The sequence below is a fragment of the Dyadobacter psychrophilus genome (assembly GCF_900167945.1).
GTDB classification, from domain to species: Bacteria; Bacteroidota; Bacteroidia; order Cytophagales; family Spirosomataceae; genus Dyadobacter; species Dyadobacter psychrophilus.
In genome coordinates this window covers 1,384,116-1,441,786 of record NZ_FUZA01000002.1, presented here as the reverse complement: position 1 = coordinate 1,441,786, position 57,671 = coordinate 1,384,116, and the positions used below count along the sequence as shown (strand labels likewise).

The 57,671-nt window shown below is 45.5% G+C and carries 42 protein-coding genes (2 of these 42 cut by a window edge); 14 read left to right on the top strand and 28 right to left on the bottom strand.

Annotation, left to right across the window (positions count from 1 at the left end; translation table 11 throughout):
* Window positions 1–441 carry the 3' portion of a lipid-binding SYLF domain-containing protein gene (locus B5X68_RS12865; protein WP_082215065.1) on the top strand. 243 nt of this gene lie to the left of the window's left edge, so only the last 441 of its 684 coding nucleotides appear in the window; the start codon falls outside the window, past its left edge; it ends in the stop codon at window positions 439–441.
* Window positions 442–454: 13 nt separating this feature from the next.
* Entirely contained in the window at window positions 455–655 is a 201-nt protein-coding gene (locus B5X68_RS12860; RefSeq protein ID WP_082215064.1) for a KTSC domain-containing protein, read from the top strand.
* Window positions 656–681: 26 nt separating this feature from the next.
* Here the strand turns inward: B5X68_RS12860 and B5X68_RS12855 are convergent, their stop codons facing one another.
* From B5X68_RS12855 to B5X68_RS12830, 6 genes are all read right to left on the bottom strand, one after another.
* On the bottom strand, window positions 682–870 hold the full coding sequence (locus tag B5X68_RS12855) for a hypothetical protein (RefSeq protein ID WP_026632084.1): 189 nt from the start codon (window positions 868–870) through the stop codon (window positions 682–684).
* 34 nt (window positions 871–904) lie between these two features.
* Window positions 905–2,617 carry a GMC oxidoreductase gene (locus B5X68_RS12850; protein ID WP_082215350.1) on the bottom strand — a complete coding sequence of 571 codons (1,713 nt, stop codon included), beginning with the start codon at window positions 2,615–2,617 and terminating at the stop codon, window positions 905–907.
* Between the two features lie 23 nt (window positions 2,618–2,640).
* A complete protein-coding gene (locus tag B5X68_RS12845; RefSeq protein WP_229208385.1) occupies window positions 2,641–3,861 on the bottom strand; it encodes an esterase in 1,221 nt (406 codons plus the stop codon).
* A gap of 168 nt (window positions 3,862–4,029) precedes the next feature.
* The gene (locus tag B5X68_RS12840; protein WP_082215062.1) at window positions 4,030–4,515 is read right to left on the bottom strand and encodes a TlpA family protein disulfide reductase; all 486 of its coding nucleotides are present in this window, start codon (window positions 4,513–4,515) and stop codon (window positions 4,030–4,032) included.
* Between the two features lie 54 nt (window positions 4,516–4,569).
* On the bottom strand, window positions 4,570–5,535 hold the full coding sequence (locus B5X68_RS29200; protein ID WP_229208384.1) for a DinB family protein: 966 nt from the start codon (window positions 5,533–5,535) through the stop codon (window positions 4,570–4,572).
* 41 nt (window positions 5,536–5,576) lie between these two features.
* A complete protein-coding gene (locus B5X68_RS12830) occupies window positions 5,577–6,110 on the bottom strand; it encodes an SRPBCC family protein (RefSeq protein ID WP_082215061.1) in 534 nt (177 codons plus the stop codon).
* 130 nt (window positions 6,111–6,240) lie between these two features.
* Here B5X68_RS12830 and B5X68_RS12825 point away from each other — a divergent pair, with 130 nt between their 5' ends.
* Window positions 6,241–7,224, top strand: a complete 984-nt coding sequence (locus B5X68_RS12825) for a GlxA family transcriptional regulator (protein ID WP_082215060.1) — start codon at window positions 6,241–6,243, stop codon at window positions 7,222–7,224.
* Here B5X68_RS12825 and B5X68_RS12820 read toward each other — a convergent pair whose 3' ends face one another.
* The 6 genes from B5X68_RS12820 to B5X68_RS12795 all read right to left on the bottom strand — a co-directional run bounded on the left by B5X68_RS12820 (window position 7,225) and on the right by B5X68_RS12795 (window position 13,466).
* Window positions 7,225–9,666 carry an alpha-L-rhamnosidase-related protein gene (locus tag B5X68_RS12820; protein WP_082215059.1) on the bottom strand — a complete coding sequence of 814 codons (2,442 nt, stop codon included), beginning with the start codon at window positions 9,664–9,666 and terminating at the stop codon, window positions 7,225–7,227.
* A 77-nt stretch (window positions 9,667–9,743) separates the two neighbouring features.
* Window positions 9,744–10,238, bottom strand: a complete 495-nt coding sequence (locus B5X68_RS12815) for a DinB family protein (protein WP_082215058.1) — start codon at window positions 10,236–10,238, stop codon at window positions 9,744–9,746.
* Window positions 10,239–10,330: 92 nt separating this feature from the next.
* Window positions 10,331–10,708: a VOC family protein gene (locus B5X68_RS12810; protein ID WP_082215057.1), complete on the bottom strand. Its 378-nt coding sequence runs from the start codon at window positions 10,706–10,708 to the stop codon at window positions 10,331–10,333.
* 21 nt (window positions 10,709–10,729) lie between these two features.
* Window positions 10,730–12,070, bottom strand: coding sequence for an MFS transporter (locus B5X68_RS12805; RefSeq protein ID WP_082215056.1), 1,341 nt, complete (start codon window positions 12,068–12,070; stop codon window positions 10,730–10,732).
* A gap of 152 nt (window positions 12,071–12,222) precedes the next feature.
* Window positions 12,223–12,822, bottom strand: coding sequence for a hypothetical protein (locus B5X68_RS12800; RefSeq protein ID WP_082215055.1), 600 nt, complete (start codon window positions 12,820–12,822; stop codon window positions 12,223–12,225).
* Window positions 12,823–12,950: 128 nt separating this feature from the next.
* Window positions 12,951–13,466 (bottom strand): DinB family protein, encoded by a 516-nt coding sequence (locus B5X68_RS12795; protein ID WP_082215054.1) that lies wholly within the window; start codon window positions 13,464–13,466, stop codon window positions 12,951–12,953.
* Between the two features lie 162 nt (window positions 13,467–13,628).
* Here B5X68_RS12795 and B5X68_RS12790 point away from each other — a divergent pair, with 162 nt between their 5' ends.
* From B5X68_RS12790 to B5X68_RS12775, 4 genes are read left to right on the top strand one after another with little or no spacing between them, the layout of a single operon-like run.
* Window positions 13,629–14,243, top strand: coding sequence for a TetR/AcrR family transcriptional regulator (locus B5X68_RS12790; protein ID WP_082215053.1), 615 nt, complete (start codon window positions 13,629–13,631; stop codon window positions 14,241–14,243).
* A gap of 12 nt (window positions 14,244–14,255) precedes the next feature.
* Entirely contained in the window at window positions 14,256–15,659 is a 1,404-nt protein-coding gene (locus B5X68_RS12785) for a TolC family protein (protein ID WP_082215052.1), read from the top strand.
* Window positions 15,660–15,666: 7 nt separating this feature from the next.
* On the top strand, window positions 15,667–16,704 hold the full coding sequence (locus B5X68_RS12780; protein ID WP_082215051.1) for an efflux RND transporter periplasmic adaptor subunit: 1,038 nt from the start codon (window positions 15,667–15,669) through the stop codon (window positions 16,702–16,704).
* Between the two features lie 18 nt (window positions 16,705–16,722).
* Complete coding sequence (locus B5X68_RS12775) at window positions 16,723–19,806, top strand: efflux RND transporter permease subunit (protein ID WP_082215050.1); 3,084 nt, start codon at window positions 16,723–16,725, stop codon at window positions 19,804–19,806.
* 396 nt (window positions 19,807–20,202) lie between these two features.
* On the opposite strand, the gene B5X68_RS12770 is transcribed toward B5X68_RS12775, so the two are convergent.
* The gene (locus B5X68_RS12770) at window positions 20,203–21,915 is read right to left on the bottom strand and encodes a tetratricopeptide repeat protein (protein WP_082215049.1); all 1,713 of its coding nucleotides are present in this window, start codon (window positions 21,913–21,915) and stop codon (window positions 20,203–20,205) included.
* A gap of 356 nt (window positions 21,916–22,271) precedes the next feature.
* Here B5X68_RS12770 and B5X68_RS12765 point away from each other — a divergent pair, with 356 nt between their 5' ends.
* From B5X68_RS12765 to B5X68_RS12755, 3 genes are all read left to right on the top strand, one after another.
* Window positions 22,272–24,509, top strand: coding sequence for a bifunctional alpha,alpha-trehalose-phosphate synthase (UDP-forming)/trehalose-phosphatase (locus tag B5X68_RS12765; RefSeq protein WP_082215048.1), 2,238 nt, complete (start codon window positions 22,272–22,274; stop codon window positions 24,507–24,509).
* Window positions 24,510–24,515: 6 nt separating this feature from the next.
* Window positions 24,516–25,100: a Crp/Fnr family transcriptional regulator gene (locus tag B5X68_RS12760; RefSeq protein WP_082215047.1), complete on the top strand. Its 585-nt coding sequence runs from the start codon at window positions 24,516–24,518 to the stop codon at window positions 25,098–25,100.
* Between the two features lie 70 nt (window positions 25,101–25,170).
* Entirely contained in the window at window positions 25,171–25,734 is a 564-nt protein-coding gene (locus tag B5X68_RS12755; protein WP_082215348.1) for a DinB family protein, read from the top strand.
* Between the two features lie 3 nt (window positions 25,735–25,737).
* Here B5X68_RS12755 and B5X68_RS12750 read toward each other — a convergent pair whose 3' ends face one another.
* The 5 genes from B5X68_RS12750 to B5X68_RS12730 form a co-directional block, all read right to left on the bottom strand.
* Entirely contained in the window at window positions 25,738–25,989 is a 252-nt protein-coding gene (locus B5X68_RS12750) for a hypothetical protein (protein WP_082215046.1), read from the bottom strand.
* Between the two features lie 235 nt (window positions 25,990–26,224).
* Window positions 26,225–27,295, bottom strand: coding sequence for a dipeptidase (locus B5X68_RS12745; RefSeq protein WP_082215045.1), 1,071 nt, complete (start codon window positions 27,293–27,295; stop codon window positions 26,225–26,227).
* Between the two features lie 24 nt (window positions 27,296–27,319).
* Window positions 27,320–28,429, bottom strand: a complete 1,110-nt coding sequence (locus B5X68_RS12740; RefSeq protein ID WP_082215044.1) for a D-TA family PLP-dependent enzyme — start codon at window positions 28,427–28,429, stop codon at window positions 27,320–27,322.
* 1 nt (window position 28,430) lies between these two features.
* On the bottom strand, window positions 28,431–28,907 hold the full coding sequence (locus B5X68_RS12735; RefSeq protein ID WP_082215043.1) for a RidA family protein: 477 nt from the start codon (window positions 28,905–28,907) through the stop codon (window positions 28,431–28,433).
* 56 nt (window positions 28,908–28,963) lie between these two features.
* The gene (locus tag B5X68_RS12730; RefSeq protein WP_082215042.1) at window positions 28,964–30,268 is read right to left on the bottom strand and encodes a gluconate:H+ symporter; all 1,305 of its coding nucleotides are present in this window, start codon (window positions 30,266–30,268) and stop codon (window positions 28,964–28,966) included.
* 278 nt (window positions 30,269–30,546) lie between these two features.
* Here B5X68_RS12730 and gyrA point away from each other — a divergent pair, with 278 nt between their 5' ends.
* From gyrA to B5X68_RS12715, 3 genes are all read left to right on the top strand, one after another.
* The gene (gene gyrA / locus B5X68_RS12725; RefSeq protein WP_082215041.1) at window positions 30,547–33,195 is read left to right on the top strand and encodes a DNA gyrase subunit A; all 2,649 of its coding nucleotides are present in this window, start codon (window positions 30,547–30,549) and stop codon (window positions 33,193–33,195) included.
* 73 nt (window positions 33,196–33,268) lie between these two features.
* Window positions 33,269–34,729, top strand: a complete 1,461-nt coding sequence (locus B5X68_RS12720) for a tetratricopeptide repeat protein (protein ID WP_082215040.1) — start codon at window positions 33,269–33,271, stop codon at window positions 34,727–34,729.
* Window positions 34,730–35,124: 395 nt separating this feature from the next.
* Window positions 35,125–36,054 (top strand): DKNYY domain-containing protein, encoded by a 930-nt coding sequence (locus tag B5X68_RS12715; RefSeq protein ID WP_082215039.1) that lies wholly within the window; start codon window positions 35,125–35,127, stop codon window positions 36,052–36,054.
* 20 nt (window positions 36,055–36,074) lie between these two features.
* Here the strand turns inward: B5X68_RS12715 and B5X68_RS12710 are convergent, their stop codons facing one another.
* From B5X68_RS12710 to B5X68_RS12670, 9 genes are all read right to left on the bottom strand, one after another.
* Window positions 36,075–36,941 carry a hydroxypyruvate isomerase family protein gene (locus tag B5X68_RS12710; RefSeq protein WP_082215038.1) on the bottom strand — a complete coding sequence of 289 codons (867 nt, stop codon included), beginning with the start codon at window positions 36,939–36,941 and terminating at the stop codon, window positions 36,075–36,077.
* Between the two features lie 24 nt (window positions 36,942–36,965).
* Window positions 36,966–37,859 carry a hydroxypyruvate isomerase family protein gene (locus B5X68_RS12705; protein WP_082215347.1) on the bottom strand — a complete coding sequence of 298 codons (894 nt, stop codon included), beginning with the start codon at window positions 37,857–37,859 and terminating at the stop codon, window positions 36,966–36,968.
* A gap of 107 nt (window positions 37,860–37,966) precedes the next feature.
* The gene (locus tag B5X68_RS12700) at window positions 37,967–40,663 is read right to left on the bottom strand and encodes a c-type cytochrome (protein ID WP_082215037.1); all 2,697 of its coding nucleotides are present in this window, start codon (window positions 40,661–40,663) and stop codon (window positions 37,967–37,969) included.
* A 281-nt stretch (window positions 40,664–40,944) separates the two neighbouring features.
* Window positions 40,945–42,453, bottom strand: coding sequence for a RagB/SusD family nutrient uptake outer membrane protein (locus tag B5X68_RS12695; protein ID WP_082215036.1), 1,509 nt, complete (start codon window positions 42,451–42,453; stop codon window positions 40,945–40,947).
* A gap of 38 nt (window positions 42,454–42,491) precedes the next feature.
* A complete protein-coding gene (locus tag B5X68_RS12690; RefSeq protein ID WP_082215035.1) occupies window positions 42,492–45,695 on the bottom strand; it encodes a SusC/RagA family TonB-linked outer membrane protein in 3,204 nt (1,067 codons plus the stop codon).
* A gap of 347 nt (window positions 45,696–46,042) precedes the next feature.
* Window positions 46,043–47,470 (bottom strand): DUF1501 domain-containing protein, encoded by a 1,428-nt coding sequence (locus B5X68_RS12685; RefSeq protein ID WP_082215034.1) that lies wholly within the window; start codon window positions 47,468–47,470, stop codon window positions 46,043–46,045.
* A gap of 174 nt (window positions 47,471–47,644) precedes the next feature.
* Window positions 47,645–49,948 carry a DUF1549 domain-containing protein gene (locus tag B5X68_RS12680; RefSeq protein WP_229208408.1) on the bottom strand — a complete coding sequence of 768 codons (2,304 nt, stop codon included), beginning with the start codon at window positions 49,946–49,948 and terminating at the stop codon, window positions 47,645–47,647.
* Window positions 49,949–50,290: 342 nt separating this feature from the next.
* Entirely contained in the window at window positions 50,291–51,799 is a 1,509-nt protein-coding gene (locus B5X68_RS12675) for a RagB/SusD family nutrient uptake outer membrane protein (RefSeq protein ID WP_082215033.1), read from the bottom strand.
* Between the two features lie 11 nt (window positions 51,800–51,810).
* Window positions 51,811–55,044 carry a SusC/RagA family TonB-linked outer membrane protein gene (locus tag B5X68_RS12670; protein WP_082215032.1) on the bottom strand — a complete coding sequence of 1,078 codons (3,234 nt, stop codon included), beginning with the start codon at window positions 55,042–55,044 and terminating at the stop codon, window positions 51,811–51,813.
* 366 nt (window positions 55,045–55,410) lie between these two features.
* On the opposite strand from B5X68_RS12670, the gene B5X68_RS12665 reads away from it, so the two are divergent.
* Window positions 55,411–57,321 (top strand): T9SS type B sorting domain-containing protein, encoded by a 1,911-nt coding sequence (locus B5X68_RS12665; protein ID WP_082215031.1) that lies wholly within the window; start codon window positions 55,411–55,413, stop codon window positions 57,319–57,321.
* Between the two features lie 38 nt (window positions 57,322–57,359).
* On the opposite strand, the gene B5X68_RS12660 is transcribed toward B5X68_RS12665, so the two are convergent.
* Window positions 57,360–57,671: the 3' portion of a helix-turn-helix transcriptional regulator gene (locus B5X68_RS12660; RefSeq protein WP_082215030.1), read on the bottom strand. It continues 129 nt past the right edge of the window; the window shows 312 of its 441 coding nt (coding positions 130–441); its start codon lies off the right edge, out of view — the gene reads right to left on this strand; its stop codon occupies window positions 57,360–57,362.

Genomic DNA, 57,671 nt, shown 5'->3' with positions numbered 1-57,671 from the left:
AAAGGAATTGCTTTGGTGAAAAATGAAAAAGGCGAATGGAGTGATCCTGTGTTTGTTACAATTACGGGCGGCAGCGTTGGCGCACAAATTGGCGTACAAGCCGTAGATCTTGTGCTGATTTTCAAGAGCAGCAAAACATTAACGGAAATCGGTAAGGGAAGCTTCACGCTGGGCGGCGACTTATCGGTTGCTGCGGGGCCGATGGGCAGAAGCTCTTCGGCGAGTACGGATTATAAGCTGGAAGCGGAAGTTTATTCTTATTCCAGAAGCAAAGGTTTATTTGCAGGAGTGACCATAAACGGCGCAGCATTGTCCGTGGATGCAAAGGCGAACAATGCGTTTTACGGAAATACGGATAGTGCCAATACAATTTTCACATCCTCAAAAGTTTCTTCCAAACCGGTTGACGATCTGAGGGCCAAGCTGGATGATTTGAATTAACCCATGATTTGCCATGCCATCTTCTGTTGTCGCGAAAATGATATACGATGGAGATTCGGAAACGTTGCGGATTGTTTACGTTTCAGGGATGGTTTATGATTATAAAAATGTCCCTTTGGAAGTGTACCAGGCCATGAAAAGCTCGGGATCCAAAGGGACATTTTTAAATAAGCATATCAAAAACAATTTTGAATTTGAAAAAGTAAGTGATTGAAGATCATTTCCGAAGTCGCTCCATTCTTACGGAATCTCGCAATTCTTTTCGTTGCAGAATTTAACTTCGCCCGTTTTTTCATTTCTGCATTTCACTTTGCCGGTAATTTTCACCGTCGCGCCTTTTTGTATCGATTCGTGGTTGATGATCACCCAAATGTCCTTGCTACCCTTGATTTTGACACGCGTGCCATCAAAAAATTTTTGTACCGCCATCGTTTGCTTTATGTTCAGGGGGCAAAGATATGCATCAAATATTTCCCTTTTTCATTTCGCTCACTGCATGGTCAACCGCCCTCGCCGTTAATGCCATGTAAGTTAACGACGGGTTTTGCGTGGAAGTGGACGTCATACACGCGCCATCGGTAACGATCACATTCGGGCAGGCATGCATCTGGTTCCATTTGTTGAGGAGCGAAGTTTTGGGATCATTTCCCATCCTTACGCCGCCCATTTCATGGTTTTCGCTGCCAGGATTCCGTTTTGTGTCCGAAGTTTTAATGTTTGAAAAACCCGATTTCGAAAGCATTTCGCTGAGTTCGGTGTAAAAGTCTTTAACCATTTTCATGTCATTATCATCGAATTCCACGTGCATGCGCAGCTGCGGAATGCCCCAGTCATCTTTCAATGTTTTGTGAAGACTTACGAAATTGGTTTCCTTAGGCAATGTTTCACCCATCATCTGCGCACCCAGGCTCCATCCGCTGCTATCCGGTTTGAAAAGGTTTTCTTTTAATGATTCGCCCAGATCGTCCGTTGCATTGCCCATTTTAGAGGCGGAAAAAGAGGTTGCATAACCTCTCAGGAAATCGGTTTCCTGCTTGAACACGTTCCTGAAACGAGGAATATAGGCACCATTAGGCCTTCTTCCTTCAACCGTCCGGTCGTGGTAACCGTCGAACTCTGCACTCACCCGGCCTCTGTAATTATGAAAGCCGATGAACTTACCCATTAATCCATTGTCGTTGCCCAATCCGTTTGGAAAACGGCTGGATGTTGAATTAAGCAGGATGAGATTAGAGTTGATAGCAGAGGCATTGACGAAAATGATTTTGGCATAATATTCCTTCATTTCCTTTGTCAATGCATCCACGACGCGAACGCCCGTAGCGCGTTTCTTTTTTTCGTCATATATAATGGAATGTACAACGGAATGCGGCTGCAATGTGAGATTTCCTGTCTTTTCCGCCCACGGAATTGTGGACGAATTGGAACTGAAATATCCACCAAACGGACACCCACGCTGACACATGGTCCTATGCTGGCATTTGGCACGCCCTTGTTCGGTGTGGATCGGCTGCGGATCGCTGATATGCGCCACGCGGCCGATAATGATCGGGCGTGTGTTATTGTAATTTTTAGCTGTCTGGTCGCTGAAATGTTTTTCAACGCAGGACATTTCATGCGGTTTAAGAAATTCACCGTCAGGCAATTGTGGTAAATTATCTTTGTTTCCCGAAATTCCCGCAAACTTCTCTACATAGCTATACCAGGGCGCAATGTCCGCATATCGGATCGGCCAGTCAACGCCGAAACCATCGCGGGCAGGACCCTCAAAATCGAAATCAGACCAGCGCTGCGTCTGTCTGGCCCATAAAAGTGACCTGCCGCCCACCTGATACCCGCGCATCCAGTCAAATGGTTTGTCTTGTACATAAGGATGGTCTGCGTCTTTCACAACGAAATGCATGGCATCTTCCTTGAAAATATAATGCTTGCTCGCCATGGGATTTGCTTCCCGGATCGCAAGGGACGGCTGGCCTCGGTGCTCAAATTCCCAGGGCTGCATATTGGCGGTAGGGTAGTCCACAATGTGCTTTACATCCCTTCCGCGTTCCAGGATCAATGTTTTTAAACCTTTTTCCGTAAGCTCCTTGGCAGCCCAGCCACCACTGATCCCCGTGCCCACCACAATGGCGTCAAACGTTTGCTGTCTGGCCGAATCGATATTGAAATTTGACATATTGGTAAAAATCAGAATGCTTTTTATTTCGTTTTCGACGATGTTTTTTGCCATAAGTTGGGTAGCAGCTTGTCGTGTAACAACATGCGCCATGTTCCCCAATCGTGCGCACCATCGCCGCCGATATAGTAATCGTGTTTAATGCCCAGTTTATCCAGGGCCAGATGCGTTGCCTCCGAGCGTTTCCCCACGAAATCCAGCTCACCACTTCCCAATCCAACGAGCAAATAGTCCACTTTCTCCTTTATTTTAGGATCACTGAAAAACGCCGGGTTCAACTTCTCAGGATTAAGGTCACCTGCACTTAAAATTCCAAAAGAGCTGAACAAGTCCAAAGCATTGAAACCAACCGCTTCCGTATGCCGGCCTCCCATAGACAAGCCGGAAATTGCGCGTGATCTCCGGTCCTGAATCGTGCTGTAAGATTTGTCAACATAGGGAACGATGTGCTTCCTCAATTCTTCTTCAAAAAGCACATAAGTTTTTTCAAGATGCTTCGGATCGCTCCGGTGAATCACCTGATTATTAGGCATAGCGATGATCATAGGCGCAATTTTTCCTTCCGCCAGCAAATTGTCCGCAATGAAATTGGCACGGCCGTCAAACATCCACCCCGACGCCAGCTCGCCGCTGCCGCCCATCAGGTAAAGCACCGGATATTTCTTCTTAGGATCGTATCCGGGTGGCGTGTAAACATACATTTCGCGCTCGCCATTTAATACATCGGAATGATAAATATGGCGGGTAATGTTGCCGTGAGGGACATTTTTGGCATCATAGTAAGCCGGCCCGTTGTCGTGAACGATCACATTGCTGTACCCCGGCTGGTTAGACGTGCCGGTGAAGGTGTTGTTCGGATCAGCAACTGGAACGCCGTCGATCAACAACCTGTAAACATAAATATCAGGCTTTACAGGCCCCACTTTCAGCGTCCAGGTGCTGTCGGCGCCTTTAACAAATGGAATAGGTTCTTTTGTTTTCAAAGCAAGCAAAATCGGCCCGCCGGTTAATGCTACTTTTTGTGCATCCGGCGCTTTTACCCGAAATGTAATGGTATGGTCGTCAGCCACTTCCGGAGAAATCACATTGCCGCCGTAAGGATTTAATTTCTGTGTGTTCTTCTGAGGATTCCAGTCCAGGTTAACATTAGCTTGCTGCGCATATGAGGCGGGAGCGGCCATAAGGAACATTAATGTGGCCCGACAACATACATTGGCCCAATGGATTTGGTAATCTTTTTTCATACGGAAGTTATTTCGCCCGCAGCATCAGGCTGCTTTTCTAAATAAAGACGCCATTTCCGCAACATTACCCGCTTGAATAATGATTAAAAAAATAACCGGCCCGCCATTTAAGGGAGCCGGTTCAAATATTGAATTTTGATTTAACCTTAAATCCTGCAGTGCGGCAGATCAGATTTTTTTCAACGCATTAAAAATAGTCTGATGCGGCTGTTCGCCTTCAAATGTCTGCACGAGCTTTCCGGCTTTGTTGTAAATCGCGATGTAAGGGAACGATTTGATCTGGTAATAGCGCTGAACAGTGTAAGAATAACCTTCCGTCCCGACTTTAATGTTGGGGTAAGTGCTTAATTTGTGTTGGCTGACAAATGGTTTAAGCATTTCCATCGATTGGAATGTTACCATAACAACTTGCTTATTAGCGATCACACTGTAATTTTTAAGCATGTCTTTGGTAAAATCCTGACAATGCTCGCAATCAGGTGAAAAGTAAATCAAAACCACCGGGCCAGCTGCCAGCTGCGATGAAGTATACTGCTGCCCGTTGGCAAGCTTTATTTGAAAAGGCGCGATTTTCTTGTCCATCAATGCAGACTGAGAAAAGGCGAAACTGCTCGCAAAAACGAAAAGCAGGGCAGGGATTATTTTTCGGAACATATTAATAAGACTCTTTTGAAATGAAGAGTACGCAAGTTATTAATCTTTGAAGTTTTATCCAGCTACCTTTTCGCTTAGTTTTTTGCGAATGTTCTTCAATTGATGAATATGACGCTTGGAGTGGCAAACCACAAAGTTGAGCCATTCCCAGCGCGTAAGTTCACCGACGCCAGGGAAAGCAAAAGCCGTTGCTGTTGGCGTCAGATCATGTTCCGCCGCCACTTTTCTTATTTCCTCTCTCTCCTTCGTGAACGCTGCGATCAGTTCAGCCTTGTTATGCGGTCCGTTGGACGGAACATTGAAATCGGGTGCTTTAAGTTTGGTAGAAAAGTCCAGGAAAATGTGTTCGATCTCCGGAATGTTCGCGTCCACAGGCCTCTCCGTATCAGCAGAGTCGCCTAACAGCAAGCCAGGTAAGCCACTTTCTGACTTCAAGATGTGCTCGACAACCTGTCCTGCAGTCCAGCTTCCTTCGAAGGGAACTTCGTTGATTTCCTCTTCGTCGAATTTATTAATTGCTTCCAGGAAATTTTTGGTTGTATTGTCCAATTGGTCTAGCAATGCACTGGCGCTCGTGTCGGTTTCGGCCAGTTCCTTCACAATGAGCAGTGCATGGTCCCAGGCATCCGACATCATCTCGAAATAATCAACGCCCATGTCGCATTGCATATCCAGCTGAGTAACGCCGTTTGCTTCTTTAAGCCAATAAAATTCCTGAAAACCTTTTACACTTTGCGCTTCCTCGTTTTCATAGTTTTCGACACCATCATTAAGCACGCCGGTGTACTCAATCACAAGCTCTTCCGCAGGCTTATTAACGGTGATTACCCCAACGATTCCGCTTTTTGAATCATCTGAAAACACGGCTTTGCTGCCCACCTGCCAATCGGTTTCTGCCTGCGTTCCCTCACTGAAAGCGTTGTACCAGATTTTGTTTTTCTCATTCGAGATCATGACTTCCCACACATTCTCTTTCGGCGCATTGATTTCGATTGATTTTTTAATGAGTTTAGTTTCCATGGTTGCTGTTGGTTTATAATGATGACTAGTGTTTTACGAATTTATTTTTCAAGAATATTTTTCAGGTTGTTCAAACTGGTTTCCAGGTCTTTGCCTAGCATTCCGCCAATGAAAAGATTGGAAATGTTCATCGGATATTTGCTAACGCCCTTCATACCCCAGCTTACCCTGGTTTGGTCTCCGTTAGCAGGGCTCGTTGTCATTTCTGTCAGTCCTATGCCCTCAAAAGGACGGACAAACCGGATCTCGATATTGATTTTCTCACCTTCCGTAATATTGGTAATTTCCTCTTCGCCCTGACCTGCATTACCATCCTTACTGTCCCAGGCGTATCGAAAGCCAACCGTTCCGTCCACCCCGGCGTAAGTTTTCTTCATATTTGGATCGGCCATAACCCATTTATTATAGAAATCCTGATTTTTGATAAATTTGATATAATTGAAAACTTCCGAACGGGGTTTGTTTACCGTAATTTCCCTTCTTACTTCGTATTCTTTTTTGACAAATAGGGCCACTATAAGCAAAAGGACAATGATGCCGGCAAGGACTGCGAGAATAGTTAAGATGATTTTCATGTGATTTAAGGTTAAGTCCGGAGATGTAATAAGGTGTTACAAACCTACAAGTCTTTCTCCAAACTCTCGGGGGGTGAATATGTCAAGTTTGGGGGTTGAATGCGACAGACTATTTATCTATTTTTGAAACATGAAGCATATATCAGTTCTTGTTCCGAGGGGCGATGCGGCGCTTGGGACTATTGAGGGGCCTTTCAAGTTTTTTATGTTTGTCAATGACTTTCTGGCTGCTATGGGCAGGCCGCCGGCTTTTGCTGTGCAGCTGGTGGGTATGACTGCTGATCCTCAGAAGTATAGCGGCGTTTTTACGGTTGTGCCGGACCTGACGATCCAGGAACTGGAAAAGACCGACCTGATCATTATTCCAGCAGTGAATGGTGATAGGGAAAGCGTAATTGAAATGAATAAAACCTTTTTTCCCTGGATCATCGATCAACACGAAAAAGGGGCGGAGGTGGCCAGCCTTTGTGTGGGCGCATTCCTACTGGCCGCCACAGGAATGTTGAAAGGCAAAAGTTGTACAACACACTGGATGTCTGCTCCGGATTTCAAAAATATGTTCCCGGAAGTGAACCTGATGGACAACCGCATCATTACAGACGAAAACGGCGTTTACACCAGCGGAGGCGCGAACACTTTCTGGAACCTGCTGGTTTACCTCGTCGAAAAATACATTGACCGCCAGATGGCCATCTACACGACGAAATTTTTTATGATAGAAATTGACCGCAATACGCAGTCGCCGTTTATCATGTTCACGGGACAGAAAGAGCATGAAGATGAGGAGGTAAGAAAGGCCCAGGAGTTTATCGAAAAGAGTTTTCAGGATAAAATCACGGTGGATCAGCTTTCGGAAATGTTTGCCATCGGGCGAAGGAGCTTTGAACGGAGATTCAAGAAAGCCACTTCCAATTCTGTTGTGGAATACATTCAGCGGGTGAAAATTGAGGCTGCGAAGAAAAGTTTTGAGATAAGCCGAAAAAATGTCACAGAGCTGATGTACGAAGTGGGTTATACGGATACAAAAGCTTTTCGCAGCACATTCAAAAAAATTACGGGCTTGTCGCCGATTGAGTACAGAAATAAATACAACAAAACGCAGATCAGCGCCTGATCAGTTGGTTTCGACGCTGATCACGTTTGTTTTGCCTTTTATTTCAATCGTATCAAATGTTCCGTCAGGTTTCACGGCAACTGTCTTTCCGTTGACTTGCCAGTTTTTGTATTTTCCTTTTGGAAACGCAACGACTATCTTCCAGTTTTCCTGATTTTGGCTTATATCCAGGCTGAGGTTCTTTCCGGAACGCCCGAATGTGTAATCAAATTCATTATCGCCCACGATCACATTTTCCAGGCTGGCCTCGTTCCAGGTTGTTGGCATTTGCGGTTGGATACGGATGGTCTTTTTTGATGCAAAGGGTTGTATACCAAAGAATTGCTGCACAATAGGGTAGGCGTAACTGTACACGTTCCAGGCCTGGGCCATCATACCATAATCCGGTGAAACCTCATAAATTGAGCCAGGCAGTGCAAAACTGAAAGACTTGGTCATCCTTTTGAGATAGCCTAAAGCTGCGTCCGGCCGACCGTAATTGTTTTCTGATATGGCCAACACACCCGTCGGGAGCGTCATGACTGCGCCTGTGTATGTGAAAACCTTATTATTGCCTGCAACCGAACTCTCGTCCTGACCAGCAGATTCGTCCCGATCAATGCCGGTCACAAATGCGCCGAACGGATTTACAAACCTGGATGCAGTTTGCAATGCTGCCAATGCCTTTGAAGAATCTGCAATGCCGGTTTCCATCGGCGTGTTTACGACCCAGTTGTGATGTACAACAAACCCGCGCTTAGTGCTTAATGATGAACCTGTTATCTTCGCCTTTGCCGCTTTCAACTCTTCTACTGCCCAAGGCTTTTTGAGCGTATCCGCCCGAACAATGGCGTCATTAATGAGGCTGATTGCCTGCTTTGGCGTGCCGATAAAATCGGCGTACGAATTGCTTTCCGGCACCCAAAACGCTTTGTTGATCTTCGTACGAAGCTGGCTGGCCACGGAAGCATAATGTTGTGCTAATTTGCTGTCACCCATTTCACCGGCCATTTCAGCAGCGTCGGCGAATGCTTTTTGCGTGTAGGCAGCTACGTCTGTCATTTCACTGTCCATACCGTGAATTTCCATCATACCAAACCCGTCCGGTAGCAGATTTTCGTCCTTATCATTTTCTTTTAAAAGCCAATCGAGACCTTTTTTTACAGTTGGAAAATAGCGTTTTAGAAATTCCTTATCACCCGTCCAGCGATACACATGCGCAATGAGTGAAGTGAATTGCGGAGTTTCGTTAATGTTGCCGGGATTGAACACCGCACCGTTAGTCGATGTTTCGTGCATAATCCTGCCATTTCCATTTACCTTCTCCGAAAGCTTGTGAACTACATCCACCGAGCTTTTAACCAGCTCAGGCTGCCCGGTTGCGATGAGCCCTTTCAACGCATATTCGCTGTCTGCGCCAAACCACCACGGATAATCAGGAGCGCCGGCAGAAAGCCCACGACCTATTTCCGGAACGTCACGAATCAGCCAGTCGGTGTTGTATTTTGTCCAGCGAAATGCTTGTTCCAGGTTTTTATCAGGAATGGTTAGTTTCGTTTTGGAGGCAATGGATTGGTATCTTTCCTTTTTTGCAAGGAGTAACTTTGGGGCATTAGCTTGTGTTTCCGCAAATGTGGTCCGGGCATTTTTTTCTGACTCATAAGAACCGGAAATGGTAATAGGAAGACTTATGGATGCATTTGGCTTAATTTCCAACTGATATTGAAGCGATGCTGAAATGCCTTTTCCCTGCGGTTTGTATTCACACGTGATGGTCTTTTCCAAATGTGACTCGGGCGCTAAGGGAGCTCCGAACATAACAAACCAATCATTCAAACTATCTTTTGCTATCCAGCTGTGCGAAGCTTCATCCCAGGTTGCCGCATCCGGGCCATCGATCATATTCGTTTTTTCGCCCAGCCAAACGGGCCTCAAATCTGTGTAACCATTGAAATCAAACTTAATTTCTAGTTTTTCATTTCCATTGTTGATGAAAGTGTATTCCACCACCACCGCTTCTTTGCCGTCAGGGACGAACTGAAAGCGTTCGACTTTAAGGCCGGGAAGGCCGGTTGGGAAAATGTGTTTGTTCGCAAAGGGGAAGTTGACAAAGGTGTCAGCTTTGGTTAGGCAGGCAGATTGATCACCCACAGTCACCGAGGCAGTAAAGCCGTCCATCAGCTTAATCGGATGATCCCAGATCCCACCCATTTCGCCGGTAACATGCCAGCCAATATCCGGAAATGTGCCATTTTGATGACCGACCATATAAACACGGTCGCCGGCAGTAATGTAAGGTGTATTAAGATAAATGCTTTTGCCGCGAATGCTTTCACTATCGCCTGCCAAATGCTGTAGGTTATCGGACGTTTTATGGCTCTCGGTACATTGAAGAAAAAAGATTGCACAAAAGCCGAGCAGAACGGCCAGTGATTTCAGCAGTGTGGAGATGGATGTTTTCATGAATTTAAAATCGTTATCCGGAAGGTTTCAGAATGGGCCGAAAACGCTTCAAGATAACAATTTTAAATCACCGGCACTTACATATATTTCATTCCCTCGTAACCCAGCAGGCGGCGCCATAAGGCGATCTGACCAATGATATTCGCTTCCCTATATGAGGAAAATGCGAGCATTTCCTTTACCGTGTAACTAACGCCGGGCCCCATATCAATTTTCACGGCCAGCTGCTCGTCCGTTGCATTCGCAAGGGCATCGCGCAGCACGGGAGAAATGCGTTCCCAGTCGGTGCGGTAAGTTTCCAGGGTCGGGTAGGTCGCATTGTCCTGAATGCCTTTATTTTCTGTGAACAGATCGTGTCCCTGCTGCTTTTCGCTGTGACCAAATTGTCTGGCCATATCATACCGCTGCTCAACGGCGCTTCCTGCCAGCCATGCAATGTGGTTTGCCTTGGTATTTAATCGGTTGTGACGGTCAGCATCCGAAATGCCGTCCAGCGCGTTTTTGAAAAATGTGGTTTGCATATCGTACAGTTCAATCAACTCGTACAATTTGCTTTCGCTTGTTGTTGACATAAGGATCGTGGTTAAAGTTTGGAATTAGGAATGCATTACTTTACAAGCCGGCTTATACAACCGGCCCCAAAAGACAATGTTTTTCAATGAAGTTACTCCTGAATTACGGATAGAATGTTCCCTGCCGGATCTGTAAACCAGGCAATGGATGGGTTTCCGCGTGAAATGCTGTCTGCATCCGTTTTCAGTTCCGGAAAATCATAACTTTCAAATTTAACACCCAGCGCTTTAAGTTCTTTTACGGCCTGGTCAATGTCCGGGACCGGAAAGTTGAGGACTGTGAATGTGGCAGGGGCATGATTTGGCTTTTCATAAATAATCAAATCATTGCTTCCTGCAATGTGCAGTTGGAGCAGGCCCATTTCCTCCATCTCGGAAACATCTATTTTGAGAACGCCCCCATAAAATTCTTTTGCTTTTTGCAGATTGTCTACTGAAAATCCGCTGAATGCTTTGGTTTCTTTAAACATAATTTTCGGTTTTGTTGATGATTAAATGTCTCCCTCCGCTTGAATAGCGTCGGCTTCTGTAAAGGCGGGTTCCGGTTTTTTATATATCTGAGAAAGCTTGTGATAGGCTTTCGACTGCATTGCAATCAGGGTCACGATGAGCCCTATCACACCGGTTACTGTAAACAGAAGTGCCAGGCCACGCGCGGTTCCGGTTCCAAACCACGAGCCAATGAGTTCAACACCAGCGCCTGTTGTCATGAAAGGAATAAAAATGAACTTCGCGATCGGGCCTATCATAAAGGCTGTTATGGGCGACGCGGCCTGCTCAATGCTTTGTGCAAACCCAAAAACACGGCCTTGTCTTTCATGCGGAATGACCTTTTGCAGAATCGTTTGTTCCGTTGCTTCAACAACAGGGATAAGACAGAGATAAATGAACATACCAACTGCCAGAAGAACTATGGAGGCCTGAATCGTAAAGAAAATACAGATAGTCCACATGATAATGTTAGAAACGAACAGGGTTTTTAGCGGCTTTTTCCCAAGTCCTTTCCTGGCCACAACCAGTCCGCCTACAATGAACCCAAGGCTCAGAACGCCCCAAAGAATACCCCAGACCTGCACCGAAACCAGCGAGAGTCCGTAGGCATCCATCAGCGACATAAACACACCACCCAGGAAATTATTGAAAGTGTTGAAAAAAATAAGCCCGAAAAGCCCGGGTACAAGCCCTACAACCGCAATTGTTCCTTTAATGTCAATGTTTTCCATGTGCGTACCGGTCTGCACGATCTCCTTTTCCGGAATGTGGATGGTGAACAAATGCAGCAGCACGGCAACCGTTAACGCCACGGCAAGCCCGAGCATCCAGGTCATACCCATAAAACCGATCACCAGTCCGCTGAAAATCGACGCGACCAGAAACGATACACCATTTACGGTTCCTACAAGGCCGTTTGCCTTGTCGCGTTTATCTTCTTCAATTAGAATGGTAACAACCGTTGAAATGGCAATCGCTCGGATGTTGCCCACCATCGCACCCAAAAGGCAAAGTACGATCAATATCCATAGACTGATGTTAGCTGGATTTTTGAAGTCGGCCTCAGGGGTGATCACATATGTAAGGAACGCGAGCACATATAGAACAAGCGTTGCAATGCCTGATATCATCATGGAAGTCTTTTTCTTGTAACGGTCTACAATGGAGCCGAGAAAAAAGCCTGATAGCGCAACGGTTGCAAAGTATATTCCAGCCATCACCGATGTGGCAATGACGGATTTGGTTTCAAGATATACCCAAAAAGTTACCGCGAACCAGACGAATGTGTTCGTCAGGGTCGCGGCAAGGGAGTTAACTAAAATGGAATAAAACGTTTTCATGGCTAATAGTAAGATGATGTGTCAAATATGAAGCAGGTTCATCTCCGACAATACAAAATTACTACATCAAGCCATCATGCAAGGTGGTGTTACAGGACAATTTAAGGGTGGAATTGTGCCATTATAATGCATGGGAAATGCGGTAACTGTATTTACGGAACGCTTCTTACGGGCGCCGTTTGCTGAACAGGTTGTGTTCGTTGAACAGGCTGTGTCTGAGGAACATTCTGCCGGGTCGTCGGCGTTGTTGTCGTTCTGTTTGTGGTAGTGGTTGTTGTGGACGATGCAGGCTGCGTTACCGGAGCTGTCTGGGTTGTAGTTGTGCCGTTTTGCGTCTGCGTGGTTGTTTGCGTTTGTGTAGTAGTTCCTGTCTGCTGCGTTTGCTGCGGTGTTTGGGTTGTGGTTTGCTCCACTTCTATAACCTGCTCAACAGGCTGTGTCGTTGCGGGCTGATATCTTTGAGGCATTGTGATGGGATCCTGGGAAGTATTTACTTTTGGCACTTGCCCTTCCTGGACAACCGGAACCGGATTGGTAACGGCCCCCGGATCTGCCGCCTGCGTTGCTCCCTGAATCTGACCAGTCGGTTTAGGCTGATATTCGCTGTATGGCCGTGCAGGTTGCCCCGGGCCCGAAGTTGGGATTTTGCCTGTCGGCGCAGGTCGCGAACCGATTTTCTGCGCGAGGGATTGAACAAATAATGCTTCCGTAAAGATGAATGCAGCAATGATTGTTGGTGTCAGAAACTTCATATAGTGTTGGATAGATTGAATGATAAATGTAGTCTTATTCATAATCCTACCAAAACCATTCCAACAAAAACAGCGCTGCATCACGTGAATGCAACGCTGTTCTATTTCATGGCTAACAGAGATATATTTTAACGTTCCCAGAATGCAGGCGGCTCAACACCCAGTGCGCGGAGGTAAACATATCCTTGTGCGCGGTGATGTATTTCATTGTCAATCAGGTACAACAATGTATTCAGGATGGTGTTGGGATACATGCCAAAGGCAGCCTCGGTTTGATGAAAGCGTTCGGTGGAGATTTGCGGCCATAATGTTTCAATGTACTCAGTCACCAGGTCCCAGAGGTTCAGCACTTCCTGCTTTGTCGGCGGTGCAGGGGTAGAATGATCGAGTGCAGGCTCACCAAAAGTCCAGTCGCCAAACGCAATGCCGCGAATGCCAGGCGCACTAAGCCCGATAATTTCCATAGACAACTGTGCAAAAGTACGCATGCCACCAATCGAAAAAGTGTAAAAATGTTCTTCCGGAAATGCCTCAATTGCCTTGCGTGTGAGCCGGCGGTGTCCCTGCCAGTGTTCGAGCAATGCGTCAGCATTTAACAGGGATGGAGAAAAGGTTGTCTCGTTTGCGATGTTGTTGGTTTCCATTGTCAAAGGTTTTTGAGTGATTTTGTTATTGAACACAACAAAGGAAACAGGGCCTTATGACAGCCGTATGTCAGCAGGTTTTGAAGGTTAAAAAATATTTTTTTTGAATAAATCTTTTTTACTAAACACTGTTTATTATATTTACGACGAAAACACTGAAACATGGCGATCAAGGAACGAAAAGAGCGGGAGAGGCAGGACATGCGCAATCTGATCATTGATTCGGCCACACAGCTGTTTTTGAAGCAGGGATATGATAAAACGTCTATCCGGACCATCGCGGAGGACATTGAATACAGCCCAGCCACTATATATCTCTATTTTAAAGACAAGGATGAAATTTTCTACGTCATCCACGAAAATGCCTTCGCTATCCTGGACAAGCAGTTTCGGAAGCATGATGCGATCGAAAATCCGTTTGACAGATTGATTGCTGTTTGTAAAACCTATGTGAAGTTTGCGATGGATAATCCCGATTACTACGATCTGATGTTCATTATGCGCGCGCCGCTGTCGCAGATCAAGTCTGAGGAAAAATGGGATGCGGGGGAATGTGCCTTTGAATATGTGCTGGATACGATCGCTGCGTGCCTGGACGCAAATTTGATCAAACCGGTGGACAAATATGTCCTTGCGATTTCCGTCTGGTCATTTGGCCACGGATTGGTTTCCTTGTATGTGCGTGAACGATTATCCGTAATGGAAATGCCTGATGACATGATGCTTACAATGATGGAGAGTTCCGTCAATTTTTTTCTGGAAAATCTGAGAGTTTAAAAAAATTTAGCCATGAATGAACACTGTTTACTAAATGAACGTCATTTACGGGAGCGTAGATGGCGTGACCGCCTGCGATGGAAACTGCTTTTTGCAGCTTTACTATTTAGTTTTTCAAATCCGCTTTCTGCGCAAGACCGCATTCTGGATGCGTACATTAGCCAGGGCCTGAAAAATAATCAGGGATTGCGGCAGCAGGATTTTCTTCTTCAGAAGAGCCTGTATGCGTTGAAGGAAGCCAAAAGCTATTTCTTGCCGGAGGTCAATTTCAATACTTCATATTTGGATTCGAGAGGGGGGAGGAAGATCAGCATTCCAATTGGCGATTTGCTGAACCCGGTTTATTCGTCGTTGAACCAGCTTACGAATTCAACGGCCTTTCCGCAAGTGGAGAATGTGAACCAGACCTTTAATCCCAACAATTATTACGATGCCAAATTCAGGACGTCGCTGCCGCTGTATAATCCGGAAATAGCGGTTAATACAAAGATCCGAAAGGAACAGATTAATTTCCAACAAGCTGATTATGATGTTTATAAGCGGGAGTTAGTCAAGGAAATAAAGCTGGGTTACTATGCTTACCTGCAATCGGAAGAGGCTATCCGCATCCTGGAAAGTGCCGTAAACCTGGCAAGGGAAAATCTGCGCTTCAACCGCGTGCTGGTAAGTAACGACAAGGCAATCCGCACGGTGGTCAGCAGGTCGGAAAATGAATTGATCGGCCTGGAAGCAAGATTGGAAGAAGCTAAATACCAGTCCAAAAGTGCGGCTGCTTATTTTAACTTTCTATTAAACAGTCCACTGGACACAAAAATTGAAACGGGCGAAACCCTTCAAAGTGAGCCAACTGCCGGGGCCAATGCATTTAGCAAACGGGAAGAATTGTTAAAACTGGAATCATTAGCCAAAATCAATACGCTGTCAGGCCAGCTTGCAAAGGCATCCTCACTGCCTAAACTTGCAACGTTTATAGACCTGGGTTCGCAAGGTGATTTTCTTAATTTCAACAATGACACCCGTTACTATTTATTCGGATTGACACTGGACTGGCGTGTTTTTGCTGGAAACCGCGTTCAATACAGGACCCGGCAGGCATTAATGGACAGCAAAGCAACCGGTGAGCAGCTCAGCCAGGTTGAGCAGCAGTTGGAATTACAATCGCAAACCGCTTCCAATAAGTTGAATGCAGCTATTCGCATTTTCCAGGCTTCAAAAAGCCAGACTGCACTTTCGCAGCAATATTACCAGGATCAGCAAAAACTCTACCGCGAAGGTCAACTGCTTTACATTGAGCTGCTAGACGCGCAAAACCGGCTCGTAAGTGATCAGTTGCAGCAAAGTATTTCTTATATGGTTATGCAAACGCGTTCTGCCGAATTGGAGCGTGCACAGGCCAGTTATTCATTTTCAAATTAAAAATGCCATGAAAAAAACGATCAAAACAAGCATCATCCTGGCTCTGCTTTTGGCAGCCTTGGGCGCGTGTAAAGAAGAAAAGAAGGTTGAAGAAACAGACTCGACCATTCCGGTGAAAATTATCAGTTCAGCGGCATTAACACAGTCGCAGCCAGTGCAAACTTCGGGCTTGCTGGGTTCCGAAAACGAAGCACATCTTTCCTTTAAGATCGGAGGGATTATACAAGCAGTTTTGGTGAAAGAAGGAGATAGGGTGCGGAGAGGGCAGCTTTTAGCAACACTGAATGCAACAGAGATCGCCGCACAAATGGCACAGGCGGAAGAAAATTTCCTGAAAGCCAAGCGCGATGCCCAGCGCACGCAAAACCTGTTTCGCGACAGTGTGAACACCAAAGAGCAGTTGGAAAACAGCCTTACTTCACTGAATGTTGCTGAAAAGCAATTGGAAATAGTCCGTTTCAATCTTTTGCAGGCCAAAATATACGCGACCACTGACGGTGTTGTTATTCAAAAGCTGCAGAATGCGGGAGAACAGGTGGAAGGCGGCACGCCCGTGCTTTTCATAAGCAGTACAAGCAATAAGGACTGGGTAATCAAATGCGGCCTTACGGATAAGGACTGGACAAAATTGAAGGGAGGTGAAAAAGCGGAGATCGTTTTTGATGCTTATCCGCAGACTTTTTCAGGAAGCATAGCCACACTTTCCCAAGGCAGCGACGCCGGTTCGGGGCTGTATCAGGCAGAAATCAGGCTGGATAAGCAGCCCGCAAAGCTGGCTAACGGCCTTTTTGCCAAAGTAAGTATTTATCCAAAACAGAAAACAGAAATGATTTCGGTGCCGATGGATGCATTGATCGAAGGTGAGAGCGACAGCGCATTTGTGTTTGTGGCAGATAACGGTAAGGCTTTAAAAAAGCAGGTCAAAATTGCTTTTCTGGAAGGGGAGAAGGCTTTCATTCTTTCAGGAGTTGATGCGGGAGCAAAGATTATCCGGGAAGGTTCGGCATATCTGGCAGATGGTTCGGCGATTAAAATTGTCCAGTAACATTCAAATCACTACGTTATGAAATTACCTGAATTTGCTGTCAAAAATTACCAGTTTACGCTGGTGATTTTCATGGCTGTGCTGGCGCTGGGCGTGTATTCGCTCTTTACGATGCCGCGCAGCGAAGACCCTGACATTCATCCGCCCCAGTTTACGGTCGTGATCGTTTATCCCGGCGCAAGTCCCAAAGACATGGAACAGCTTGTGGTGGATCCCATGGAGAAAAAGATCAACGAGCTCGACGACATGAAGCACGTGATCACCGACATTCGCGACGGACTTGCCGTGATGCAGGTGCAGTACAAATACAGCTCTAATCCCGACGACAAGTATCAGGAGCTTGTGCGTGAGATTAATAGCCTGAGAAACAGCCTCCCGGCGGACATTAACGACATTCGGATCAACAAACAGATTCCCTCCGACGTGAGCATTTATCAGTATGCGCTCATCAGCGAAAACGCCTCCTATGCGCAGTTGAAAAGGTATTCCAAGGAATTTAAGGAACGTCTTGAAAAGATCAAATCCTTGAAAAAGGTGGACTATGCCGGCTTTCCGGAACGCCAGGTGAATGTCAGCCTGAACCTTGAAAAGATCGCACAGCAAAAGCTGACACAGAATCAGGTCATCAGTGCATTGCAGAGCGAGAATGTCAACATTCCCGGCGGCAGCATAAGTATGGCAACCAAAAAGCTGAACATTAAAACGAGCGGCAATTACCGCACGCTGGACGAGGTGGCGAATACGGTGGTTTCTACATCCGGAGGAAAAGTAGTGTATCTCAAAGATGTTGCGGATGTAAAGCTGGGTTACGAGGACGAGACGCACATTACAAGGTTGAACGGGTTCCGGTGCAGTTTTGTGAATGTTAGTCAAAAAGAGGGCGAGAACATTATCGCGGTTCAGGACCAGGTTTTGCCCGTTGTTGCAAATTTTGAAAAGGAACTTCCTGCGAACATTGAGCTGGTCAAAGTTTTTGATCAGGCCAAAAGCGTCGACCATCGTCTGTCGCATTTCGCAAGGGATTTTGGCATTGCTATCCTGCTCGTTTTGCTCACGTTGCTGCCGCTGGGATCCCGGGCGTCGGTTGTGGTGATGATCTCGATCCCGCTTTCGCTCAGTATAGGGCTTACAATGATGAATTTACTGGGTTATAACATTAACCAGCTCAGCATTGTGGGGATGATCGTGGCACTGGGGATCCTGGTGGACGACAGCATTGTGGTTGTGGAGAACATTGAACGCTATTTACGTATGGGCTATGGCCGGGTCGAGGCAGCTGTGAAAGCTTCTTCCCAGATCGGAATGGCGGTCGTAGGCTGCACAATTTTACTGATTTTTGCTTTTCTCCCGCTGGTTTTCCTACCTGAGGGAGCAGGGGATTTTATCAGGAGTCTGCCTCTTTCCGTAATTACCACAGTTTTCGCATCGATGCTCGTGTCGCTGACGATTGTTCCTTTTTTATCCAGCATTCTTTTGAAAAAACATGCAAGCGCGGAGGGTAACTTTTTGCTTCGCGGCATGAAGAAAGGCATTCACAAAACCTACGGAAGTCTCCTGGACAAGGCATTAAAGTGGCCTGCTACAACATTGGTGCTGGCAGGTTTGATCTTTGCGGGCTCACTGGCGCTTGTTCCGTTGATTGGTAACAGCTTATTTCCAAAATCAGAAAAGCCCATGTTCCTGATCGACATTGAAACGCCGCAGGGTACGAATTTGAAAAAAACAAATCAGGTTACTCGCTATGTGGAAGGGATTTTGAAAGAGGAACCTTTAATCACTTCCTTCGCGACCAATGTTGGAAAAGGAAATCCAAGAGTTTATTATAATGTAATCCAGCGCAACGAAAGTGAGAATTTTGCCGAGATCTTCGTGCAGGTTGAGGGGCTTGAAACCGAAGAAAAAGTGGAGGTTATCGAGCGGTTGAGGAAGAAATTGGAGCGTTATCCGGGAGCAGAGATTAAGGTGAAGGATTTTGAGCAGGGACCATTGATCGAAGCGCCGCTGGCTTACCGCATTTACGGCGAAAATCTGGACGACCTGCGTAAAACAGCTTTCAGGGTCGCCGATATGCTGAGCAAAACGGAAGGCACAATTTACGTCAACAATCCTTTGCAAGTGCAGCCCACGGACCTGAAAGTGAACATAAACAAGCAGAAGGCCGGAACGCTGGGCATTTCGTCGGCTGACATTGATCGTACAGTACGGTTAGGCGCAGCAGGACTGAATGTTGCGACTTATCGGGAGGATGTTGGAAAGGCGGATAATTACAATGTGAATGTTTCTGTGTCGCGGAATGCAGCGATCCAGGATTATGGTGTTTTTGATAAATTATATGTGACGTCTGCATCCGGTGCCAACATTCCTTTGAAAAACGTGGCAACCATTGCGTTCGAAAGCTCACCAAACCAGATTCGCCACTACGATAAGGATCGTTACGTGACCGTTTCGTCCTTTGTAAAGCCGGGTTATAATGTGCAGCGCATGAATGAGGATATCACTGCCAAGTTAGGCCAGTTTAAGTTTGAAAAAGGCCAGACATTTACGGTTGCAGGTGAAAAGGAGAGCCAGGAAGAAAGCTTCGGCGGCCTCGGCTTGATCATTCTGGTGACCATATTTGGCTTCCTGGGCGTTTTAATTCTTGAATTCAAAACATTTAAAAGCATCCTGATCGTGCTTTCTGTGATCCCGCTAGGCATTGTTGGCGGTCTGGCTATGCTTTTTCTGACAGGCGAAACGCTTTCATTTACGGCTACGATCGGTTTCATTGCGTTGGTCGGGATTGAAGTGAAAAATTCCTTGCTAGTGGTCGATTTTACCAACCAGTTGCGCGCGCAGGGAATGGGAATTGAAGAAGCGATTATTGAGGCAGGGGAAATACGGTTTGTACCCATATTGCTGACTTCCATGACAGCAATTGGCGGGTTATTACCGCTTGTGATCGAATATAGCGCACTTTACTCACCGCTTGCACTGGTCCTGATTGGTGGATTGATCAGCTCAACATTGCTATCCAGGCTGGTAACGCCTGTCATGTATAAGCTTTTGCCGCCGTCCATTGAGCACGTGGCAAAAGAAGAGGCGGTTTTGGAACCTGAGTTTTAAATATTGAGCAAGTTTCAATAAAAATTAAAAAGCACCAGCAAGAGGAACGCGGTTCTATTGCTGGTGCTTTTGTAAAATAAGATGAGGAGGGCTTAGCGTGCGCTAAGTTGTTGAGACATCACTTGGTGCATCCGAGATTTTTTCTGGGCGTTTCCCACTTGTCCGCTGTGCCACCGGCAAACTGAAAGGATCAATAAGAGAATAAGCAGGAAAGATTGCAAAAAGAAATACTTGTACTTAACCAGTCGCATGGATTTCACAAAGAAGATGTCTAACGATTCAAATGTAGAAATATCTCTGCTCAGTCATCAAATAGGGGCATTCCAAAAACATTCCAATTTGAAATCGCTTGATAGCTTGATAGTTACGATCGAACGAAATTTTTGCACTATTCCGTCAGATTGTAGACACCACATCTTTCAAATCGGCATCTTCCGGGAGATTGAGTTTTTTACGGATCCTGTGACGGATCACGCGGACACTCTGGACAGAAATTCCGAGCGTACTTGCCATTTCTTTGTAGGTGAGATTGAGTTTGGCCAGGGCCATGAACCGGGTTTCGGCAGGGGTGAGGCCGGGCAGTTTTGTCCTCAACCTCGCTAAATAACCTACGTGGATTTTTTCAAAAAGGCTTCTGAAATATTCCCATTGTTCGTCGGTAAGGATGGTGATCTTTTGCAATTCCAGCACCGTTTCCTCGCTCTCATTTATGCCATAACGGACACTTAGCTCTTCCACCAGAAGGTTTTTTTCAGAAATGCTTCTCGTAAATTCTTCGAGCTGGATCGTTGCGAAGGTGAGTTCCTGCTCGGCTTTTTTCAGCTGATCATTGATAATCCGCTGCTTTTCGCGCGATTTGTAGTAATAGGTTTTGTAAAAATATAAGGCCACCATGAGCAGCAGCAGCACAAGCGTCAGCAGGATATTACGTTCCAGTGTTTTGATCTGCTTTTCTGCCGCAACGCGTTCCATATCAGACCGGTGTGCCTGTAATTGCGATCTTTCACTTGCCCGCAGCATTTGCATCGAATTGAAGTCCTTTTCAAAGGCATTGTGCGTAATTGTAGCTGAATCCAGATAAATGTTGGTGAGGGCAAAATTGCCTTTTGCCGCATTAACCTTCCCGAAAACCTGGTAAAGCAGTTCTAGTGGCTGCTTTATTCTGGAAAGGCCAACATATTTCCTGGCTTCGTGAATGGTTTTTTCTGCCTTGCTGATGTTGTTTTGCCGGAAGTAAATGTCCGAGAGCAGGGTTAGCGCCGCCGCAGCCTGGGTATGGTCCGATATAATGACAGCTCTCTCAATACAAGCTTCCAAAAGCGGAACTGCTTCGGTATATTTTCCGCGGAGGTAAGCTGTTCGCCCGAGGTTTCCTTGCGCGATGCCTTTCCAGACAGCATAATCGCCGATGCCAACATTTTGCAATATCTTTTTGGAATACACATCTGCGGAATTGAGCATATCCGTTTTCATATAACTCAGGCTAATAGTGTTCATGGCCAGGTTATGCACCCCGCGGTGATCCGGGATCACATCGACCATCAATGCTTCGCGTGAGAAATTGATCGCATTGGTATAATCCGAAAAGAAATAATATGCTTCGCCGATCTGGGAGAGGAAATAAGCTTTCTCAGGAAAATCCTTTTCCGAAATTTTCCTTAATAGCGGATGTATTGCAAGATATTCCTCAAATGCGCGCTCGTAGTTTTTGGTTTCATACCAATAGAAATGTGCAAGAAATCGTCGTGAACGAATGTAGATCTGCATATTTCCTTCTTTCTGCGACCTGGCGATCAGCGCTTTCAAAGCAAGGATGTGCTTCTTTTTCGCTTCCTTATGTGCTTCCCGGTCGAGCATGATCCACATTAGCTCGGCTTCCAAAACTAAATCGTCGTCATGGTGCTTGATCGCAACCTGTTTCAAGGTTTTCAGAGATTGAAAGCCATCAGCCCATTTACCGCTGTTAATGGCCACGTCAATGATCTGGCGTAAGTTTGTGTAACGTTCAGCGTGGGTTTTATTTATAATGTTGTTAAACTGGGCCTCGGCGGAAAGCGCTGAAATAAGGAGACATAGGGCAATGAAACATCGACTGAAAATGCGTTTCATTTAAAATAGGTAAGAGGGTTAGGCAAAAAATGGCGGCCATTGCTGACCGCCCGCAACCCACAACAAGAGAGTGGCACAGTATTAATCTGCGGTTACACAATTGTAGTCCAAGACTAATCTAAGGTTTTCACACCTGTATTTGTGTTCAGCCATCACTTTAATTCATGGAAAACAGCAAAATTATTTGCTTGCATCTCAACTGTTAACAGCTGGTGCCACGATAAATCGGTTCCGATAAAATGATGAAAGAGGTTGCAGCCACTAAGCTAATACAAATCCCGACGACATCAAATTTTTGATTTTCAATGGGCCGAAAATGGTGCTTGGCATAGGTTTTTTAGTTTTATTAGGGTTCTATGGAAAATTTAAAACAACAAAAAAGCACTGGAAGATTAGTTATTGTAGCCTATCGATTGCCATTTAAGATCATTCGGGAAAACGATCAGGCACAATTATTCCAAAATTCAGGAGGCCTCGTTTCGGCCGTGCTGTCACTGGTAAAGAATAAAAATGGCCCTGTTTTTAGTTCAAATGAAAAAATACAGTGGATCGGCTTTTCTGAAAATACAAGGGAGGAACTGGAAGGACAGTCGCTTGCCAATGATGAATTTCAGGCACATCCGGTCTTTATTCCGGAGGATGTCAATGAGAATTATTACGAAGGCTTCTGCAACAACCTGATTTGGCCGCTGTGCCATTATTTCCCTTCACTTGCGCGGTTTGACGACGATTACTTCGAAGCTTACAAGATCGCTAACAAGCTGTTTTTTGATAAAATAGATGAGATCATTCAGCCCGGCGACGTGGTCTGGGTTCAGGATTATCAGCTCATGCTCTTGCCTGACATGATCCGTCAGAAATATCCGGACAACAAGATTGGGTTTTTCTTCCACATTCCATTTCCATCATTTGAATTATTCCGTTTGCTGCCGGTTACCTGGCGGAAAGCTATTGTGGATGGGATATTGGGTGCGGACGTTGTCGGGTTTCATACCAATGATTACGTAGAGTATTTTCTCAAAGCAGCACGTCTCGTGTCGGGTTATGGAAATAAGCTGCATTACATTAATATGAGCAACCGGATCGTAAAGGTCGATTCCTTTCCGATCAGCGTTGACTTTGACAAATTTAATGATGCCTACGACGATCCTATGGTCGCAGACGCAAGAAATGAAGCGAGGCAGTCCCTGAACCAGAAAATCATTTTTTCAGTCGACCGGCTGGATTATTCCAAAGGCATTATTCACCGGCTGCGTGGTTTTCAGCGGTTCCTGGAACGATATCCTGAGTGGCATGAAAAGGTTTCTTTTGTAATGGTTGTAGTTCCTTCAAGGGATACTATTGAGCAATATCAGCAAATGAAATCCGAGATCGACCAGACTGTGGGTCGGATTAACGCAGACTACGGCAACATTTACTGGCAACCGATCATTTATCAATATCGCTCCATGCCTTATCATGAACTGGTAGGAATGTACACCGCGAGCGACGTTGCATTGATCACCCCTGTGCGGGACGGGATGAACCTGGTTTGCAAGGAATATGTAGCGAGCCGAAAAGATCGGAAGGGAGTTTTGATATTAAGTGAAATGGCCGGCGCGGCCGCTGAACTTGGCGAGGCGCTGATCATTAACCCGTTGGATATTCAGGACATTGCTGACGCGATTAAGAATGCTTTTGAGATGCCGGAAGAAGAGCAGACAAAACGGATGGATGCCATGCGTGAACGGATCAAAGATTATGACGTTTTCGCGTGGACCGAAGATTTTTTTACACAAATGACCATGCTTGAACAAGAACATGAACGCCTGAGACAGGTGTTTCTTACCAATAAGGGCATCGACGCAATCCGTCATGCTTATGCAACCGCAACCAACCGAATTTTGTTTTTTGATTACGACGGAACGCTGGCGCCGATTGTGCCGGATCCCGCAAAGGCGATTGTTTCCGAAGATGTCAAGAAATTGATCCTCGAAATTGCAAAAAGGGACACCGTTATTATCATTAGCGGGCGTGACCGATATTTTCTGGATAATCTTTTCAGGGATCTTCCTGTTCATATCATTGCCGAACATGGGGCGCTTATCCGCACAACGGGAAGCGACGAATGGATCCTGAATGAGAGTTATGAAGAAAACTGGAAAGAAAGCATCCGGCCTATTATGGATATTTATGCCAAAAGGTGCCCAGGCGCTTTTGTAGAGGAAAAAGAAACTTCACTCGCCTGGCATTACCGGACTGCCGACGAAAAAGAATACGCGCAGCGTCGTGCACAGGAGTTGCTCTGGCAGCTCAAAAACTATATCCAGCCCGAGTTGAATTTGCAGGTTATCGATGGTAGCAAAGTTGTCGAAGTTAAAAAGACCGCATTTAACAAAGGAACCGCATCCCGGGCTTTCGTTGAAAACGGAAACTATGATTTCGTGCTGGCAATCGGCGATGACACAACGGACGAAGATATGTTCGAAGCATTGCCCGAAACCGCTTACACGATCAAGATCGGGGACGACCTCTCAGCCGCCAGAAACCACATCAGAAGTCAGGAAGAAGTTTTTCATTTTCTTAACTTCATGGTTTCATCCATTGGGGAATAAGAGGATATGCAAAACGAGCTGCGTCAGCTTCAAAAACTCATCGAATCGGTCAGGCCACTGAGTGATGAGGATTGGTCTGCATTTGCGGGCATTTGGAAACCGTATTCGGCGGGGCGTAAGGAAGTTGTTACGCCTGCCGCGCAAACAGAGAGTTATTTGTATTTCGTAACAAAAGGCATCCAGCGCGTTTACTATCTGGATGATCAGGACCGGGAAGCGACGCTGGCATTTATGTATCCGCCCTCTTTCGGCGGCGTGGTGGATTCGCTGCTATTAGGTCAGCCATCGAGATACTATTTTGAAACGCTTACACCGTCCGAATTTCTGCGTGCACCTAATCAGGAATTGCAAGCATTAATGTCGCACCGACCCGCGATCGCCGATATGGTGCGACTTGGCGTTACACAGACGCTCTCGGGTATATTGGAAAGGCTGGTGGAAGTGCAATGCTTCTCCTCGGAAGAAAAATTCCGCAACCTGCTTCGCCGCAGCCCGCATATATTGCAGCTCGTTCCGCACAAGTATCTCGCGAACTATCTGGGCATAGATGCCACCAATTTCAGCAAGCTGGTCAATAAGATCAAAATTTGAAATGTTGGTTTTTACCAAACATTTATTGTCGCGCGGTTCTCACTTTTGCATTACAAAAAACGCAAGCAAAATGAATCCTGTAAACAAAGCAGAACTCCTGAAAACCCTGGAAGACAGAGTAGAAGCACATATTGCTGATACCATTGCCTTATTTCAAAACAGAAGCAACGATTTTCTCAATATGCCGTCCGCGGCGGGCGGTTGGAGCGTCGCGCAATGTCTCGATCACCTTAACAGTTATGGCGACTTTTATTTACCTCACATTGAAAAGAAACTGCTGGATTCAGAAGACGCGAACTCTTTGGCATTCACGAGCTCCTGGTTTGGCGCTTATTTCACAAAAATGATGGACCCCAAAACCGGAAAAAAGAAGTATAAAGCAATGAAAGGCCACATTCCGGCTTCGGATCGGGATGCAGCGAAAGTAGTTGGCGAATTTCTTCGGCAGCAGGAGCTTTTAATGAGTTATTTGAGGCAAGCCCGCAAAAAAGATCTGAATAAAATTAAAATCCCGATATCCATCTCCAAGCTGATAAAGCTTCGGCTTGGAGATGTGTTTCAGTTCCTGATCGCTCATAATGAGCGGCATATGCAGCAAGCAAAGCGGAATTTGATCCGCGAAAAAGCGGTTTAAAATTTAGCTTAACGAAAGGCCTTTCGGCTCACTCAGATTTTCAAGCTTCACAAAGTGGCAAACGTAACCGGCTGAACGTAAAACTGCCTGAATTTTGGAAAAATCAGATAGCTCGGAGGTAAGGGTCAGCAACAAATCCTGGAAGTCGTAGGCCCAGTGTTTAACATTTAGTTGTTTCAGGCAATCGTGCAATCGCTGGAAGGATTTGTTGTTTTTTATCTTTGTTCGAAATGAGATTTTATATGTATTACGCATGTTGATCAATTATTATGAAGGATAGCCTTTAATGAAGTCCGGTCAGTTGCCGGGATCTGTCCCAGCTATTTTTATCAAAGATGGTGCTTATTTAAAATAATTCCAAATAGACAAATGTTAATTTCTCTTAAAATTGAAAACAAAAAAGCTTCGCAACCCTGATGCAAGGTGCGAAGCTTTTTGGTAAAAAATATTATTGGAATATTAAGATTTTATTAGATTTTTCCTAAGCGTACTATTTCCAGCTACGGCCCAGAAAATCAACCCAGTTACGCCACATAATTTGTTCAATATCGGTTGCCGAGTAACCTCGCGCAGACAAAATACCTGTTATGGATTGTAGGTCCGCAATAGAGTCCAGATCCATCGGCGACTGCTCTTTTCCATAAGCGCCGTCCAGGTCAGAACCTATCCCAACATGCAATGCATTTCCTGCCAACTGGCAAATGTGATCAATATGTTCTGCAACATGTTCGATTTTCAATCCCATGCTTTCGGGCGTAGACTTGCCGCGGACCCAGCCGGGAACCATCATCCACGCATCAAATGCCATTCCGATTACTGCATTTCTTTCAAGCAATTCCCTGATCATTTCATCGGAAAACTGCCGGTTATGCGGCGTTATTTTCCGGACCAAATTATGACTGGCCCAAACGGGTCCTTTGAAAATATCCAGCGCCTCCCAGAACGCCGTATCGCACAAATGGGTGGCATCCAAAATAATGTTCAGCTTCTCCATTTCGCGAAGCAGATCTTTGCCTTTTTGAGACAATGCCTGATCCGAATCTGTGCCATAAGCATAAACGCCAGGCCCGTAATGCGCTGGACCGATCGCGCGCAGACCGTATTGATAAGCTATTTCAAGGTTTTTAAGACTAATAAAAGAATCCGCTCCTTCCAGACTCAGAATGTATCCAATGGGCAGATTTTCGGTGGATGCAGCGTTTTTCCAAAGCTCCAAATGTTTGTGCAAACCCGGTAGGTCAACAATCTGCACCATTTCTCCGGCCTCTTCCATGGCTTTATACCAGGCAATTTGCGCCTGCGTTTGCGCCCATGCCTGCGCCTGGGAATGCCAACCCGGAATCTTGCTGTCTGGTTTAACAAAACGGGCTATCTGCGTAGCTACGCACATACCAATGTTGCCTTTGCGCATTTCAGGAAAACTAACTACGCCTTTACCTCGATCTGGCTTATCAGTCAGGTTTGCTTCACGTTGCCTGATGGCATTCAGGTCCTGGGTAAGGTCCCGGTTCCATTCCACAGCATTCATGGAAAGGTCCAGGTGGGCATCAAAAATAAACATTTTACGTTGTTTAGGAATTTAAAACTAAATAGTTAGTCGTCTGTTACGGGCCACTATTTTCCACTCTTCGGTCACCTCGCCGTTTTCAATAATGGAAGCAAAATCGTGCAGCGCGACGGTCGGGCAGACGTGAAAGGGGAGGGCATAGAGCACATCGCCGATCTGTGTAGCATCCCAAACGTCCTGTGTAACCTGCAAAACGCCATGTTCTTCACTCTGTCCGATTAAGGTGTAGCTGGGCAGATTAAGTAATTTGAAGCGATTTTCAATCGGACTTTCCGGTGCAATGGCCTTATGGCCAAGGTCGATTGTGACAATGCCGGTTGTTGGCTTGGAAACAACGCGTGTGAGCACCAATGCTGCATGCTGGAAGGGTTGGCCGTCAAACCGGTCGCCATACCCCCAGTCCCAGAGCACATTTGTACCCGGGCTCAAAAAAACGTCGGGCCGCATAGCGTGAACGGTGAAAGAAGGCGAGCCGCCCGCAATGATCATCGGGCTGGTTCCTGTGTGATTTTTGATGAGGTCAAAAAGCGGCAGAACTTTATCAAATGCTTCATCCACAGCGAGTTTTCTGTCCGTAAATTCAGGATCTCGCAAATGTCCGTCATAAACATGGACGCCGGTGAACGAAACGTTAGAGAGTCCTGAAATGTAACGATATAGGGAAAGCAATGTCACATCTGTGACGTGTCCGGAGCGGTTCATGCCGTTATTAACGTCAATAAAAACACTGAAACTGACTCCATTAGTTATGCCTGATTCATTAAGATCATCAGCTGATTTTTCATTGTCAACCAGCGAACCGAATGTGACATCGGTAAATTTGTTGCGCAGCGCCAGTAATCGCTCAATGTTGGGGCCTACCATCTGGTAAGCCAGCAAAATCCATTTCGCTCCTGCGTCAGCCAGCATTTCGGCCTCCGCAATCGTAGCACATTTGAATTTATTGATTCCCAGCGCCAGTTGCATCTTTACAATTTCACCGGATTTGTGGGTTTTTACATGCGGAATAAGTCTGTCGGCATCACCGGCAATGCTGACCATTCCGCGGATGTTATTTTCTATGCGCTCCTTGTAGAAGAGGAGTGAAGGGGAGATGATTTGCTCGGGATTTTTTAGCTGAAACCACATATTATTTCTCTTCAAGCTCAAACATTACCTCGATTTCCACCGGAATATTATCCGGCAAGCTTCCCATTCCCACTGCGCTTCTTACGCCGATGCCGTTTTCTTCGCCCCAGATTTTTGCGAAGAGTTCGCTGCATCCGTTGATGATGAAAGGGTGTTTTTCAAAATCAGGCGTGCAGTTCACCATGCCTAGTACTTTTATAACTCTTTTGATCCTGTTAAGGCTTCCCAAATTTGCTTTCAATGTAGAAAGGATCGTTAATCCCACCTGACGGGCTGCCAGTTTGCCTGCGTCCGCGTCCATATCTTTGCCGATTCTTCCTTTAATCAATGTTCCGTCATCCTGCACAGTTCCATGACCTGAAACATAAACCCAACGTTTGTCAACAATCAAAAGCGGCTTGTAAACGCCAAGCGGTTTTGGAGCGGGAGGAAGATTAAGACCTAAGGCGGCGAAGTTTGATTCAGGCGTATTGTCCATATTTTTATTAATGAGTGACCGGATCGCCAAGGCGACGAGTGAATGAGTGAATGTTATTATACGAACAAATTTAGTACTAAAACGCCCAGCAATCCCATTACGGACACAATTGTTTCCATAACCGACCAGGTCAGCAGCGTGTCTTTGATGCTTAGATTAAAGTATTCTTTAAACAGCCAGAAGCCGCCGTCGTTCAGGTGCGAGAACATTAAACTGCCTGAGCCAATGGATAATACCAGCAGTTCGGGAGATACATCAGACGTGACAAGAAGCGGTGAAAGTATGCCCACGGTTGTAAGCCCGGCGACAGTTGCCGAACCCACACAAACCCGGATAATCGCAGCAATTCCCCAGCTTAGTAATAATGGCGAAATGTCCACGCCTTTCAAACTTTCCGCTATGAATGTGCTTACACCACTGGCGGTCATGATCTCTTTGAAAACACCGGCTCCGGCAATGATCAGCAAAATCACAGAAACGCCTTTAAATGCTTCCTCCATGGATTTACTAACATTTTTCATGTTTAATCCCCGGCGGATTCCCAGCACATAAGCAGCAAATAACACGGAGATTAACATGCCAAAATAAGGCTCTGCGAGCAAGCCAATAATCCTGTTGTCAGGATACATGCGTTTAACGCCCGACATAGTTGTCAACAGAAACACAGGAAGCAAAGCAGTTACGATGCTTATTCCCAAGCCAGGCAGCTCAGCAGTGGGACGGGGTTTTACGTTGAAAAGATCCTCATCCGGTTTGGGCTGAAAACGTTTCAGCGTGCTGCCGAAAAGCGGTCCGGCCACAGCGATTGCGGGAATCGAAACAATGATCCCATATAATAGTGTTTGTCCCAGGTCCGCATTCAGCTGGCTGGCTATTGCGGCAGGCGAGGGGTGAGGCGGCAGGTAACCATGCGCCACCGACAAGGCCGAAAGCATAGGAACTCCCACATATAATAGCGGAAGACGCGCCGTGGCGCTGATCATAAAAATCAAAGGAATGACGATGACAAAACCGGCATTGTAGAAAAGAGGGATTCCAATCACAAAACCGGCTAGCGCCATTCCCCATTGAATGTATTTTTTCCCGAAGAGACCTATCAGCGCATCGGTGATTCTTTGCGCCGCCCCGCTATCGGCAACCATTTTTCCAAGCATTGCTCCAAAACCAACTATCAGGACGAGATCCCCCAAAGTCCCGCCAACACCTTTTTGAATGGCTTTGCTGACCGTATCCACATCCAGGCCGCTTGCCAGACCAAGTCCGATCGAAACGAGTAAAAACGAAATGAAAGTGTCGATTTTGAGCCAGGCAATGAGGGCTATCAGGGTAAGGATAGCAATAAAAGTCAGTAATAAGGGCATAATGGAAGTGGTAAAAAGTAAGCATTTAGGTAATAAGCTGGAAGAAAGTAAAATTTAACGTTAGAAGCCAATTAAGTTTTGAAAGGCCATTCTCCGGTTAATTTCCGAAGGATCACCGATATACGAAATGAATGCTGAAATAGCACAAAAGATAGTTTGTTAGAATGCTTTAAAATAGCGAAATTTGACTTTTTAGAACTTACATTATTGTATTAATTCATTGGGTGATTGCACTTTTCAGTTGCCTGTTTAAATTTTTGATTCTTTTCTAATTCTTTATGGCAGAATCTTCTGGTGAAAACATTATCCCCATTAATATTGAGGATGAAATGCGTGGAGCATACATCGATTACTCGATGTCAGTTATTATTTCCCGCGCTTTACCCGACGTTCGCGATGGTTTGAAACCGGTTCACAGGCGTGTGTTGTACGGGATGTCGGATTTGGGTGTTAATTACAACCGCTCGCATAAGAAATCGGCTCGTATAGTAGGGGAGGTTTTGGGTAAGTATCACCCGCACGGTGACTCGTCTGTTTACAATACAATGGTGCGTATGGCCCAGCCGTGGTCGCTGCGTTATCCGCTGGTCGACGGCCAGGGTAACTTCGGCTCGGTGGATGGAGATAATCCGGCGGCTATGCGTTACACCGAGGCAAGGTTGAAAAGACTTGCCGACGAACTACTGAATGACCTGGGAAAAGATACGGTTGACTTCCAACCCAACTTTGACGATTCGCTTTCTGAGCCATCTGTCCTTCCGGCCAAATTCCCAAACTTATTGGTGAACGGTTCCTCGGGTATTGCCGTGGGTATGGCCACCAACATGGCACCACATAACCTCTCGGAGGTTATTGACGGTGTTTTGGCATACATTGATAATAACGAGATCACTATCCCGGAACTGATGGAGCATGTTAAAGCGCCGGATTTTCCAACGGGAGGGATTATATATGGCTACCAAGGCGTAAGATCGGCTTTCGAAACCGGCCGTGGAAGCATTATTATGCGTTCCAAGGCGCAGTTTGAGGTTTCGAAAACGGGTAGGGAGCAAATCATCATTACGGAGATTCCTTATATGACCAATAAGGCTGCGATGATCGAACGCATTGCAGGCCTTATTAATGATAAGAAACTCGACGGCATTTCGGATATCCGTGATGAATCCGACCGTGACGGGATGCGTATCGTTTTTGATCTTAAAAAGGATGCTGTTCCTAATATTGTATTGAACCATTTGTTCAAATACACTCCGCTTCAATCAAGCTTTGGGGTGAACAATGTTGCCCTTGTAAAAGGACGTCCGGTAACGCTGAATCTGAAAGATCTGATCAAGCATTATGTCGATCACCGCATTGTCGTTATCACACGCCGTACTGAGTACGAACTGAGAGAAGCAGAAAAGCGAGCGCACATTTTGCAAGGTTTGCTAATCGCACTCGATAACCTGGATGCCGTTATCACCCTGATCCGTAATGCACGTGATCCGGAAGTAGCGAAAACAGGGTTGATGGAGTCGTTTGAGCTGAGTGAAATTCAGGCCAAGGCTATTCTTGAACTTCGTCTGCAACGGTTAACAGGTCTTGAAAGAGACAAGATCGTGAAGGAATACGAAGAGATCATGATCTTGATTACCGACTTGAAAGACATTCTGGCCAATGAATTCCGTAAGTTTGAAATCATAAAAACCGAGCTAGGCGAGATCAAAGACCGTTACGGTGATGAGCGTCGCACGAAGATCGAGTTTTCAGCAGAAGAATTCAGCGACGAGGATATGATCCCGGATGACGAAATGCTGATTACGATTTCGAATGAAGGTTATATCAAAAGGACGCCGTTGGCGGAATATCGTACGCAAACAAGGGGAGGAGTTGGTTCCCGCGGAGTGAAAACCAAGGATACGGACTTCACCGAGCACCTTTTCTCAGCGACTATGCTTAATTACCTTTTGATCTTCACAGAATACGGTAAACTGTTCTGGATGAAGGTTTACGAAGTTCCAGAGGGAAGCAAGCAATCTAAGGGCCGTCCGATCCAGAACCTGATCAGTCTGGAGAATGGGGATTCCATTCGTTCAGTGATCAACGTTCGCACCTTGTCAGATGCGGATTATATCAACAATAATTACCTCATTATGTGTACGCAGCAGGGCACTATTAAGAAAACCTTGCTCGAAGCATACTCTCGTCCCAGAACAAATGGAATTATTGCAATATCCATTAATGATGGTGACAGGCTGTTGAATGTTGCGCTTACCAATGGCGACAATGACATTGTTATTGCATCCAGCGCAGGACGTGCCGTTCGTTTTAACGAAAAAGGCGTTCGCCCGATGGGTAGGACAGCAGCAGGGGTTCGTGGTATCAATCTGAATGATCCTGAAAACAAAGTGATCGGAATGGTTTGTATTAATCGTGAAGATGCCCAGCTGCTTGTAGTTTCCGAAAATGGTTTTGGAAAGCGTTCTGCGATAGATAGTTATCGTATTACTAAGCGCGGTGGGAAAGGGGTCTCCACGATGAATGCAACTGATAAAGTAGGTAAGTTGGTTGCGATCCGCGAAGTAACGGAACAGGATGATCTGATGATCATTACCAGAAATGGAATTGCAATTCGGATGAGCGTGCTCGATATTCGTCTGGCAGGCCGTAATACACAAGGAGTTAAATTAATCCGATTAAACAATTCTGACGAGATTACTTCGGTAACACGCATCCTGAAAGATCCGGACGAAAAGGCGGAGGAACTGGATGAGGATGGCAATGTAATTCCGTCTGCGGTGGTGGAAGGAACTTCGGACATGATCATTGTTTCTGCGGATGAGCAGGTAGAAGAATTGGATGATGAAGATGATGTGATTGAGGATGATGAGGAAGAAGATGATGAGGAAGATGATGAGAATGATCCTTCTGACGAGCCAGAGGCATGATTTTTGTAAAAATTATATTAATTGATTTATATTTAAAATTCGAACAATCAATCACAACCAAAGTTTAATATTTATGAAAAAACTGTTTTTTGTTTCTGCACTTACCCTTTTCAGTATGTCCGCGTTCGCGCAGGACGATGCTGCTAATAAGGTTGTGGTAGATCAGTTTCGTAAGGATAAAGAGAAAAGCGATAAAGACCTGAGTGATCCAAAAAGTAGCGCAAAAGCTTCATACTGGATGGAAAGAGCAAAATTGTATGAAAATATAGCTCTTCAAGGTTCAGAAGTAGATTCGAGCGCGGCTAAGACATCTTTGGAAGCTTACAAAAAGGTTGTGGAGCTTGATAAGACTAAGAAAGGAGAGCCTGGCAAATCTGCAAAAGAAGCTGAAAATGTGATTGCCGGTGGTGAAGGTACTCAACTTTTCAATGCATTCGTAAAGCAAGGAGCGGAGAAGTATCAGGCGAAAAATCTGACAGGTGCGCTTGAAATGTTCACGGCTGCGCAGGAGATCAATAAGAAAGATACACTAGCTTCACTTTATGGTGGAATTGCTGCGCAACAACTTGATAAAAAGGATGTTGCAAAAACGCAGTTTGAAAAATATGCTGCAAATGGTGGAAAAGACCCAAGCGTATTTTATGGTCTGGCGCAATTATACAGAGAAGAGAAAAACTTCGACAAAGCAATTGAGGCTTTGAACATGGGCTTGAAACAAGCTCCTGACAACAAAGATCTTAAAGCAGAAGTTGTTAATATTCTTTTGGCATCCGGCAATGAATCAAAAGCAATCAGTGAGCTGGAAGCTTTGGCGCAAGCTGATCCAAAAAATATTCAGAATGTGGTTAACCTCGCAATTCTTTACGATAACATGCAAAGAACTGCTGCTGACAGCGTAAAGCAATTGAGTGCGAAGATGGGTTCTGGAAGCAAATCTGCTGCAAGCCTTACAAAAAACCTAGAAGCTGAAAAAGGCAAAATCGAAGTTTATGACGGTGAAGTGAAGCGTATCAGTGCTTTGATTAAGAAGCAACCAAAAAATGCAGATCTGAAACGTCAGCTTGCTGAGGTTAATACGAAGAAAAAAGAAACATTGGCGACCATTGCAACAATGGAAGGCGAAGTTAAAACAGCAACCGAAGCAGCAGCTAGCAGCGCATCGTCTGGTTCAGAACAAAAACTGAACGACTTGAAAGCAAAGCAGAAAGATGCGAGCGACAAAGCAATTGCTAACTACAAAAAAGCATTGGAGATCGACGGAGCTAACTACGATGCATTGTATAATCTAGGTGTTTTCTATTTCAACGAAGCTGTTCAATTGAAAGGCGAAGTTGATAATATGAACATGACGGAATATCAGCAACGTGGTAAAGAAGTTGAAGGTCGTGTTTGCGGAAAATTCAAAAAGGCTAAGCCATATTTTGAAAAAGCAATCCAGGCAAAAGACGAAGCCGAAGCGAAGGAAAACTTGACTACTGTAAACGGAGTCCTTGAACAGTTCGCTGGAAAAGGTGTTGCTTGCGTTGAGGAGTAATAGGTTTCGGAATATACAATAAAACAGGTGCTGAGTAGGCACCTGTTTTATTGTTAGATAGTCTATTTAACATAATATAAATTATACAACAAATGTCGACTTGAACTGTAGCGACTTAATGTTCCTTAGAATTTAGCATATCGTAATGAGATGCGGGTTATAGGAATTCATTCAATCCTAAGGGGCATCAAAATGAGTGGATATGATTCTAGTAAGCTGATTCTGAGTGGAAAATGGGTGCTTTTCAAGTGTTTATAATTGTGGGGATGATTTTGAATTTTGTGATCAATTAACCTCAAAACTGCCTTTGGCTAATTAAAATCGCCACTCGATAAACAAAAACGGCAATTGATGAAACGAGTTTTCATATTTGAGAAATTTAATTCCGAACCAATATGGCTTTCAAAGGTCAGCTTCAACACATTGCTTTGCTCATGGGCTTACTTGGATTTTTTTCGAACTTGTTGTCTTGCTCTGATCAGAAATCCGGATTCAAGCCCGGTTTACTTACAGCTCGTGGATATTACGTAAAGAACGGAAAAGCTTACTGGTATGGCGGTTTCAGCAATGCATCTCTCTACGAATTGACCAGCGCGAATGCGGATAAATTTGTCGTCTTTGATAAGCGATTTCCTGGTTATGAAAGTGCCTCTGAATATGCCGGTGATGACAAAGTTGTTTATTACGAAGGCTGGCTAATTAAGCGTGCAGATTCTCAGACTTTTCAAATTTTGGAAGGTTCCCTGAGCAAGGACGCTAAGCATGTTTTTTCAAAATGGTCAATCTTGTCTGATGACGCTCAACATTTTACAAAAGTTGAAGGAGGACTTTATAAAGATAGAAAGCACGTTTATCGCGGCGGGTATATTGTTTCGGATGATCCGGACAACTTGAAATTTATCGGTGAATTTGGATACATAAAATATTTCAGCGACTCCAAAGGCATTATCGCTAACGACATCAGAATCGATTCGGTCGACGTGAATTCATTCAAACCATTGCAACATGGATATGCCGTCGATAAATCGCAGGCGTTCATTTTGCAAGATGCCCGACTGGAAAGAATTAAGAATGTGGATACAAGAAGTTTCGATGTTCTTACTCGATATTACACACGAGACAAATCATCCGTTTTTTGGCGAGGTGAAAAATTAACTGATGCCAATCCCGGAACATTTAAGATTATCAGCGAAGAGCATCATTGCAGTTGCGATGACAAGCGCGTTTATCATCAGCACAAAATTATCCCTAACGCGGACCCGGCCAGATTTCCGGTTGGGAAAAAATACAAATATTGTAATGACAGCGAGATTGTGTTTGAATAAACAATCTCGCTGTTCATCAGTTATGCAATATCGCAAATCTGAACACATTGTTTTAGCGAAGCGAGCGGCTCTCTTTTTGGAATGAATTCCTGAGCAACATAACCTTTGAAGCCTGTGTCAACAATGGCTTTCATGATGGCCGGATAATATAACTCCTGGCCTTCGTCTATCTCATTTCTCCCGGGAACTCCCCCAGTGTGATAATGTCCGATGTATTTATGGTATTTTTTAATAGTCGCGATAACGTCGCCTTCCATAATGGACATGTGGTAAATGTCATAAAGCAACTTAAAGTGCTGTGAACCAACCATTTCGCACAAGCCAGCTCCCCACGATGTGTGGTCGCACATGTAATCTTTGTGATTCACTTTGCTGTTTAGCAGTTCCATGATCATTGTGATTCCGTATTTTTCCGCGGATGGCATCAACCTTCTGAGTCCGATAGCGCAGTTGCGCATGCCGTCAATGTCGGACATGCCGCGTCGGTTTCCTGAAAAACAAATGACGGTTGTGTACCCGGCTTCTTTTAATTTCGGGAACAGATCTTCGTAACTTTTTACGAGCTCGTCATGTAATGCGAGATCATTGAAGCCTTTTTCGATCCCCATCCCGGCGCCATTTGGCAAAGCACAGGTCAGTCCATATTTCTTGAGCGTGGGCCAGTCGTCCGGCCCCAGGAGTTCAATGGATGTAATTCCCATTTGCTTACATTCCTGTGCGAAAGTATCAAGCGGAATTTTGCCATAACACCATTTACAAACGGAATGATTGATCTTACCATTCAGCTTTGCACCCAACGCTTTTTCGTTGGCAGCAAAAACTTCGGAAAGCGAAAACACGCCGGTGCCTGCCGCTAAACTTTTTAAAACAGATCGTCTCGTAGACATTTTAGTAAATATTTGAAATGAATATCAGGCGATGTCACAAATGGTAACGCCTTGTTTCAGAGAAGCAATGTCATCTTTGCGGCTTGGGATAAACTCCTGACCCACAAAGCCTTTGTAACCCGTTTCCACAATTGCCTTCATGATCGACGGGTAGTAAAGTTCCTGTGTTTCGTCAATTTCGTTACGTCCCGGAACGCCGCCCGTGTGATAATGAGCAATGTATTTGTGGTATTTTTTGATTGTTGCAATTACGTCGCCTTCCTGGATCTGCATGTGGTAAATGTCGTAAAGGAGTCTGAATTTTTCGGATCCTACCATTTCGCAAAGGGCTGCCCCCCACTCCGTCCGGTCACACTGGTAATCCCGGTGGTTCACTTTGCTGTTCAGCAACTCCATTACCAATGTTACATTGTGCTTTTCTGCGATTGGAATGAGCCTTTTGAGTCCAACGGCGCAGTTACGCAGGCCATCGGTGTCCGACATTCCGCGGCGGTTTCCCGAAAAACATATGATCTTGTCATAGCCTGCTGCCTGTACTTTTGGAATCACATCTTCGAAGCCTTTGATCAGTTCTTCGTGGTTGGCGGGATCGTTGAAACCCTTTTCAATGTTCCTGGTAAGCCCTTCGCCCCAGGGTAAAGCGCACGTCAGGCCGTATTTTTTGATAACCGGCCATTCAGCAGGCCCTAAAAGTTCAATGGATGTTAACCCAATCTTTTTACAATCCTGTGCGAATGTCTCTAACGGAATCTTTCCGTAGCACCACTTACAAACAGAGTGATTGATCTTACCATTCAGCTTCGGTCCAAGTGCCTTTTCCGATGCGGCGAATGCTTCCGCCAGGGAAACCGGTAAGGTCATCAATCCCGCACCAGCGGCGATATTTTTTAAAACAGAACGTCTTTCGATACGTTTCATTTGCATGCTGAAAATTGTGGAACTGGATAAAAAAGTAGTGGTGCAAGGAATCCCTGCACCACTATATTAAGTTCAATAAAACATAATCTACTCAAAAAAACGATGATCTATTTACCGCCTTTTGGAGTCGCAGCTTCTGTGTAAATCGGGTTGTTTTTATTGCCTCCTGCCATCAGATAAGCAACAAGATCCCTCAATTCATTCGGATTCAATCCGTTGATCAATCCGGGAAGCATGATTGATTCAGGCGAAATTTTCGTGGATGCTACGGTCTTCTTGCCGATTTTCCGGATCGTTTTCGAGTCAAAAGGATTTTGAGCGATGTAATAGAAATTAGCATCTTCATTCATCTGACGACCCAATACAGACTGACCATCTTTCAATGTGTAAATCGTTGAAGCGTACTGATCAGATACAGCCTTGTTCGGAACAATAATCGCTTCCAACATGTCCTTTGCGCTAAAACGCGTGCCCAATTGAGTTAATTCCGGTCCAACATCTGCTCCTTCGCCTTGAATTGTGTGGCATTTGTCACAAATTACTGCTGAGAAGATCAGTTTTCCACGGTCAAAATCACGGTTTTTCAAGCTATCCTGAACCAGTTTTACTGCGTCATCAACCTTCCATTGACGTCCCGGGCCTTTTGGCGCGTAGACATTAGCGATATCATTTCCGCTGGCTGTCAACAACTTGGCTCCGGAAAGATCATTATAATAATCAAATTTCTCTTTCGGTGCATTAGCTAATGCACGCTGGCGTGCTTTATCAATAAATCCGATGTAGCTCCTACCCCCTTTATAACTGAAAGCAGTGTTAAACCATTTGAAATACTCGTCGCGCAAAGCCGGTGTCCAATCTGTTTTGTCACCGCTTAATACCATGGCATAGAATGTTTGCTGTGCAGGCGGAAGTTTGGCAAGCAAGCCAGCGATATCCAAACCATATTGTGGATTTCTAAGGATCAGATCAGAGGAAGCAGTTGCAGGAACATTGTCTTTATCATCAAATTTCTCTGATTTTAACAATGCCAATGTTCTTTCTGCCGTTTTCGGAACTTCAAGGAACACCAGTATCTTACTGTACAAGCGGTTAATTTCTGGCGATTTTGAAGGATAGTTTGGATTCAGATAACTTACAACTGCTGTCTTGGTTGCAGCATCGGGTTGTCCGAAACGGAACAACGCAACTTCAAAAGTTCTAAGAAGATCCGCTTTTTTTGTATCTGTCAGCTTGGAATAGTCAATTTTCGTTAGTGCTTTGTAAAGATCATTCTTTACCGCTGCATCTCCCTGGCGGGCTAATGCGAGCGCACCATAGATCAACGTTTGTGGATCTTTTTCAGCCAAAACTTTTGATTTCCATTGTTCAACCGGCTGATGTTCAATTGCAATCCGAGCTGCATAACGAACGAACCTGTCCGGGTGTTTCAGGTTTGGCCAGGCCACATCAACAGCCTTAGGATCCTTTTTTGCATGAAAACTTTCGAGTTCAGTACGAAGCTTATGTTCAGGCGTAATTACCGGTTTTACAACATTCGAACCAGCAGCAATGTTTTGGTAATCTTTGTGATATACACGATACAGATCAGATTCCAGACGGCGACCCCCTGTTAAGAAGTAAAGTGCTCCGTCAGGTCCAATCTGTCCGTCCGTAAGCGGTAGCGGAGAACCTGAGATAAATTCCTCATGTTCAGCAGAATAAGTTGATCCGCTCGGTTTCAGGTGCAATGCATGCATTATTCCGAAACTCCAGTCAAATGCAAGCAGCGTATTTTTATATTTCTCTGGGAAACGGGCGTCTTTAAGATAGATCAGATTAGTTGGTGATCCCTGACCGATGTTTTGTAGCGCAGGCAGGTTGTCAGGGAATGACGGATGCCATTTACCCGATCCAGTCCTCCATCCGAACTCGCCACCGCTTACTGCATGACAAACTCTCGTAGGGCGATACCACGGCTGTCCGAAATCCCATTCCATATCCGAATCGTACGTGAAAAGATCACCCGCTTCGTTGAATGCAATGTCATAAGGATTTCTAAAACCGGCAGTTCTCAGCTCCCATTTTTTTCCTTCCGGATCTGTTTCAACAATCCAGCCTCCTGGCGCCATGCGGTCATTGGCATGGCCGCGTGGGTCTTTTATTAAAGGAAAAAGATTGTCGTCTTTCCAGTTTGGAGTCAGTCTGTATGAATCCATCTGAGGCAAATCGGTATGATTTCCTGCTACAACAAAAAGCGATTTTTTATCCGGAGACAGGATAATGCTGTGCGGTCCGTGCTCCCCTTCGCCTTTTGTGGCTTTTAGTAAAGTCACTTTATCAAACTGATCATCATTGTTGGTGTCTTGTAAACGATAAACCCCGCTGCCATTCGGGATTTTGTCCGATGAACGGTTGTTAACTACAACATACAGGCTATTAAATGCATATAGTAAACCTTGCGCAGCGCCGAGATTTACTTTCGCTGTATCGGCTTTGTCGCCAACTATGAGTTTTTCAACTTTTGGAGCCGCCGTTGAACCGATCGGAGGCAATTCCAGGCGGTAAAGAAATCCATACTGATCAGACGTGATCATTCTCCCTTTGTCGTCAAAAGCCATGGAAACCCAGGAGCCATTTTTCGCTTCCGAAGGGCTGTACAAGTGTTCAGCTTTGAAGCCATCGGGTAATTTTAATTTATCCACTTTGTTACCAGGCGGACGATGTTTCGCGGTTCGGTTACTGAGCATAACTCCACAAAAAACGCCTACTGCAAGCAGCACGGCGAGTGTCATAGGAAGTTTAGACCATTGTTTTTTAGTGTACATTTTACAGCTAAGAGTTAAAGTAAATATGAAAAAAGCATTCGTTCAGGGTGAAAATGAAATGTAACAATCTTAAATAAAGCAAATTAAAACTTTAAATAATCTGGTAGATACAATATTAAGAGGAAACGGGAATTAGACTATCCTGTTGTGTCGGGGAAAACAATGATTGAATGGGCGAATGACTGAATAAAAAAATGAGCGAATGATCGAATTATTGAATCGTATTCAACATTCACTCATTCACTCATTTACTCATTCACCCATTTATCCAAAACGCTCTCCTAGAAATGCGGAGTTAAAGCCGCTTCTACTGCTGGAAGTCCGTAATAGTCGTCCAGAACTGTGAATGCGTTTGGTGGCGGAACTGCTCCTTTTGGGAAGTAGTAGGCCTGTGGATTTGCTTTCACTTTCGCACCATAAGCGCCGATGATCTCTTTCACGCGACCTGTCCGCGTTAAGTCAAACCAGCGTTTATTTTCGAATGCAAGCTCGACGCGTCTTTCTTTGAAAATAGCTTCGCGCATTGTTGCCTGTGACGTCGCAGTGGTAGCCGCAAGACCTGCACGTGTGCGAACCTGGTTCAGGAAAGTAGCCGCTTCGGCTGGTTTTCCTTGCTCATTGAGCGTTTCTGCCATGAAAAGCAACACTTCGGCGTAACGGTAAACCGGCCAGTTCTGGCCCGTGTTGTTATGCAGCGAGTGCGTTTTTGCGTACTTTTTGATATAAGGATAAACCTTATTTTCTGCCAGGCTACCGCTCAATGTTACATAACCAATCGATGCTTCCTTGCGCTTGTCACCTGTTTCATAAGCAGCGATCAGATCAGGCGTTGGAATGTTATTACTTTCCTGAGATGTCGCCTGAGGATTGGATGTGCCGGTAATCGGCGCAATTTCAGTTGCGGAAATTGGGGACGGGATGAATCGGTAAATCTGATTTCCATTGTAACCTGCCGAACCTTCCATGTACTGGATTTCGAAAACTGACTCAGCATTGTTTTTGTTTGCAGTCGTCGTAGAAAACGCATTGTTATAGTCTGGCATCAGGCTGTAACCGTCATTAGTAATCACGTCTTTCAGGATCGGATCTGCCAAAGCCCATTTCTTCTGGGTGATGTAAAGGTTAGCCAGAACAGTCTTCGCTGCACCGGAAGTTGCGCGGCCAGCTTCCTGCTTTGCTTTGTTAGGAAGCAGCGTGCTTGCTTCTTTTGCATCCTTTTCAATCTGGGCGTAGATTTCCTCGGTGCTGGCCAGTGGCGATGCTGCGTCTTCACGTCCGGTTACCGGAACAAGGTGAAGCGGCACTTTGCCGAATAAACGCACCAAATCAAAGTAAGCAAATGCCCGTAGAAACAATGCTTGTCCTTTCAGGTTTTTTTTGGGCTCTTCTGGAAAATCTACACCATCGATCAATGCCAGGATCTGGTTGGTTCTCGCAATTATTTGATAATTAAGGCGATACTGAACCAGAACGTTGTCATTTGCAGTGACACCACCAGCAGTTGGAACGGCAAAATCGGCTACGTTCTCCGTTGGATCCACAGCACCGTAAAGGGTGTTTCTTGCATAATACGTGTTATCCGAGTGCATTTCTTCCAACACCCAGGCACGTTCGTTGAACATCTGGCGCAACGGAACATAAGCCGCATTCACCGCTTGTTGAAAATCCGATTGTGTTACAAAAAATGTGGCGGAACTCAATGCTGTTTCCGGGACGACAGTTAGGAATTCTTCGCGGCAACCGGCCAGGGCAAATGTCAGTAGCCAGGTTGCTATATATCTTGTTTTCATATTCTGATATTTAATAATAAATTGAATGAAGGGCTGGCTTAGAACGTGAAATTTACACCCAGAGTCCAGGTACGTGGAACAGGATAGTTGGAGAAATCCACACCCTGGCTCAGGTTACCGCCATTACCGTTACCATCGCCTTGTGCACTGGTTTCAGGGTTAGGTCCACCCCAATATTTGGTGAAAACATAAACTTGCTGGATAGAACCGTAAACGCGGGCCGACTTGAAGAATTTGTTCACTTTGCCGATGTTATAGCCGATCGTAATGTTTTTGATCGTGAAATAAGAAGCATCTGCTACGAAATGTGAGCTGTTCCAGTCACGCTCGATACCAGTGAAGTTTCCGCCATTGTTTGTTGCTCCGTACATTCCGTTGCCCTCGCTGATCACCGTAGTTGCCACACCGATTCCGTTAACTGTTGTGTTTTTCACACGGAAACGATCTTTAACGCCAGCAACCATGTTGAACACACCGTCGAGGTTAGCAGTACTGTAAAGGTGGCGAACCCAAAGTTCGTTGCCATATGAGCCTGATCCAGCGATAGAGAAATCCCAGTTTCCGTATTTCAGGTCGTTCACAATCCCGTAAGTGAATTTAGGGAAAGGGTTACCGATAATCGTCCGGTCATCGGCGTCACCACCGTATGTAATTCTGCCATCACCATTCACGTCTTTCAATTTAATTGTTCCAATTGCTGAGCGACCAGGAATCACAGGTGAGTTTGCCAGATCTTCTGCACTTCTGTAAAAGCCTTCTTTCACCATTCCATAGAACTGACCGAATGGCTGACCAACCTGCGTAATGTGGAATGATCCGTAAACGCGGTCAATCCCTGGCGCAAGTTCCATCACTTTATTTCTGTTGAATGAAATATTCGCATTGGTTGTCCATTTCAATTTTCCGTCCAGGTTTCTTGTGGTCAAAGAGAATTCATGACCCCATAATTTAATTTCTCCAATGTTGTCATTATAGAATGGAAAACCCGATTCCTGCGGAACCTGCACTGCGTAAAGCAAATTAGTGGTCCGTTTGGTATAGTAATCGTAGATAAACTGGATCCTGTCATTGAACAATCCCAGGTCAAGTCCAAAGTCGAACTGTTTCGTGGTTTCCCAGCCTAAGTTCCTGTTTGCCAAAGATGTTACAACTGCACCAGTTGCCACAGTACCACCGAAAACGGCATTGGTAGTGTTGTTCACAAGGGCGTATTGTGTGTAGTTACCAATGTTGTTGTTACCAATCACACCGAAACTACCCCGAATTTTCGCAAAGGAAACTTGTCGTACATTTTTAAGGAATTCTTCATCGGAAATTACCCAGCCAGCAGATGCAGATGGGAATGTTCCCCAAAGGTTGTCAGATCCAAAGCGGGAAGATCCATCTGCCCGTACAGCCGCAGTGAAAAGATATTTTCCTTTGTAGTTGTAAGAAAGACGGGAAAGATAAGATGTCAATGCCCACTCGTTTGCACCCGTTTGCGTTCCACCACGGTTGATGTTGATCGCTCCCTGAACGGTTGGAAGTCTGTCATCCGTGTAAGTATCCGCCTGTATGCTTGTGAAATCCTGGCGATAGCGTTGCTGGGTAAAACCTGCGAGCAATTCAAAATTATGATCTCCAAAGCTGCGGTTGTAAACGGCTGTATTTTCATTCAGCCAGCCAACATTCTCAAGACTTTGACGGATAGAAACCGCTGTTGTAGGAATTGGAACGTTGATGGCACTTGTTGCCGTGGATGGATTAAAGAAGAAAAACTTGTTGTTTTCGTATTCAATGTTCAGCGTTGCTCTCAGTTTAAGTCCTTTGATAGGGCTGTAAACGAGGTAAGTATTGCCGAGCAATTTGGTGTTCTTATTTTCGTTGGTCAATTCTTCTGCTGCACGCACCCAGTTTGGATATTGGAAAATGTTACCCGTGCTGCTTGGGAAAGTGTTCACTTTGGTCAGCTCGCCATTTGCATCGCGGATCGGCATTACCGGCCATGTATGCAATGCATTGAAGAGAATACCTGTTCCGCGGTCACCATCTGTACGAGGCGTATTGTCAAAAATGTATTGCGGGGCAATGTTGAAACCGATCTGTACTTTGTCCGAAATATCATATTCCGAGTTCATACGTAGCGAGTAACGCTTGTAATCGTTATTGACCACAACGCCTTTCTGATTGAAAATACCCGCAACGAGAGATGTTTTCAAACGGTCTTTGTTTGAACTGATAGTGAGGTTATAGCTCTGGATTGGCGCTGAGCGTAGAACGGCATCATACCAGTCGTTGTTTTTATTCGCATAATCTGAAGGGTTTTGAAACTCAGCCGGAACCGGCTTGTTTTCATCTTCGTAGAATTCTTTTTTGAACTGGGCAAATTCCTGCGCGTTCAGCATCTTTACACGGCCTTTTTCCGGCACATTCTGAATGCCGTAATAAGCGGTAAACCCAACATTGGTTTCACCAGGTTTGCCTCGTTTCGTTGTGATAAGCACAACACCATTGGCTGCACGCGAACCGTAAAGGGAAGTTGAAGCGGCATCTTTCAATACGGAAATATCTTCAATTTCATCCGGGTTCAAAGCAGCAATGTTACCTGTGATCGGGAAACCATCGATAACATATAGCGGGTCGCTACCGGCGGAAACCGATACCTGGCCACGAACACGAACGGACATTCCCTGTCCAGGCTTACCCGTAGTTTGGTTGATCTGCACACCAGCAAGACGTCCTTGCAATTTTTGCGTAATCTGCGAAACGGGAACATCTTTAATGTCAGCCGCGCTTACCGTTTGCACCGCCCCGGTAATTTCTCTTTTCAACTGGCTACCATAACCCACAACCACCACTTCGGTAAGTGCTTTGGAGTCGGTAAGAAGTTTGACATCAATGTTTGCGCTGTTTCCGATGGGAACCTCTTGAGACAAAAAGCCTACAGAAGAAAAAATCAGTGTTCCCCCAGCGTCAGGGACATTAATCGTATAAACACCATCTGCGTCGGTAACGGTACCGGTAGTCGTGCCTTTTAAAACGATGCTTACGCCTGGCACTTTTTCGCCGGCTTCGTCGCTAACCTTACCTTTTATGGTTTTGTCAACGGAAATAGTTTTGTTCTTTAAAACAGGGTTAGGCGTAAAAAGCGGAGTTGCAATGGCCGAAATTCCGCAAGCTGTACCTATGAGCATTTGACTCAGGGAAAGCTTGATGAGGGAATTCAACCGTGCACAATAGGATGATTGTCGAGATTGATTCATAAGATGATGTTTTAGCGATTTAGTGATTAGCAGGGTTTTTACCGCTGGAGTTGACGGTGGTTTCTTGATGGTTCATGTTTTCATAGGAATCAGGGTTAAGTGAATAAGTTTGTTAAGGGTTCGGGAATTGAAAATTCGAGGATCGAAAAGAACCAAGATTTGTATTCGTATATGACAAAAATTAATTCTTATAGTAATATTATTGCAATACTAGAATGATTGACACAACGGACTATCCTGCTCTGTCTGGTTTTAATTAATATTTAATTAGCAGGACTTTTTTGGATATAACACATAAAAAAATCGCCGGACAGATTCTGTTCGGCGATTTTGATTCAGTTTAACTATTATGACAATAACTCCATCACTGCTTTCCCTTTTCCGTCCGGTGTCGTATAAAACGGACGTTTTTCTACTTCATACTGCGTGTCTTCGGGAATGCCCAGCGCATGGTATATCGTCTGGTGAACGCCGTCTATCTTAATTGGATTTTCAATGGTTTTGCACGGCCGTTCGTCTGCCGTCTTTCCATAAACGAATCCCTTTTTGATCCCGCCCCCGAACATTAACATCGAGCCGCCATCCGTAAAGTGGCGGTGCATTCCGTAAAATTTCAGATCTGAAAGAATGTCGGGCTGCTGCACTTGTTCCAGCACTTTGGCATCCGGCTTTCCTTCCACCATCATATCGCGGCTGAATTCGCTGGCAAGGACAACCATCGTGCGGTCGAGCAAGCCTTGTTTGTCAAGATCTTTAATTAATTGGGCAATCGGACCGTCGATCTGTTTCTTCATCTCTTCCAGTCTCGTGTGACCGTTTTCGTGCGTGTCCCAGCCTTTGAATGGCTCATATTCAGTTGTTACACTGATGAACCTGGCGCCTTGCTCGGTAAGGCGTCTTGCCAGCAGACATCCAAGACCAAATTTGCCGGTGTTGTAAATGTTATAGCTTTCCTTAGGCTCCGTACTGAGATCAAATGCTTTGGATTCGGGTGAATTCAGTAGCGCATAAGCTTGTTCCATCGATCTTTTTAATGATTCGCGCTGGTAATCGCTGCCAAATTCTCCAACCGGGCTGTTGTTGATCAGCTCATTATAAAGCTGATTCCTTCGCTCAAACCGTTTGGCGTCCATACCCACCGGCGGGCGCACGCTGTCGAGGCCCTGGCTTGGATCCGGGATAAAGAACGGACCGAACTCATTTCCCAGAAATCCGGCTGTATGAAAAGCCTTTAATTCTTCCGCTTCTCCCACAGTGAACCGCTGGCCAATATCCACGAATGCCGGGATAACCGGGTTCTTGGGTCCGAGTTCTTTCGCGATCCAGGAACCCATGTGCGGAGCTGCTACGGTCTGCGGTGGTTCGTAACATGTATGCCAGTGATATTGGTGCCTCGAATGCAGAATGTGTCCCATATCCGCGGCTACATACGAGCGGATCAATGTGCCCTTGTCCATTACTTTTCCAATGGATTGCAAGCCATCAGAAAAATGGATCCCGTCGAGGACTGTCGGAACAGACTTGAAAGTGCTTAGCACTCTGTTGCCTTCCATGTCCTTTTCAAAGGGTGTATAAAGCTTCGGATCAAACGTTTCTGTATGCGCCATGCCGCCCGCCATCCATAATAGAATGACTGTGTCAGCAGAAGAATCGGAACCGGATTTTCCTTTGCAAGATGAAAGAATGCTCGATACAGGTGCTCCCGCAGCCAGTGCAGCCATTGTTGCAGCGCTGGCCCTTTGCAGAAATTCCCTCCTATTCCATGTAATGCTCATCTTTTATAATTATTTAATGGGTTCAATATTAACACATTACGAATTTTACATTTAAAACTATTAATACTTTTTATATTTTAAATAAGTAGTTAATGTGATAAATGTTTAATAATTATCAACTTTTTATAAGTATGAAATATATTGTTCATATTAGCCATACTTTTTATATACAACTTAATATATTAATTGGAATTCCGGGACGAGCGCAATTGCCCAAACCAGATCTTGAATGCTTTCTTCATTGGGCGCCGGACCGAGTATTTTTCTCGCTGCTGCCAGCTCTTTTTCAAGCGGTGTCCTGCCCAGAGCTTTTTGATAAAGGGCTGTTACCAGCGAATCGGAAGTTGGGTATTTTGCTTTCCAAACTTTCGAACCCTGCTTCAATGTCGTTGTAAATTTGCTTCCATTTGTCAGTTCGAGCGCCTGCAAAAGATTGGCTTGCGACGTGCGCGAGGTGCTCACAGTCTCGCGGTTTGGCCGACCCAGCGACGTCTGGAACGGATCATTTTTTACAAAGGCTGCGCGCGGGAACGGCAGTCGCGTTTTAATGTCTCCGGGAAGTAATTTGTAAACAACCGCAGAGTCGGCATACATGGGGTTGAACGCTGTGCTGATCGCGTCCGAGAATTGTTCAGCGGTGAGCCTTCTTCTTACCATGCCTGTGAACTTGTAATCATTGGCCATAATGTCGCTTGCTTCCTTCACCGATGAGGAAGGGAGCTGATACGTTTTGGAAGTGACGATGGTGTAGATCAATTTTTTCATGTCATAACCGTTGGCAACAAAATCGGATGCCAGCCAATCGAGCAAGTCTTCGCTCCAAGGCATGTTGTCCATCATATCGACGGGCTCCACAATGCCACGTCCCATCAGCTGTGCCCAGATCCGGTTAACCGCTGTCCGGTAAAGCCTTCCATCTTTTGGCTGCACCAGAAAGTCTGCCAGTTCACGCAGTCTTTTTTCTGTGCTCGCATTTACGCTGATCTCTCCAAGTTCAGGGAAAAGAATTTTCGTTCCGGCAATTTTTCCCGTCGGCTTATCGCAACGATTTATTTCGAGTAATGTGTCGGCGAAAATGTTTGCGAAGGCGTAAGAATCGGCCAGTTTCCAGTCACTGATAAAACTGTCGTGGCAAGATGCACATTTGAGGTTAAGTCCAAGAAAAACCTGGGAGACATTCTGAGCAGCCTGCATTTCGGTGCGTTGACTGGAATTAATCGTCCCACGCCACTTTATTCCTTTGATAAACCCTGCTGACTCTTTGGTAGGACTTATTAATTCTTTCACAAACCAATTGTAAGGCTTGTTCACCTCCAATGATGCATAAAGCCACTTGGTAATGTCAAACCGGCCGCCGGTAATGTATCCCGTTCCCGAATAGTCGTTCCTGAGCGCGTCATTCCAAAATGACATCCAGTGCTGGGCATAATCGTCATTGCGGTTCAGCAGTTCTTTCGCCAGCTGTTCTCTCTTGTCGGGACGTCCGTCAGCTACAAAGGCTTCCACTTTTTCCGGCGGCGGCAACAAGCCGATGATATCCAGATAAACCCTGCGAATGTAAATGCGGTCATTAACAGCCGGTTTCCAGGCAATTTTGTTCTTTTGAAAATAAGCATTTACCAAACGGTCCACAGGCTGCACAATGTCGCCACTCGCAGCCGGAAGCACGGGAGTCCTTGGTTCCAGTGCAGCGACACGATAAATGCTCTTTTGCTTGCCATCGGGCCATAATGCACCTTTTTCGACCCAGTATTTGAGGACTTTAATTTCTCTTTCTGTCAGCCGCTTTCCTTTCGTCGGCATGGCTTCCTTATCTCCTTTTGGCAGGGAAATACGGCGTATGATTTCACTTTTATCTGGATGATTGGGAACAACCACAACGCCATTCTCTCCACCTTTCATAATGGCTTCCTTGCTGTCCAGCCGTAAATCGCCCTTTGATTTGGCTTCGCCGTGGCAGCTGTAACAGTTATGCGCCAGGATCGTCCTTACTTCCACATTCAGATCCTGCACTTGCTGCGGATTAAGCGCGCCGTTATTGGTAAGCACAAAATCGGCGGGATCTTCGTTGGACTGTTCCTGTTCCGGCTCAACGGAGGATGGCATCACGCTGGTAAGATAATCGTCGCCGTGCGTAATCATTGCGCCGTAATGGCCGGCAAATGAAACGCCAAACACCGTCACAAATAACAATGCCCTGTAAATGTTCCTATTGGCATTGCGGAGCGATATAGTCGCCAGTATTGCAAGTCCTAATGTGATAAACCCGGCCCAGCGGTGTATTTCAAATGTTTGGCCTTCGGATTGCTCCGCATCTGAGAGTAATAAGCCGAAAGTGACGGAAAAGGCGGCGCTTGCCACGCCTATCCAGGTTAGAATATTTACGGCATCACGCAAACCGGTTGATTTGCGTTTCCAGTCTATCAATTCAAGAATAAGGGCAACAAGCAAAAGCCCGATAGGAAAATGCACCATCATCGGGTGCAGTCGCCCTAAAAATTGCCAAAGCCAGAAAGTTTCGGTTGCTTCAAGTAACACAATGTAGCGGATTAGTGGTTCAGGAATTCGGTATAATGTCAGCCTGTAATTAAGTACAATACTAGGACGAATCGGTGTAGCGACTATCCTGTTCTGTCTTGTTCAATATATTTAATTACCGTGACTTTTTAGAAGGTTTCCAATAAGTGATCGGTTTAAGGTTCCTTTTATAACGAAATAATAAAAGGTTTCCTTGTAAAATTAATAAGGAGAAACAGCTCTCAGTGAGCGTTCCTCCTTATTGATTGAATTATACTGTGCAATCCGGACCATTCAGATTCCTCAATACCCCGGATTCTGGGTCAATTTCGCATTGATAAGGATCTGGGGTGCCGGGATCGGAAGCAGATATTCGTTTTCGGTAAACACATAATCTGTCGAGTTAAAAGGCACATTGCCCCTATCGACGGTTGGTTTTGCCCGTTCCGCCGCTCCGTGCGCATTCATGAATGCTGCCCATTCCGCTGGGGTTTTGGTCCTTTTCAAGTCAAACCACCGGTGATTTTCGAATGCCAATTCCACCCTTCTTTCTTTAAGCACGGCCGTACGGAAATCAGCTTTGCCCGTGGCTTTCGTTGGAGCCAGTCCGGCACGCTTTCTTACCTGGTTCAGATAATCGGCGGCTTCGGCAGTAGGGCCTGTTTGCTCATTGATGGATTCGGCAAGCATCAGCAGAACATCCGAATAGCGTAAGACCGGCCAGTTTGTGTTCGTTCTGCCTACGATTGTATGCGGATAGTTGTATTTGGAAACATAAGGGACAGGATAAACCTTTCCGTCGAGTGTGAAACTCGTTTTTAACGAAAGGTCTTTCCGCAGATCGCCCGTTTCGTATGCGGCTATGATGTCATTGGTCGGAACGTTTCTTCCTCCATTGCCCCCAGCAGCAAAGCCGGTAACCGCACCTTTGGAAACTCTTGGGGCGAAAACATACTGAAAAGTGCTTTGCTCGCCAAGGTCGTTGTCTCCCTGGTATTGTATTTCAAATATCGACTCGGGCCCGTTTTTCTTGGCCGGTGCGGGATCGAAATTATCAGCGTAGTTCGCATTCAAGGTGTAACCGAGCGTGGTTACTTCTTTAAGCGTTGTGATGGCATCTGCATATTTTTTTGTAGTCAGATATGTTTTGCCAAGCAATGATAGCGCGGCTCCTTTGGTAGCCCGTCCTTTATCGCCTGCTGCTGCATATTTTGCAGGAAGCAATGCAACGGCCTCTTTCAAATCTTTCTCCACTTGTGCCCAAACTTCCGTCTGCGGAGATCTCACGAGGTCAAAAGTAGGCTCCGGCACTGCGAACGTGTTAGTTACGATAACCACATCCCCGAAATATTGTACCAAATTGAAATACAAATAGGCCCTCAGAAACTTCAATTGCCCTTCGATCTCCTTTTTAGGTGCATCTGCAATCTCTGCATCCGCCAGTTTTTCAAGTGTAAGGTTAGCATTATATAATGTTGCGTAATAAATGTTCCAAACGGCATTGATTTCGCCGTTTCCTGAGTTAACGGTTGAAAATTCGAATGCTTCCCAGCCGCCCGCGCCACCACGGTCAGAAGGATTTAAGTCGATGGTTGTATTGTCCGTTTGGAATTCACCGAACAAATATCCAAGCGTTGTTATGGTTTGCACCTGTCCGTAAACACCATTAAGCGCTTGCTTAGCTTGTGCTTCATTTTTGTAAAACAAATCCACATTCACTTTCGTCGGATCCGTTTGGTTAAGGAAATCATCGCCGCAGGAAGATTGCAGCATGGCGATAACAACTAAACCTATTGCAGTTATTTTTTTCATTTTCGTCAGATTTAGAAGTTTAGTTTTATGCCGGCGGAGAATGTTCTGGGCACAGGATAGGATTCGTCGTCATTGTTAAGCTCTGTGCCGCCTCTGACACCTGCATCCGGATTGTTACCAGGATACTTCGTTACAAGGAGCAAATTGGCCGCATTAACGAATATCCGCGCATCAGAAAGAATGCCTTTCACCGAAGGAAGCGTGTAGCCGATCGTTACGTTTTTGATCCACATATGCGTACCGTCATATACATAACGTTCGCTGCTCTCGCGTGACCATTTAAAATAGTCCGTGCCGCCCTGGGAGTTTTTGGCGCCTGGGTTCGAGCCCGGATTTTCGGGTGATCTCCATCTGTCTTTCGCTTTTTCCAACACATTGAACACACCGTCCATATTCATTGTAGAAGCTTCAATGTTGCGGTAAATGTCGTATTTGTAAGCGCCCATCAGCAACACACTCACGTCAAACCGCTTGTAATCGGCTCCGACGGTCCATGCCCAGTTGAATTTCGGGTTTGGGTTGCCTATTTCGGTCATGTCTTTCGTATCGTAAGAAACAATTCCATCCGGCCCGCCATCCGCTGCACCATGCAGATCCGCAAATATCATGGCACCTGGCACTGCACCTTCCTGCAATGGTGCCGCATCAATCTCAGCCTGGGTGTTGAAGATACCCAGCTTACGGTAACCAAAGATCATTCCGATAGGCCTGCCCACTTGCTGAATGTTGTACCCGCCGTATTGGCTACCCTGCAAGATAAAGTCGTTTTGCCCTCTGATGGCCAGCACTTTATTACGGTTAAATGTTATGTTGGCATTCGTGCGGAAGTTGATCTGACCCACTTTAAGACGATAAGTTGCAGCAAGTTCAATGCCTTGATTTTGCACCTTACCCAAATTTTTCAGGGTTGAAGTAAATCCTGATACAGCCGGAATGCTGTAACCCAGTAACATATCGTCTGTAATCTTTTTGTAATACTCTGCTGTGAAAACCAGCTTATTATCAAATGTTGCCAGGTCGAAACCAATATCCAGCTGATTGGAGGTTTCCCAGGTCAGTTCAGGATTTGCAAAACGGGTAACTGATTTTCCAGATGCCAGAGAGTTGTTGAAAATGTAGTTGTTCACGCCGAGGAACGACAAACTTTCATAGTTTCCATCATCTCCTGCATTCTGAGCTACACCAAAGTTGTTGTTGGCGCTCACACGATAGGTGTTGTTACCGGTCATACCCCAGCTTCCTCTTAATTTGAGGTCCGTTAGCCAGGATGCTTTTGGTATGAATGCTTCTTCCGAAAGCCTCCAACCTACCGAAACCGCGGGGAAATTACCGAACTTATGTCCTTCGCTGAATCTGGAACTTCCTTCCCGGCGGAATGTGGCGGAAAACAGGTATTTGTCCCTGAATGAATAGTTTAACCTCGCTATGTATGCAATCATCGTCCATTTTCTTTCCATCGAGTTGGACGAACGAATGGTTGCATTGCCGAGGAATGGTGCCAAGTCATCCGGGAAGGTGTTACCGGACCCATACAAACCTTTTACTACCTCTTGCTGAGCAGAATAACCTACTGTTGCTTCCAGGGCGTGATCTGTTCCCAGTGTTGGTGTGTAGGTCAAAACCTGGTCAGCAGCGTAGTTTTTCAACTCTTCCGAATCGTCCCGCTCCGTCGCAATACGCGGAGGCGCGCCGTTTGTTCCCGTTTGCACCGGCAAACCGATTGTTGAAGGCACGTATTCCTTATAGCTGTTATAGTTGATCTTTGCATTGACCGACGACCGGAATTTTAGTCCTTTGGCCAGGTTCAATTCAACATATCCGCTGGCGAGCACATCAGCAATATTCCGGTTTCTTTTGATGTTTTTAAGCATATACAGCGGATTAGGAAAGCCGAAAATATCGCCTACTCCGTTGTAGTACGGGATTAGCTCACCCTTCTCATCATACGCAGGATAGCGCGGATCGCTGATCAGTGTTAGCCCAACCTGTGCATTACGGCCATCGGTGCTGGACAAGCTGGACCGCGAATAACTTCCCGCAATGTTCATTCCGATGGTGATAAATTTGTTCACTTCGCCAGCAAGATTGGTACGCAGCGAGGCCCGGTCGTAGCCGGTATACTGCAATGCACCATCTTCTTTGTAATAACCCGCAGAGAGAACAGATTTTATAGGGCCTTTTCCGGACGATAATGTCAGGTTAATGTCTTTGTAAGGCGCGTTATTGTGAAGAATGAGGTCAAACCAGTTTGTTGAGTACTTCGTGTCCTGCGGATTCCGGAAATCAATGGGGATGTCTGTTTCTTCAGGTTGCTTTTTGTTGGCCAGAACATAGCGACCGATAAAAACTTCCCGCTTGAACTGAGCAAAATCCTGACCGTTTAACACTTTTGTTTTCCTGCCTTCGGGCACATTCTGAATACCGTAATCAACGGATATGTTGAGGCTCGTTTTTCCTTCTTTTGCTGCTTTTGTAGTGATGAGAACCACACCATTAGAACCACGGGCACCATAAATAGCGGTGGCGGCGGCATCTTTGAGGATGGAAATGGTTTCAATGTCGTTGGGATTAAGGTTCTGGCCTGCCGATGTGCCGACAGGAAAACCGTCAATAACATACAATGGATCGCTTCCTGCTCCTAATGAGCTGATTCCGCGTACTTTCACTTCAAACTGCTGTCCCGGAGTCCCGCTTTTTTGTTTGATGATCACACCCGGCGCTTGTCCCTGCAACATCCGTGTTACGTTGGACTTGGGCACTTCGCCGATTTCTTCCATGCTGATAACCGACACTGCGGATGTAATGTCGCGTTTGCGCTGTGTTCCGTAGCCGACAACGACAACTTCTTCCAACGCCTTGGTGTCCACCAGCAATTCCACATTCACGGAAGACTGATTTCCTACATTCACTTCTTTTGGTACGTACCCGACGAACGAGAAGACCAAGACATTTTCCCCGGATTCAGGAATGTTTAAACTGTAACTTCCCTCTGAATCCGTAACCGTTCCGGTACTGGATCCTTTAAGGATAACACTAACACCCGGCAGGCCAAGTCCTTTGTCATCAGCTACTTTACCTTTCACAGAACGGTCTGCTTTCGGCACGATGTGATTGGGGGAAAAATTTGGCACGGTTCCCGCTTCCGAAATGCCGTTAAGGGCTGTACCGATCAGGATCTGGCTTAATGCTATTTTCCCAAATAGCCTCAAACAAGTGCCCAGTTTTGATTGTCGAATTTCATTCATGCGCTAAGGGGTTTGAGTGTTGAAAAATTGAAACGAGAAATAATAATGTTTGTTAGGAGGGTTTCAGGGGGCTTTCCGTCACGTGTGACCATGGGGTAAGATTAGGTAGAAAAGTGAGCAGATCGAATTGTATAAGGACGATACAATTATTTAATTAATACAATAAATGATTTGAATTGTATTACCTGGCAATAGTATGCGTATTTGTGAACCATACTATCCTGCTCTGTCCGGTAACGCATGAAATTGGATCGGAGAAATAATAAATTTAAGATTACCGTCATCAACTTTTTTCAACGTCGGCGATGTCACTTAGCTAATCTATCATTAAATTTAGGGGAGCTTCATTTTATCATTGTACAGCTGATGACAAGATATTTACATTGCATTCTTGCGCTTCTATCACTGTTAATAATTGTACCATCGTACGTAAAAGCGGACCATATCGTTGGAGGTGAGCTTTTTATGCGTCCGCAGGGAAATCCGGGAACATTTGAAATCACATTGATCCAGTTCTGGGACAAGAACAATTTGCAGGAGCCAACACCTGATGGAAACGGAAACCGGGACGAATATGCGGAGCTTTTTATCTATCAGAAACGTGGGAACGAGTTCAAACAGCAAGTCAGAGTGCGCTACCTGTCTTCGGAAATTATTGCTTATCAGAACAAGGCCTGCGCAAACCTGAGGTCGCTCAACACCGTAATAGGCACTTATAAAGGAAATGTGTCTCTGCCCGAACAAGACTACAATGATCCGGAAGGTTATTACATCGTATGGGAACGGTGTTGCCGCAACTCGGACATAAACAATATAAAACTTCCAGGTGAAATGGGAATGGTCTTTTATCTTGAATTCCCACCCTTGACCACCCGAAATGAGTCTCCCGTGTTCTCATCGCCTAACGGGCAATACATATGTAGCAACCGGTCATTTTCGATGAACATGTCTGCGTCAGATCAGGATGGTGATGAGCTCCGCTATTCTTTGGTCACACCTTTCAAGGGTTACACGTCACCTAATCTGATCAATGGTAACAGCGCACCCAAGTCTGGCTACCCGCTCGTTGAGTGGGAAAATGGCATTTCCCTGGCCAACGCAATTCCCGGACCAAGCCCGCTGGCGATTGACAATAATGGAAAACTAACAGTCACGGCCAGTAGATTGGGCTTGTATGTGTTCGCAGTTCAGGTGGAAGAATTTAGGAATGGCAAAAAAATTGGCCTTATCAGAAGGGATTTTCAACTTCTAGTAATCGATTGCAATGATGATCAGCCCGAGCAACCTGTAATCATGATGAATGCGACACCGGTAAGGGAAGTATCGTTTTGTCCTGAAAGGCCGGTTACGCTTGAAACTGAAAGTTCGCAGGACTGGGCGTATCAATGGCAACGCGATGGCCTGAACATTCCCGGTGCTGTTGCGGCAACTTTAACGGTGAGCGACACTGGCACTTATTCTGTTGTGAAAAGTTATACCAAAAAATGTTCACGCGATACATCGTCGCTCATGGTGAACGTTGTGCTTGCTCCACCGATCGAAGCTACGATAACTGCCGATAAGCGCATTATATGCGATGGCGAAGTTGCCGTATTGCAGGCCAACGGAGGAACTGTGCCCAGCAACCTCGTAATTTCCTGGAACAGGGATAACAATGTATTAAAGGAGAATCGGCCTTCTTTGGAGGTGAGAGACCAGGGTTCTTATTTGCTTAAAATTTCAAACGAACAGACCGGATGCTCGGGTTCGGATACAATATTAGTAACGAAAGAATCTATTGCCCTTTCTCTTCCGGCCAGGAAGGGTGTTATTGAAGGATCCAAAACTACACTTGCACCAGTGATCAATCCTTCTGAGCCTTCTTATCAATATTCTTGGTCCCCTCCGGATGGCCTGGTGTCGCCTGATGATGTTCGGAATGTGGTAGTGGGACCGCTTGTTGATACGCGTTACACGCTTACGGTTGAGTCAGTAAATGGCTGCCAGGCACAGGCATCGACCGATGTTTGGGTGATTGACAAAATGCATATTCCCACTTCATTTACTCCTAATAATGACGGGCATAATGACAGTTTTGAAATATTTAATGCGAAAGACCAGATCCTTGAAATGCGGATTTACAATCGCTGGGGTGAGCTTATTTACGCTTCGAAAGGCTATTCGGTGCCATGGAACGGTACATATAAAGATAATACTCCTGTTCCATCAGGAAGCTACCCTTATATTATAAAAACAGAAGAACAGAGCTTGAATGGCACTATTATGCTCTTGAAGTGATATTTATTAGTTGATGTTCGAAAATCTAACATTGTTAATCAGGCTGGTTTGACTTCTTCAAACGTCCCATCCGAGTAAAAAATTAGTATTTTTTCGATCCGGCGATTGTGGGCCAGAGTTGATCCCGATTTGTGTACCGGTGAAGCTTGTCTTCCGGGGTTTGCTTCCAGTCTGCCCGTAGATTTCGTATTTAGTGCAATGGAGCTTCCGGCACCATTTGAAATCGGGTTGTGCCCGGGTTTATTGTCACTGAAAGAGTCCGGCATAATGTCCGGCAGGTCTTCATCGTCCAATATCCAATTGGTTCCGAGTTCTGGGAAGCGTCTGACAATTTTCTGTACGATATCCAG

Bases quoted from the DNA above. Each gene is read 5' to 3' on its own strand.
- B5X68_RS12750 (WP_082215046.1), bottom strand. From the start codon at position 25,989: ATGCGTAATACATATAAAATCTCATTTCGAACAAAGATAAAAAACAAC.
- B5X68_RS12735 (WP_082215043.1), bottom strand. From the start codon at position 28,907: ATGGACAATACGCCTGAATCAAACTTCGCCGCCTTAGGTCTTAATCTT.
- B5X68_RS12745 (WP_082215045.1), bottom strand. From the start codon at position 27,295: ATGTTTATTTTTGATGCCCACCTGGACCTTTCCATGAATGCTGTGGAA.
- B5X68_RS12740 (WP_082215044.1), bottom strand. From the start codon at position 28,429: ATGTGGTTTCAGCTAAAAAATCCCGAGCAAATCATCTCCCCTTCACTC.
- B5X68_RS12800 (WP_082215055.1), bottom strand. From the start codon at position 12,822: ATGAAGTTTCTGACACCAACAATCATTGCTGCATTCATCTTTACGGAA.
- B5X68_RS12760 (WP_082215047.1), top strand. From the start codon at position 24,516: ATGCAAAACGAGCTGCGTCAGCTTCAAAAACTCATCGAATCGGTCAGG.
- B5X68_RS12815 (WP_082215058.1), bottom strand. From the start codon at position 10,238: ATGTCAACAACAAGCGAAAGCAAATTGTACGAGTTGATTGAACTGTAC.
- B5X68_RS12785 (WP_082215052.1), top strand. From the start codon at position 14,256: ATGAATGAACACTGTTTACTAAATGAACGTCATTTACGGGAGCGTAGA.
- B5X68_RS12680 (WP_229208408.1), bottom strand. From the start codon at position 49,948: ATGATGGTGCATTTTCCTATCGGGCTTTTGCTTGTTGCCCTTATTCTT.
- B5X68_RS12775 (WP_082215050.1), top strand. From the start codon at position 16,723: ATGAAATTACCTGAATTTGCTGTCAAAAATTACCAGTTTACGCTGGTG.
- B5X68_RS12710 (WP_082215038.1), bottom strand. From the start codon at position 36,941: ATGTCTACGAGACGATCTGTTTTAAAAAGTTTAGCGGCAGGCACCGGC.
- B5X68_RS12765 (WP_082215048.1), top strand. From the start codon at position 22,272: ATGGAAAATTTAAAACAACAAAAAAGCACTGGAAGATTAGTTATTGTA.
- B5X68_RS12720 (WP_082215040.1), top strand. From the start codon at position 33,269: ATGAAAAAACTGTTTTTTGTTTCTGCACTTACCCTTTTCAGTATGTCC.
- B5X68_RS12820 (WP_082215059.1), bottom strand. From the start codon at position 9,666: ATGAAAACATCCATCTCCACACTGCTGAAATCACTGGCCGTTCTGCTC.
- B5X68_RS29200 (WP_229208384.1), bottom strand. From the start codon at position 5,535: ATGGAAACTAAACTCATTAAAAAATCAATCGAAATCAATGCGCCGAAA.
- B5X68_RS12700 (WP_082215037.1), bottom strand. From the start codon at position 40,663: ATGTACACTAAAAAACAATGGTCTAAACTTCCTATGACACTCGCCGTG.
- B5X68_RS12795 (WP_082215054.1), bottom strand. From the start codon at position 13,466: ATGGAAACCAACAACATCGCAAACGAGACAACCTTTTCTCCATCCCTG.
- B5X68_RS12715 (WP_082215039.1), top strand. From the start codon at position 35,125: ATGGCTTTCAAAGGTCAGCTTCAACACATTGCTTTGCTCATGGGCTTA.
- B5X68_RS12675 (WP_082215033.1), bottom strand. From the start codon at position 51,799: ATGAAAAAAATAACTGCAATAGGTTTAGTTGTTATCGCCATGCTGCAA.
- B5X68_RS12825 (WP_082215060.1), top strand. From the start codon at position 6,241: ATGAAGCATATATCAGTTCTTGTTCCGAGGGGCGATGCGGCGCTTGGG.
- B5X68_RS12855 (WP_026632084.1), bottom strand. From the start codon at position 870: ATGGCGGTACAAAAATTTTTTGATGGCACGCGTGTCAAAATCAAGGGT.
- B5X68_RS12670 (WP_082215032.1), bottom strand. From the start codon at position 55,044: ATGAATGAAATTCGACAATCAAAACTGGGCACTTGTTTGAGGCTATTT.
- B5X68_RS12780 (WP_082215051.1), top strand. From the start codon at position 15,667: ATGAAAAAAACGATCAAAACAAGCATCATCCTGGCTCTGCTTTTGGCA.
- B5X68_RS12830 (WP_082215061.1), bottom strand. From the start codon at position 6,110: ATGAAAATCATCTTAACTATTCTCGCAGTCCTTGCCGGCATCATTGTC.
- gyrA (WP_082215041.1), top strand. From the start codon at position 30,547: ATGGCAGAATCTTCTGGTGAAAACATTATCCCCATTAATATTGAGGAT.
- B5X68_RS12705 (WP_082215347.1), bottom strand. From the start codon at position 37,859: ATGAAACGTATCGAAAGACGTTCTGTTTTAAAAAATATCGCCGCTGGT.
- B5X68_RS12685 (WP_082215034.1), bottom strand. From the start codon at position 47,470: ATGAGCATTACATGGAATAGGAGGGAATTTCTGCAAAGGGCCAGCGCT.
- B5X68_RS12695 (WP_082215036.1), bottom strand. From the start codon at position 42,453: ATGAAAACAAGATATATAGCAACCTGGCTACTGACATTTGCCCTGGCC.
- B5X68_RS12860 (WP_082215064.1), top strand. From the start codon at position 455: ATGCCATCTTCTGTTGTCGCGAAAATGATATACGATGGAGATTCGGAA.
- B5X68_RS12810 (WP_082215057.1), bottom strand. From the start codon at position 10,708: ATGTTTAAAGAAACCAAAGCATTCAGCGGATTTTCAGTAGACAATCTG.
- B5X68_RS12850 (WP_082215350.1), bottom strand. From the start codon at position 2,617: ATGTCAAATTTCAATATCGATTCGGCCAGACAGCAAACGTTTGACGCC.
- B5X68_RS12690 (WP_082215035.1), bottom strand. From the start codon at position 45,695: ATGAATCAATCTCGACAATCATCCTATTGTGCACGGTTGAATTCCCTC.
- B5X68_RS12665 (WP_082215031.1), top strand. From the start codon at position 55,411: ATGACAAGATATTTACATTGCATTCTTGCGCTTCTATCACTGTTAATA.
- B5X68_RS12805 (WP_082215056.1), bottom strand. From the start codon at position 12,070: ATGAAAACGTTTTATTCCATTTTAGTTAACTCCCTTGCCGCGACCCTG.
- B5X68_RS12755 (WP_082215348.1), top strand. From the start codon at position 25,171: ATGAATCCTGTAAACAAAGCAGAACTCCTGAAAACCCTGGAAGACAGA.
- B5X68_RS12790 (WP_082215053.1), top strand. From the start codon at position 13,629: ATGGCGATCAAGGAACGAAAAGAGCGGGAGAGGCAGGACATGCGCAAT.
- B5X68_RS12845 (WP_229208385.1), bottom strand. From the start codon at position 3,861: ATGAAAAAAGATTACCAAATCCATTGGGCCAATGTATGTTGTCGGGCC.
- B5X68_RS12730 (WP_082215042.1), bottom strand. From the start codon at position 30,268: ATGCCCTTATTACTGACTTTTATTGCTATCCTTACCCTGATAGCCCTC.
- B5X68_RS12840 (WP_082215062.1), bottom strand. From the start codon at position 4,515: ATGTTCCGAAAAATAATCCCTGCCCTGCTTTTCGTTTTTGCGAGCAGT.
- B5X68_RS12770 (WP_082215049.1), bottom strand. From the start codon at position 21,915: ATGAAACGCATTTTCAGTCGATGTTTCATTGCCCTATGTCTCCTTATT.